The organism is Pyxidicoccus sp. M15 (genome assembly GCF_056858435.1).
In genome coordinates this window covers 9,958,192-10,015,862 of sequence record NZ_CM166495.1, presented here as the reverse complement: position 1 = coordinate 10,015,862, position 57,671 = coordinate 9,958,192, and the positions used below count along the sequence as shown (strand labels likewise).

At 71.7% G+C, this 57,671-nt stretch carries 42 protein-coding genes (2 of these 42 only partly in view); 26 read left to right on the top strand and 16 right to left on the bottom strand.

All coding sequences use genetic code 11. The annotated features are described in order from the left end of the window. The 10 genes from ACX9TP_RS37145 to ACX9TP_RS37100 all read right to left on the bottom strand — a co-directional run. Positions 1-2,977 carry the 5' portion of a hypothetical protein gene (locus tag ACX9TP_RS37145; protein WP_482975391.1) on the bottom strand. The gene continues 1,619 nt to the left of window position 1, outside the view, so 2,977 of the gene's 4,596 nt are visible here — the first part of the coding sequence; its start codon is at positions 2,975-2,977; the stop codon falls past the left edge of the window. A gap of 73 nt (positions 2,978-3,050) precedes the next feature. Continuing rightward, positions 3,051-8,075, bottom strand: a complete 5,025-nt coding sequence (locus tag ACX9TP_RS37140) for a hypothetical protein (protein ID WP_482975390.1) — start codon at positions 8,073-8,075, stop codon at positions 3,051-3,053. Positions 8,076-8,081: 6 nt separating this feature from the next. Then, positions 8,082-9,326, bottom strand: a complete 1,245-nt coding sequence (locus ACX9TP_RS37135) for a hypothetical protein (protein WP_482975389.1) — start codon at positions 9,324-9,326, stop codon at positions 8,082-8,084. Further along, a complete protein-coding gene (locus ACX9TP_RS37130; RefSeq protein ID WP_482975388.1) occupies positions 9,323-11,959 on the bottom strand; it encodes a hypothetical protein in 2,637 nt (878 codons plus the stop codon). The genes ACX9TP_RS37135 and ACX9TP_RS37130 overlap by 4 nt, the downstream gene beginning before the upstream one ends. Next, complete coding sequence (locus ACX9TP_RS37125; protein WP_482975387.1) at positions 11,956-15,162, bottom strand: poly-gamma-glutamate biosynthesis protein PgsC/CapC; 3,207 nt, start codon at positions 15,160-15,162, stop codon at positions 11,956-11,958. Before ACX9TP_RS37125 ends, ACX9TP_RS37130 begins: the two co-directional genes overlap by 4 nt. Before the next feature lie 224 nt (positions 15,163-15,386). Then, entirely contained in the window at positions 15,387-16,580 is a 1,194-nt protein-coding gene (locus ACX9TP_RS37120) for a hypothetical protein (protein ID WP_482975386.1), read from the bottom strand. A 195-nt stretch (positions 16,581-16,775) separates the two neighbouring features. Continuing rightward, complete coding sequence (locus ACX9TP_RS37115) at positions 16,776-18,098, bottom strand: DcaP family trimeric outer membrane transporter (RefSeq protein ID WP_482975385.1); 1,323 nt, start codon at positions 18,096-18,098, stop codon at positions 16,776-16,778. Between the two features lie 97 nt (positions 18,099-18,195). Further along, a complete protein-coding gene (locus ACX9TP_RS37110) occupies positions 18,196-19,002 on the bottom strand; it encodes a hypothetical protein (RefSeq protein ID WP_482975384.1) in 807 nt (268 codons plus the stop codon). Then, positions 18,999-19,787, bottom strand: a complete 789-nt coding sequence (locus tag ACX9TP_RS37105; protein ID WP_482975383.1) for a hypothetical protein — start codon at positions 19,785-19,787, stop codon at positions 18,999-19,001. Before ACX9TP_RS37105 ends, ACX9TP_RS37110 begins: the two co-directional genes overlap by 4 nt. Before the next feature lie 143 nt (positions 19,788-19,930). Beyond that, positions 19,931-21,715 (bottom strand): S53 family peptidase, encoded by a 1,785-nt coding sequence (locus ACX9TP_RS37100; RefSeq protein ID WP_482975382.1) that lies wholly within the window; start codon positions 21,713-21,715, stop codon positions 19,931-19,933. A gap of 177 nt (positions 21,716-21,892) precedes the next feature. On the opposite strand from ACX9TP_RS37100, the gene ACX9TP_RS37095 reads away from it, so the two are divergent. Continuing rightward, entirely contained in the window at positions 21,893-22,642 is a 750-nt protein-coding gene (locus ACX9TP_RS37095) for a HEAT repeat domain-containing protein (RefSeq protein ID WP_482975381.1), read from the top strand. Beyond that, a complete protein-coding gene (locus tag ACX9TP_RS37090) occupies positions 22,639-23,376 on the top strand; it encodes a sensor histidine kinase (RefSeq protein WP_482975380.1) in 738 nt (245 codons plus the stop codon). Before ACX9TP_RS37095 ends, ACX9TP_RS37090 begins: the two co-directional genes overlap by 4 nt. A 51-nt stretch (positions 23,377-23,427) precedes the next feature. Here the strand turns inward: ACX9TP_RS37090 and ACX9TP_RS37085 are convergent, their stop codons facing one another. The 6 genes from ACX9TP_RS37085 to trmB form a co-directional block, all read right to left on the bottom strand. Continuing rightward, a complete protein-coding gene (locus ACX9TP_RS37085; protein WP_482975379.1) occupies positions 23,428-26,391 on the bottom strand; it encodes a helicase C-terminal domain-containing protein in 2,964 nt (987 codons plus the stop codon). A gap of 54 nt (positions 26,392-26,445) precedes the next feature. After that, a complete protein-coding gene (locus tag ACX9TP_RS37080) occupies positions 26,446-26,871 on the bottom strand; it encodes a cupredoxin domain-containing protein (protein WP_482975378.1) in 426 nt (141 codons plus the stop codon). A gap of 77 nt (positions 26,872-26,948) precedes the next feature. Then, entirely contained in the window at positions 26,949-27,818 is an 870-nt protein-coding gene (locus ACX9TP_RS37075) for a hypothetical protein (protein ID WP_482975377.1), read from the bottom strand. Between the two features lie 439 nt (positions 27,819-28,257). After that, positions 28,258-28,674, bottom strand: coding sequence for a hypothetical protein (locus ACX9TP_RS37070; protein WP_482975376.1), 417 nt, complete (start codon positions 28,672-28,674; stop codon positions 28,258-28,260). 56 nt (positions 28,675-28,730) lie between these two features. Further along, positions 28,731-29,774 (bottom strand): diguanylate cyclase, encoded by a 1,044-nt coding sequence (locus tag ACX9TP_RS37065; RefSeq protein ID WP_482975375.1) that lies wholly within the window; start codon positions 29,772-29,774, stop codon positions 28,731-28,733. 108 nt (positions 29,775-29,882) lie between these two features. Then, positions 29,883-30,503: a tRNA (guanine(46)-N(7))-methyltransferase TrmB gene (gene trmB, locus ACX9TP_RS37060; RefSeq protein ID WP_482975374.1), complete on the bottom strand. Its 621-nt coding sequence runs from the start codon at positions 30,501-30,503 to the stop codon at positions 29,883-29,885. Positions 30,504-30,596: 93 nt separating this feature from the next. Between trmB and ACX9TP_RS37055 the strand changes: the two genes are divergently transcribed. The 24 genes from ACX9TP_RS37055 to sgmX form a co-directional block, all read left to right on the top strand. Further along, entirely contained in the window at positions 30,597-31,529 is a 933-nt protein-coding gene (locus ACX9TP_RS37055; RefSeq protein WP_482975373.1) for a bifunctional riboflavin kinase/FAD synthetase, read from the top strand. A gap of 211 nt (positions 31,530-31,740) precedes the next feature. Continuing rightward, on the top strand, positions 31,741-33,441 hold the full coding sequence (gene pilB / locus ACX9TP_RS37050) for a type IV-A pilus assembly ATPase PilB (RefSeq protein WP_482975372.1): 1,701 nt from the start codon (positions 31,741-31,743) through the stop codon (positions 33,439-33,441). 39 nt (positions 33,442-33,480) lie between these two features. Further along, complete coding sequence (locus ACX9TP_RS37045; protein ID WP_482975371.1) at positions 33,481-34,602, top strand: type IV pilus twitching motility protein PilT; 1,122 nt, start codon at positions 33,481-33,483, stop codon at positions 34,600-34,602. Between the two features lie 57 nt (positions 34,603-34,659). Then, entirely contained in the window at positions 34,660-35,916 is a 1,257-nt protein-coding gene (pilC, locus tag ACX9TP_RS37040) for a type IV pilus assembly protein PilC (RefSeq protein WP_482975370.1), read from the top strand. A 25-nt stretch (positions 35,917-35,941) separates the two neighbouring features. Next, the gene (locus tag ACX9TP_RS37035; RefSeq protein WP_482975369.1) at positions 35,942-37,510 is read left to right on the top strand and encodes a two-component system sensor histidine kinase NtrB; all 1,569 of its coding nucleotides are present in this window, start codon (positions 35,942-35,944) and stop codon (positions 37,508-37,510) included. Positions 37,511-37,575: 65 nt separating this feature from the next. After that, entirely contained in the window at positions 37,576-38,937 is a 1,362-nt protein-coding gene (locus ACX9TP_RS37030; protein ID WP_482982279.1) for a sigma-54-dependent transcriptional regulator, read from the top strand. 204 nt (positions 38,938-39,141) lie between these two features. Continuing rightward, positions 39,142-39,789 carry a type IV pilin protein PilA gene (pilA, locus tag ACX9TP_RS37025; protein ID WP_482975368.1) on the top strand — a complete coding sequence of 216 codons (648 nt, stop codon included), beginning with the start codon at positions 39,142-39,144 and terminating at the stop codon, positions 39,787-39,789. A 91-nt stretch (positions 39,790-39,880) separates the two neighbouring features. After that, positions 39,881-40,792, top strand: coding sequence for a tetratricopeptide repeat protein (locus tag ACX9TP_RS37020; RefSeq protein WP_482975367.1), 912 nt, complete (start codon positions 39,881-39,883; stop codon positions 40,790-40,792). Positions 40,793-40,806: 14 nt separating this feature from the next. Continuing rightward, positions 40,807-41,799, top strand: a complete 993-nt coding sequence (locus tag ACX9TP_RS37015) for an ABC transporter ATP-binding protein (protein WP_482982278.1) — start codon at positions 40,807-40,809, stop codon at positions 41,797-41,799. Next, the gene (locus tag ACX9TP_RS37010; protein WP_482975366.1) at positions 41,799-42,566 is read left to right on the top strand and encodes an ABC transporter permease; all 768 of its coding nucleotides are present in this window, start codon (positions 41,799-41,801) and stop codon (positions 42,564-42,566) included. Before ACX9TP_RS37015 ends, ACX9TP_RS37010 begins: the two co-directional genes overlap by 1 nt. A gap of 26 nt (positions 42,567-42,592) precedes the next feature. Next, positions 42,593-43,630, top strand: a complete 1,038-nt coding sequence (locus ACX9TP_RS37005; protein WP_482975365.1) for a prepilin peptidase — start codon at positions 42,593-42,595, stop codon at positions 43,628-43,630. Continuing rightward, positions 43,627-44,748 (top strand): sensor histidine kinase, encoded by a 1,122-nt coding sequence (locus tag ACX9TP_RS37000; protein WP_482975364.1) that lies wholly within the window; start codon positions 43,627-43,629, stop codon positions 44,746-44,748. The genes ACX9TP_RS37005 and ACX9TP_RS37000 overlap by 4 nt, the downstream gene beginning before the upstream one ends. 75 nt (positions 44,749-44,823) lie before the next feature. Further along, positions 44,824-46,263, top strand: coding sequence for a sigma-54-dependent transcriptional regulator (locus tag ACX9TP_RS36995; RefSeq protein ID WP_482975363.1), 1,440 nt, complete (start codon positions 44,824-44,826; stop codon positions 46,261-46,263). Between the two features lie 221 nt (positions 46,264-46,484). Next, complete coding sequence (gene pilM / locus ACX9TP_RS36990) at positions 46,485-47,567, top strand: type IV pilus assembly protein PilM (protein ID WP_482975362.1); 1,083 nt, start codon at positions 46,485-46,487, stop codon at positions 47,565-47,567. A gap of 28 nt (positions 47,568-47,595) precedes the next feature. Further along, complete coding sequence (locus tag ACX9TP_RS36985; RefSeq protein ID WP_482975361.1) at positions 47,596-48,273, top strand: PilN domain-containing protein; 678 nt, start codon at positions 47,596-47,598, stop codon at positions 48,271-48,273. A gap of 13 nt (positions 48,274-48,286) precedes the next feature. After that, the gene (locus ACX9TP_RS36980; protein ID WP_482975360.1) at positions 48,287-48,886 is read left to right on the top strand and encodes a type IV pilus inner membrane component PilO; all 600 of its coding nucleotides are present in this window, start codon (positions 48,287-48,289) and stop codon (positions 48,884-48,886) included. 43 nt (positions 48,887-48,929) lie between these two features. Beyond that, positions 48,930-49,493 (top strand): pilus assembly protein PilP, encoded by a 564-nt coding sequence (locus ACX9TP_RS36975; RefSeq protein ID WP_482975359.1) that lies wholly within the window; start codon positions 48,930-48,932, stop codon positions 49,491-49,493. Between the two features lie 57 nt (positions 49,494-49,550). Then, entirely contained in the window at positions 49,551-52,364 is a 2,814-nt protein-coding gene (locus tag ACX9TP_RS36970; RefSeq protein ID WP_482975358.1) for a type IV pilus secretin PilQ, read from the top strand. Positions 52,365-52,400: 36 nt separating this feature from the next. After that, positions 52,401-53,084 (top strand): hypothetical protein, encoded by a 684-nt coding sequence (locus ACX9TP_RS36965; RefSeq protein WP_482975357.1) that lies wholly within the window; start codon positions 52,401-52,403, stop codon positions 53,082-53,084. 48 nt (positions 53,085-53,132) lie between these two features. Beyond that, positions 53,133-53,501 carry a roadblock/LC7 domain-containing protein gene (locus ACX9TP_RS36960; protein ID WP_482975356.1) on the top strand — a complete coding sequence of 123 codons (369 nt, stop codon included), beginning with the start codon at positions 53,133-53,135 and terminating at the stop codon, positions 53,499-53,501. Positions 53,502-53,638: 137 nt separating this feature from the next. Then, positions 53,639-54,220 carry an elongation factor P gene (efp, locus tag ACX9TP_RS36955; RefSeq protein ID WP_482975355.1) on the top strand — a complete coding sequence of 194 codons (582 nt, stop codon included), beginning with the start codon at positions 53,639-53,641 and terminating at the stop codon, positions 54,218-54,220. 41 nt (positions 54,221-54,261) lie between these two features. Then, on the top strand, positions 54,262-54,852 hold the full coding sequence (accB, locus tag ACX9TP_RS36950) for an acetyl-CoA carboxylase biotin carboxyl carrier protein (protein ID WP_482975354.1): 591 nt from the start codon (positions 54,262-54,264) through the stop codon (positions 54,850-54,852). 77 nt (positions 54,853-54,929) lie between these two features. Beyond that, complete coding sequence (gene accC, locus ACX9TP_RS36945) at positions 54,930-56,315, top strand: acetyl-CoA carboxylase biotin carboxylase subunit (RefSeq protein ID WP_482975353.1); 1,386 nt, start codon at positions 54,930-54,932, stop codon at positions 56,313-56,315. Between the two features lie 189 nt (positions 56,316-56,504). Then, on the top strand, positions 56,505-57,671 hold the 5' portion of the coding sequence (sgmX, locus tag ACX9TP_RS36940; RefSeq protein WP_482975352.1) for a type IV pili formation protein SgmX. Its footprint extends 1,959 nt past the window's final position; only the first 1,167 of its 3,126 coding nucleotides appear in the window; the start codon lies at positions 56,505-56,507; its stop codon lies beyond the right edge, outside the window.

The following is a 57,671-nucleotide window of genomic DNA, read 5'->3' as shown; positions in this document are numbered from 1 at the left end:
GGAAGCCCGTGCGCTCGTTGGCCGAGTGGCCGTTGATGAAGGTCAGCTTCCGTCCGCGCACCTTCGCGCTCGGGAAGACCTTGAGCACGCCAATCTCCGGCTGGACGTGCTCGGCCATCAGCGCCAGCGCGTACGAGCGCGGCACGCCGAGCTGCTCGCCCAGCGTGGCCACCAGCGCCATGTTGCGCGGGTGCTCGCGGTAGGGGAACAGCGAGAGCAATTCCTCCGGAATCAGCTCCGCCTCCCACCACGCGCTGTGGTGCAGCGCCGTGCCGCCGTCCTTCGCGGCCCGCTGGAAGAGGGGCAGGAAGTGGTCCTCCGTCGTCACCACCTTGCCGCCCTTCGGCATGAACTTCGTGATGACGGTGGCCACGTCCATGCCGGCCGGGCCCTGGATGTCCTCGTGGTCCGGGTACGCGTTGGTCAGCGTGGCCACGTCGTCCTTCATCCAGTCGTTCTGGAGCAGCTCCACGAAGTTGGGCTGCAGTGCCATGCACTCCCAGAGGAAGACCTCCGTGCCCAGGCGTGCGCCCAGCTCCACCATGTCCTTCTGCTCCCAGATGGTGGCCTTGTCGTAGGGACGGAAGATGAAGAACTCCGTCGGCACGCCGCCCGGCGCGGAGTGCACGAACATCGCCTCCGAGCCCGTCGTCTTCGCGAACACGTCGAAGCCCATGCCGGTGAAGAGCGCCGCCTTCAGGCGCTCCGTGCCGGACTTGCCGCGCGTTCCCCAGCCGCCGATGCACAGCGGCACCTGCGCGCGCGACTTCCGCACCCGCTGCCGCTTGACGTACGTCTCCCCCAGGAAGACGGTGAACAGCGCCGCCGTGAAGATGCCGAGCGCGGCGATGCCGTTGCCGCCACCGCTGAGGAAGTAGCCCTCGCTCTCCATGATGCGCTCGGTGAGCAGCGCGAGGATGCCGCTCTCCAGCCCCATCATCGCGGGCGTGTGCAGCCGCGAGCCCTTGCCGTCGTCCGGGTCCCCGAAGAGGGTGGACAGCGGGCCGGGCACCGACGCCTGCGACGCGTACGGAGAGAAGTGCACGAGGACGCCGAGGTCCTTCTCCACGTGCTCCACGAAGCGGCGGCGCTCGCGCGGCTCCTCACCCTGGAGCGAGGTGAGCCGCAGCGCCGACAACTGGCGGTAGTCCTTCGTCACGCGCAGCCGGTTGCGCAGCCGCCGCGCCAGCGAGGGCGGAGGCACCAGCACCGTGGTGCCGTGGCTGCTGAACAGGTGCACCTTGCCGTTGGCGCGCAGCGGCAAGTCGAGCAGGTCATCCACCGTGGGCAGGTGCCGTCCCCAGCCGCCCTGACTGGCCACGTGCACGCGCTCGCCGGGGACCACCGTCTCCGTGATTTCGTCCAGGTGTCCCGGGTGCGCGCGCAGCGTGCCCGGCAGCTGCCGACCGATGGTGTGCTGGAAGCCCTGGCGCTTGTTCGGCGCGGGCGTGCGCAGCTCGTGGAGGATGCGCCACAGCCGGCGCTTCTGCCGGTCTCCCTGCCACAGCGTCAGCGTGTGCTCGGAGCGCTCCGCGTAGAGGCCATACCCGTCGCGCGACAGGTCCGCGAGGATGGCGCCCAGCCAGGCCGGCTCCTCGGGCAGCGGCGGCAGCCCGTCCGGCAGCGGCGCCAGCGTCACCTTCGTGCGGCCACCGGGGCGCAGCTTCTCCACGCGCTCGGCCAGGTAGCGCGTCCAGGCGAGGCGCGCCGGGTCCGCGGTGCGGCGGAGCACCTGCTCGGCGTTGGCCGCCGTCTCCAGCACGAGGCCCGCCGTGTCCGGGCGCGTGCGCAGCGCCGCGACGGCGTCGGTGAGTCGCGTGTGGGCCTCACCGAGGCTCGGGCCGAGCGTCTCCGCCAGCGCGGCGGCCTGCTCGCACGCCACGCGCAGCACGAGCGCGTCGGTGTCCTCACGGAGGACGTCCACCAACAGGGCGAGCGCGCGGTCCTTCACCGGCGCCTCCTGGCGCGTCGCCTCCACGGCGGCGAGCACCGCGGCCGTGCGCACGCGGGGCGTCTGCGTGGCCCCGTCCAGGCCCGCGAGCTGGCGCAGGAGGGACTGGCCCTCCACGCGCGGCGCCAGCAGGCCGCACAGGCCCATGCGCACGAACTCGCTCGGGTCGTGCGCCGCCACCTCCGTCAGCAGTGGCAGCAGGTGCTCGGCGGGGAGCAGCGGCGCGACGAGCTCCAGCGCCTGCCGGCGGAAGAGGAAGTCCTTCGCGGAAGGGTAGGGGCCGCGCAGCCGCTGGCGCAGCGTCGCGAGGCCGGCGAGCGTGTCCGTCACCAGCAGCGCCCGCAGGGCCTCCGCCTGGAAGAAGGGGCTCGAGTCCTCCTGGCCCACGAGGCTCGACAGCGTGGGGCCCGCCTCCAGCAGCGTCGCCACCGACGCGGGTTCCTGGCGCACCAGGGCGTGGAAGCACTCCAGCGCGGCCAGGCGGTTCTGCGCGCGGGGGGCTCCCGCCGCGCGCTCCAGCAGCTCGCTCGCCAGGGACTTCAGGGCCTGTGCGTGGGTGGCGCGGGTGTCGTCGTCCAGCCGGCCCAGCGCGCCGGTGAGGCAGCGCAGCGCCGTTTCCTCCTCCTGGAGGAGCTCGTGGCGGCGGCGCTCCAGCCGCTCCCGCAGCGCGTCCAGGCCCATCCACCGGTCCAGCGCGCGCAAGTCCTCGCGGCGGTCCTTCCGGTCCTTCACCGTCTGGGTGATGTGCTCGACGAGGACCTGGCGCCGTGCCTCCTCGCCCTGCGCCTCGTTGTAGCGGCGGGTGAGGGCGGCGGACTCGGCGTCCACCACGGCCACCTCGGCGACGAGGGACTGCACGGCTTCTCGCAGCCAGAGTGCGTGGCCATCACCCCCGCCGTGCGGGCGCGGGCACGACTCCAGCAGGCGGCGTGCCAGCCGGCCCACGACGGCGCGGCGGATTCGCCGGTGCAGCGGGGGGAGGGCCTCCAGGAGCAGGTCTTCCAGCGGATCAGACGACAGGCGCATGTCGCGGGGAGAGCTATGCACTCCTCCCGGGAGATGCTCCCGGAGGGAGCCGGCGCGTCGGGGCGAGGACACTTCAGTCGAGCGAACGTCCTGCATCGAGCAGCTCCTCGAACTCCTCTTCGGGAGGAGTGATGTCCCGCAGGCCGCGGCCGCCCATCCAGTCCCAGCGCGCCCCCACGGAGAAGACGTTCTGCAACCCGAAGGGGTCCGACAGCAGCGCCCGGTCTTCCGCGAAGAGCATCAGCCGGTTGCCGTTCCCCGCCCACACGTTCCAGTCCAACCGGCCCGCCACCCGGTGCCGCAGATACGCCTGGGCGCGGTGTTCGTCCTGCATGCGGTACGTGAGCTCGTAGCCCAGCTCCGCCCGGGTGCCGCGCAGCGGTCCGCCCAGCAGGGCCGCCCACCGCGCGCCGCCGCCCGCGTGGTCCAGCGTGCCCAGGTCCGCGTTGGTGGTGGCGAACGTCCCCACCGAGCCCACGTGGTCCTGGAAGGGCTGCCAGCGCAGCGACAGCTTCGGCATCAGCCGCCGCGGGTGGTCCTTGCCGTAGCGCCAGTAGACGCTCTGGTCATACCGGTTCGCGTCCACCGCCGAGCCGCCGTGCGACGTCTCCATCGCCAGGCCCAGCGACGGCACCAGTCCCAGGTCCGGGCTCAGCCGCACCCACCGGTCCACCGTGGCCCGGCCGCGCGCGCTCCAGCGCAGCGTGTCCTCCACCGACTGGGTGAAGAACGCGCCGTGCAGGTTCAGCCGCAGGCGCAGCGGCAGCCGCGTCAGGTAGAGGTTCGTGTTGGCGCCGAACACCGTGGGCTGGCCCACCGGGTAGCGCGCCTCGGGCTCGAAGCGCAGCCACGCGCGGTCCTCCACCAGCTCGCGGCGCAGGCCCAGGCGCACGTCCATGCCCGAGCGCAGCGGGCGCTCGAGGACCTCGCCCTCCTCGACTTCCTCGCGGCGGAAGGCCAGCTCCGCGGAAATCATCCCCAGGCCGTGCGGCGCCTCCGCGGGAGGCACGCCCTCCGGCAGCAGCGACAGACGCGGCGGCAGCGCGGGCCACGGCAGGGGCTCCATCCCGGAGGACGCCTGCTCCCACCAGCGTCCCGGCGCCGCGGCCGGCGGCTCCGTCACGCCCAGCTCCACGCGCACCAGCGCCTCGCCCTCGGGCGACTCCAGGCGCACCTGGTGCGGGCCCTTGCCGGGCAACAGCAGCCACGTCTCACCCGCGCGGCCCACGGGGCTGGCGAGGCCCTTCACCGTGGCGTCCACGTCCTCCGGCAGGCCCAGGCGCACCGGCGGGCCGTCCTCGGCGCCCGCTCCGCCCGTGCCGTCACCGGAGGGCATCACCACGCTGGACAGCAGCACGTGCCGCCCGGCCTGGGGCGACAGCGCACGCGCCTGGATGCGCAGCGCGCCCGGCCCGAGCACCGTCATCACCACCGGCGTGCCCGGCTTGCTGCGCAGCAGCGTCAGCGGCTGCTGCGAGGACAGCGGCGCGGCCTGGCCGCCCGCCACGGACGGGTCCACGAAGCGCACCAGCCCGAGGGCCGGCGTCGCGTTGCGCCCGTGCAGCACCTCCACCTGGTGCCGGCCGCGCGCGTCCAGGACGAAGGTCAGCAGCGCCGTCTTCCCGTCCTCCACCTGCTGCTCCACGACGGTGCGGCCGTCCACGCGCAGCGCGAAGGCGCACGGCGGCCGGGGGCCGTCCACGCCCACGCGCGGCGTGGAGCCGCACAGCACCTGGGCACCCACGGGGCGCGGCTCGCGCACGTCCAGGCTCAGCACGCGCGAGCGGCCGGAAGGCAGCAGCCGGCCCTGCTCCAGCGGCCACGGCGGCGCCAGCAGCGCCTTGCGCACCGAGTCCCCCGTCTCCGCTTCCTCCGGGTCCCCGTCGGCGAGCGCGTCCAGCAGGCCCGCCGCCTGCTCCGCGTCGCGCAGCCGCTCCCAGTGCGTCCAGCGGCCCGCCAGCGCGCGCATGTGCCGCACGCGCGGGTGGTCCGCCCAGCCCTCGAGCTGCGCGGCCAGCGCGGCGCCCAGCGGGGCCCCGCCCTCGCTCCACGCCTTGGAGGAGGACTCCAGGCGCTCCAGGAGCCCCAGGGCTTCCAGGCCCACCTGCGGCAGGCCCGTCTCGCGGTACAGCGCCACCAGCGCGAGCGCCGCCGCCTCGTCCTGGCCCGACGCCGCCAGCCAGCGCGCCCGCAGGTAGCGCTTCGCCGCCGTGCCCGTGCCGTCGGACGTCAGCGTCTCCAGCGCGCGCTTCGTGCCCAGCTCCCGCGCCTTCGCCACCCGCGCCGTGAGGTCCTCCTGCTCCGCGCCCGGGAGCACGGACCATGCGGGAGCCATCAGCGTGGGCGCGGTGATGGCCTGACTGAAGCGCACGCCCTCGCGCGAGTCGTCCTGCAGGCGGCCCAGCAGCGCGAGCAGTCGCCGCGACTGCTCCGGCGACAGCCGCTGCTGGTTCTTCAGCAGGGGCACCAGGTCCGCGCGGGCGAAGCCGTCCTCCTGGAGCGACAGCAGCAGCTCCGCGCGGGCCAGCCGCGGCTCCGCGTCTTCCGGCGCCTCGCGCAGCCGGCGCGACAGCGTCAGCAGCGTGTCCATGGCCGAGGCCCCCGCGAGCGCCACGGCGGGCGCCACCGCGTCGAGCGAGCCCCCGGCGCCCCGGCGCACCGACAGCGAGGCGACGAGCGGCGTGGCCTCCCTGCCCTCCACCTCGAACCACACCTCGCGCGCCAGCGGCGGCAGCATCACCACCGCGGACACCGGCGCGGCGGACGTGCCCTCCGCGCCCTCCAGCGCGTGGTGGCTGGAGCCCGCGCGGCCCGGCATCAGCACCAGCTTCTGCGGCCGGCCCACGTCCGTGTGCAGGCGCAGCGTCACCGGCCTGGACGCATTCCCGAGCCCGCGCAGCTGGAGCCGCACCGGCGTGGGCAGCTTCGCGTCCGGCACGAGGAAGCGCACCGCCTTCTTGCCCACGCGCACCGGCCACTGCGTGCGGATGTAGCCGACCTCCGCCACCGCGCCGGGCGTCCCCGTCGGCGGCAGCGAGAGGTACGCCCGCGCGTCGGCTCCGCCTTCCAGGCGCACGGTGTGGTCACCGGGCGGCAGGGCAATCTCCACGGGCTCCACCGCGGCCAGCGGCAGCAGCGGGAAGGACTGCTCGCCCACGCGCAGCACCAGCGGCGTGCCCGCGCGGGACGGCGCCACCACGTACGCGCGCAGCAGCGTCGGCGCCTCGGCGGGGCCGGTGGCGTGCACGTGGGTGGTGGCGCCCGGCGCCAGCGGCCAGAGCGCGCCGCTCGAGGGCGTGCCCTCCTCGTCGTCGAGGGCCTGCACGTCCAGCCAGCGCGTGGGCCGCAGGGCGAGGGCGTCCTCCTCGGACGTGGGCGCCACTCGCGTCCAGCGGCTCGCCCGCCACCACGCGGAGCGGTAGCGGCGGCGAATCTCGTCGGAGAGCGGCTCGGCGCGCCACGCCAGCTCCAGCGCGGCCAGCTCGCGGCTGCGCAGCGGGTCTCCCAGCGGGAGCCGCGACACCAGCCCGGCGGCCTCGGCGGCGAGCCAGCCCGGCTCCGGGAAGGACGGCGCCGTGCCCAGCAGGGCGTGCGCCGCGTCCGTCTGCCGCATGTCCAGCAGCATCCGCGCCGCGCGCAGGCGCAGGTGCCACGCCAGCGCCGTCGGAGCCGCCTGGCCTTCCAGCGCGCGGAGGGCTTCCACCGCCTCCGGCACCCGGTCTCCGCTTGCCTCGTCCAGCGCCACCAGCGCGCGGAGGAGGGGAGGCAGGTCCTTCGTGTCGGTGACGGCGGTGAGGCCGGTGTCGCCCTCGGCCAGTTCCGGCGCGAGCGCGACGAGCTGCCGGCGCAGCAACGCGGCGCGAGGCGAGGCCTCCGTCTTCACTCCGTCCCACGCCTTGCGCGCCAGGTCCACCCAGCTCGACTCGTGCGCCAGCGCCTCGCCCAGCTTCGGACGGCGCGACACCACGCGGGCGCGGAGCAGCACGCCGCCGCCGTCCCAGTGCACGCGGTAGGCGTGCTTGCCCGGGCGCAGCGCCACGCGCACCTCGTTCTCGATGCCCACCCGCTCCCCCGAGGGGAGCAGGCGCGGCCGGCGGTCCTCGGGCAGCGCCACGTCGGCCGCGCCCTCCACCCAGGCCGGCTCCGGCGCCACGTCGGCGAGGGCCAGCACCGCGCCCTCACTGCGCACCTCCACCGCGACGGGCGGCGTCTCCGGGCCCCGCAGCACCGGACGCACCTCCAGCGCGAGCACGCCGGGGCCCTCCAGCTCCACGGCCCAGCTCCCGGTGCCCTCCTCGGGGCGCACCCAGGGCGCGTCCATGCCCTCCAGCGACACCTCCGCGCCGGGCGGGCGGGGACGGGAGACGCGCAGGCTCGCGCCGCGCAGCGGGGACACCTGGGTCCACTCGCGCAGCGCCGCGGCCTTGCGCCAGTCGCGCAGGGCGGTGCGCAGCGGCGAGCGCTCCGGCACGCCTTCGGCGAGCGTGGCCTCCAGCTCCGCATCCAAATCAAGCCGCGTGCGCAGCGACGCCTGGAAGGGCAGGGGCGGGCGCGGGCCCTGGCCGTCCACCCAGCGCAGCAGCGCCTCGCGCATGGCCTCGTCGGTGTGCGTCGTCTCGTAGGCGGTGGGCCGCTCCACCCAGACGCGGCCGGGCCGGGTGGCCGTCACCACCCAGATGCTGCCCGGGCCCATCGGCTCGGCGAGGTACCAGCGGCCGGGCTTCTCCGGCACGCCTTCCTCCTCCAGGCGCAGGTGCGAGCCCTGCGCGTCCGTTGCCACGGGCACGCGCACGAAGCGCAGCGTGCCGGGCGCGCCGGTGACGCGGGCCACGTCCAGCGGCCCCAGCCACAGCGCGGCGGCGCGCTCGGGCCCCACCTCCACGGCGCCCGTGACTTGAGGCACACCGTCCGGCACGTACGGCGCGGCGGCGCGCACGTCGATGGGAGTCACGGGGGCGCGCACCGGGCGCGGCTCCCAGCTCAGTCCCTCCACCGAGCGGAGCGCCTCCGACGGCGAGGCGGCGAGCACGGCCACCGGAAGCATGGCGAGGAGCCCTGCCAGCGAGATGAGACGGGTGCGGCGTCGAAGCGGAGACATCGGCGCTCAATCCTCCAAGGGGGCGAACAGCACGTGGCCCAGCCGCGCCAGCCGCTCTCCGGAGGAGAGGGACTTGCGGACCCGGGCCGACAACTCGAGGTGGAGGAAGTGCGCGCAATCGTAGGCCTGCAGCAGCCGACCCTGGGCGTTCTGCGTCCCGCCCAGCACCTGCGTCCCTTCCGGGTACAGGCGCACTCCCTCACCCCATGACTTCACCAGTCGCTTCGACACCCGCCGCGCCCACGTCGTGGGCTCGCGCGTGCCGGAGCTGACCACTGCCAGCAGAGACTTGTCCCGCAGCCCGCTCTCCGCCTTCGCGGTGCCGAAGCCGTGGAGCTGCACCACGCGCGGCGCGGCCAGCGTGCGCGCCACCAGGTTCGTCACCTCCTGGAAGAGGTGGTCCGGGTTGTGCGCGACGTCCGCCGGGTGCTCCGGGTCCTCGGGCGTCTCGCCCGGGTTGCCGTGGTAGCGGTGCGCGGTGGCCGTCATGAAGAGGCGGGGGCGCTCGCCCACGAGCCCGCAGGCGAAGAGCCCGGCGCCGATGCCCTCGGTGCCCCTGTCGAACCAGGGATGCGGCACCTGCACCACGTCGTCCGTGGCGGGCCCGGTGCGGATGACGTAGGCGCCCGCGCCCCGCAGGCGCTCGGGCTTCTCGCGCAGCACCCAGAAGGTGTCCTGCTTCCCCTCCCAGACCTCCAGGCGGAAGCCCACGGAGGAGGCCAGCTTCTGCGCGCCCGCGGGCGGTGTCGTCGCCTCCGGCGCGGCCTTCAGCAAGGCGGGGATGAGCTTCGCGAAGGCGGCGCGCTCCTCCAGCGTGGTGGGGTGGAACTTCACCTCCGACGGCTTCGGCCACAGCCCGGCGAAGCGCGCGTCCGGGGCACAGCCCTTGATGGGGCGGACGGGCGGGGTGGCGTCGTCCGCTTCGGCAGAGGAAGTGGCTGCCTCATCCGTGTCGGGCTCCGCGCCCGCGGCCTCCTCGTCCTGCTCCGCGGTGCCTCGCGGCGCGGTGCGCGGGGACTCCTCGCGCCGGGTGCGCGTCTCCTGGCCCGCGGGCAGCGGGCGCGTGCGCGACTCACCGGGCGAGGACGTCTGCCCCGCTCGGGACGGCTGCGTGGGCTCGGGCATGGACACGGGGCTCGAAGCGGGCCTGCCGGCGGGCTCGGACGCCATGGCGAGCGGCGCCAGGCCGGGCGCCGCCAGGACGCCCGCCGCCAGCCAGCGCGCGGCCCCGCGGAACAGGCAGCGGCTCACAGCGCGTCCTCCAGCTCCCAGCCCGTGCGGTTCCACTCCTGCGTGGGCTGCTCGCCGCGCTCATGGCCGAACATGAAGAAGCGCGTCCACACCGGCGAGTCCCCCAGGCCGTGCGGCACCACGCGCACGTGGTGCAGGCCCGGCGCCAGGTCCTCGCCCAGCGTCACCGACACGGTGCGCGCGTACCAGCGCGCCTGCGGGCGCCCCGCGGGCGTGGCCGGTGCGCGCGAGGATGCCGGCAGCGGCAGCACCCGCTCCGCGCGAGTAACTCGGGGCAGCAGCACGCCACTGCGGCGGCGGGGCTGGCCGTGGTCCAGCGTCACCGACAGGCGCTGCTGCGGCCCGCTCTCCGGCTGCTGCGTATAGACGACGATGTTGACGGTGACGGCGCCCGGGCCCGGCTTGCGCACCGGCACGCTCAGGCCCTCGCCGTTCATCCGGTACACGGTGCGGGCGCCCAGCCCGCTGCCCGCCACCGGCGGCCGGTTGAGCGTGGCCGTCAGCCCCTCGACGCTGGTGCGCAGCATCACCTCGTGCTCACCCGGCGGCAGCGGCGGCAGCAGCTCGCGAGCGCGGGTGGAGCGCAGCGTCCAGCGGTGCACCGGCTCTCCGTCCAGCACCACCTCGACCTCGCTGCCCAGCCCCTCGGTGCCGTCCAGTGACAGGCGCAGCTCCGGCCGCGACGGCGAGCGCGCGTCGAAGTGCGTGCGCACCGCGCGCCCCGGCGTCAGCAGCGTGGACAGCGCGCGCGTCGCGTCGGCGACGCCCTGCACCGGCTCCAGCACCTCCTGCGTGTCGGGGCTGCCCAGCGGCTTGAGCACCACCGTGGTGCCCGACGGCGAGGACACCGTCTCCAGTCCCTCCGGCTCCAGGCGCACCTGGCTGAGCAGCTCCAGCCGCGCCCCGCGCCGCGTCAGCTCCGTCACGTTCGCCGGGCGCAGCGGGTACCAGGTCCTCCGGTCCAGCGGCGCGTTGCGCCAGCGCACCCCTTGAAGGCCCTCATCGAGGTACGGCGCCAGTCCCACCAGTCCGCCCTGCGGCTGCAGGAAGGTGGAGAGGAACACCGCCGTCGGCTTCGAGGCGTGCAGGCGCACCCTGCGCGCTCCGGCCGGAAGGAAGACGCGCGCGCTGGTGGGGACGGACACCGGCATGGGCCGGTCCGTCACCTCGCCCGTGCCCGCGTCGGCCGTGGCCGCGCGTGCGTCCGCGCAGGGCAGCAGCTGGCCGGGAACCCGCGGCAGGTCCGCGCTCTCGAAGGTGGCCGGCTGGGCCCCCACGTCCATGCGCGTCTGGTCCATCACCTTGCCGCGCGCGTCCAGCACGGTGAGCACCACGTCCGAGGCCTTCTCGTCCGCGGCCCCGGTGACGCCGAGCCGCCGCGCGTCCAGCCGCAGCAGGCGTCCGGCGGAGTCCATGTCGGTGTCCAGCTCCAGCTCCAGCGTGGCGCAGCCCGGGCCGGTGATGAACGCCTCGGTGCGGCGCATGTCGGGGAGCCAGGCGATGCGCGCGTCGGGCTGCGCGGTGGGGCGCAGCTCCTCCGGCGCGAGCCAGGCCCCGGCCGGCCCCTCCACCGTGTAGCGCAGGTCCTCCTTGCCCGCGTTGTGGATGGAGAGCGTGTGCAGGCCCTCCGGCACGTCGAGCACGTGCGACACCGGAGCGCCGCTGCTCAGCGCGGGAAGCTCCCAGGTGCGCTCCGCGCCGGTGGCGCCCAGGGCGCGGACCGTCACCGGGCCTGCGGGCGTGGGCGTGCCGCCCTCGGTGTCCGGCGTGGTGCTCCACAGCCACAGCACCGCCTGCGTGGGGCCGGTGACGTTGAGGGCGACGCCGCTGCCGGCGCCCAGCCGCTCCTGTGCGGACTCGGCCACCTCCACCAGCGGCAGGCGGAACGGGGTGCGGTAGACGGGCTCGATGAAGTAGTCGGTGCCGGCCTCGCCCTCCGCGCTCAGCCGCTCCCACTTCTCCTCCGCCAGCCGGTGCCGCGTCTGCGCGGACAGCTTGTCGAAGGGGAGGAAGGTGGTGCGCTCCACGCGCTCCTCGGCGCGCAGGTCGGCCGCGCGCTGCGAGGACAACAGCGGCAGCCGCCGCTGGGTGCGCACGTACACGCGCACCAGCAGCGTGCCGTGGAGGCCCGCGGGCTTGAGGTAGATGACCGCCGGCTCCGGGCGGGGCGGCGGCGGCAGGCGCACGAGGAACTCGCGCTCGTCCGTCACCTGGACGTTGGGGTCCGTGGCGAAGGCGCTCTCCTGCAGCCAGGTGCCGTCCTCCTGGGGCTGGGCCTTGCTCTGCCGCGTGCGCGTGAAGAGGGGCTTCTCCAGCAGCACCTGGTCCGGGCCGCGCAGCAGCACCTTGAGGCCGTACTGGTACTGGCGCTCGGGGCCGTAGGTGGTGCCCTCGGGCAGCATCAGGTGCGTGACGACGCGGAGCTCCTCGGCATCCGAGGGCACCTTCACGCGCATCTCCTCGTCCGGCTTCAGCCGGTAGAAGACGAGCCGCTCGGCGCGGGCGAACTTGTCGTCGCGCAGCGCGGCGGTGGAGCCGGAGCTCTTCACCACGCTGGCGCTCGCGGCGTAGATGAGCCCCAGGGTGACGACCAGGCCCACCAGGGCGAGCAGGGCGCGGGATTTCGTCTTCATCGGCGTCCCTCCGAGGACGTCAGCTCGCCGGTGAGCACCACGGGCCTGCGGTGGCGCAGCGCCTCGTCCACGGCCTCCTCCAGTCCGTCGACTCCCGCCACCAGGTCCACGCGCTTCTGCGGCGCCGGGTGCTGCTGGAGGAAGTACACGCCGCGCAGCACGTGCCGCCCCTGGCGTGCCTCCACCACCAGCCAGGGCAGCCCGTGCACCGCGCTGTAGCCCGCGCGCACCGACTGCGTCACCGCCCCGGCGCGGCCCGCCCGGGCGAGCATCCGCAGCTCATGGACGTTCTGCTGCAACACGTAGCGCTCGGCGCTCGCGGTGAGCGCGGCGAAGCGCTCCTGCAGCGCCGCGGGCACGGGGCGCGTCGACGTCTGGAGGCCGGGCTTCATCAGCGCCTGGAGCGGAGAGTCCTCGGCCGGCGCTGGCTTCGTCAGGCCCGCCAGCGCCAGCTCCGAGGCGACGAGGCGGGGGCCGACGAAGGCGCCGCGCAGCGGCTCGGACAGCCACAGCGTGGCGGCGCGCGCCCCGCCGAAGGTGCGGGAGAAGGCCGCCTGCGGGCTCGCGTCCGACAGGCCCGCCAGCTCCGGCGAGCCGTCGTGGTAGCGCACGCGCGAGGACAGCCAGCCCAGCGGCCCGCTCGCCGCCAGCAGCCGCTCCAGGTCCGCGGGGCGCTGCTCGGGCTGCAGCACCGGGCCGCCCACGTCCACCAGCACGTCCGCATTCACGGCGGGCCGCCCCGAGTAGCCGCGCACCTGGAGCACCAGGCCGCTCCCCTCGGGCAGCGCGCGATGCACGGCCTGGTGGAAGGCCTGGAAGGTGGTGCGCAGGTGGCCCTGGGTGGCCGGGTGGGGTGCCTCCGCGGAGGCGCCCGGCATGGCCACCACCAGCGCGCGGCCGCGGGCCTCCTGCCACGCCTCCAGCGCCACGGCGAGCGTGCCCTGCTCGCGGTCCGGCGCGGGCACCCCGAAGGCGAGCGTCCCTGTGCCCGGGCGCACCAGCAGCGCCGCGCCGGCGCGGCCGGACTGGCCCTCCGTGTCCGTCACCCACCAGCAGGGGCCGCTGTCGGCGCAGCCGTCCACGGGGCGCACCTGCAGGCCCATGAGGCCCGCCATGGCCGCGGCCCAGCGCGCGCGCAGCGACTCCGGCAGCGTCGCCCCGCCGCCGCCCAGCAGCGGCGTGGCCACCTGCTGCTCCAGCACCAGCAGCTCCGCGTCGGTGGGCCGCGGCGCGGCGCCCTCCGCGTACGGCGCGGACTCCGGGGGCGACAGCAGCGCGGCCCGTGCCTGCGCCTGCGTGAGGGGCTCGGGCAGCTCCGGCAGCCCCTCCAGCGCCACCGTGGCCAGGTCATGCGGGTGGGCGCGCAGCACGCTCAGCCGCGCCTCGCCCCAGGACTGGCCGGGCTCGGGCGGGGCCACGTCCGTCACCGTCGTACCGGGCCACAGGCGCTCCAGCGTGGCGGGCAGCTGGCCACCCGGCACGTGCAGCTGCGCCTGGCCCGCCGCCAGCGTCGCGTCGGCGCGCACCTGGACGCGCTCGCTCTCGGACAGCGCCACGTGCGCGTTGCGCAGGGGGGCGTCCGGCTCGACGAGGGCGTCACCCGTGCGCAGGCCGGCGCCCACCGTGTCCAGGCCGCTGGCGATGATGGCGCGGCAGCGCACGCGCTCGCAGAGGGCGGCGGCGGCCTCGGCGCTCGGCGCCTCCGTCAGGGGACGGGGCACCTCCAGCACGGGCCCGGGCGCGCCCGGCACCAGCACCGCGGTGTCCCAGCCCAGCCGGCCCTCCACGCGCTCGCGCTCCACCAGCGCGAAGCGCTCGGGCGCCCCGGCGGGCGTGTTGGGCAGCGCGCGCAGCTCCAGGCCCAGCGCCTGGGCGCGCTCGCGCACCACGCGCTCGCCTTCGATGCCGCCCGTCTCCAGCCACGCGCCCGCGGCGCGCCACAGCGCCACGTACTGGCGCAGCTCACCGTTGCGGCGGCGCAGCGGCACGCCGCTGGCGTCGTTCTCACGCGCGGTGGCGTGAGCGAGGGCCATGACGCCCAGGGGGCTCTGGTCCAGCCCCAGCCCCGGCGCGCGCGCGGTGAGCTGCTCCGCGGGCAGCGCGGTGGCGGGGCGCGGCTCCACCAGCGACAGGCCGAAGCCGACGAGGCTGCCCACGAGGAAGCCCGCCAGCGACGTGTGCACCGTGGCCAGCATCACCCGCGCCACGGCCTTCTTCTGGAGGATCTTCACCGCCAGCAGCGTGGGCACCAGGTAGCCGAAGCCGAACAGGTCCGTCACCTTGAGGCCCGGCACGCGGCCGCCCAGCGCCCAGCCGATGCCCCACTTCACGACGAAGCCGAGACAGAAGACGAGCACCGTCTTCCTGGGGCCCTCCAGGTTGAGGGTGCGCAGGCCCGGCATGGCCAGCAGCGCGCGGGTGCCCCCCACCAGCAGCAGCACCTCCAGCAGCGTGGCCGCCAGCTTGGCCGGCTCCAGCCACGTGAGGGCCAGCAGCGCCGGCACGAGGATGCCGTTGAAGTCCCAGCCGTAGTTGAGGTTGAAGCGCGCGGCCAGCAGCGCCGTGGTGAGCAGGATGATGTAGGCCTTGGGACTGGCCAGGAAGTCCTGCGCCACGTCCTCGTACATCAGCTCCAGGCTGGAGAAGGACAGGTTGGTGGCGGGCAGCAGCACGAAGCGCAGGAGCGCGTAGGTGAGCACCACCGGCACGCCCACCTGCCACAGGCCTCGCCGCAGCTTCAGCTTCCAGAAGGCATTGGCCGTCAGCGGCACCAGCACCAGGCCGATGCTGTGCAGGCTGCGGTCCAGGGCGAACGACGTGCCCCACCGCGCGTCCAGCCAGCGTCCCACGTGCGGCAGCAGCACCGCCTCGCTGAGCGCGCGCACCAGCACGCTGGAGAGGACGATGGCGAAGAAGCGGTCTCTTCCGAAGAATTCGCTCCACGCTCCCGTCCGGCTCATCCCGGCGGAGAGCCCCAGCGCGAGCGCGTAGGTGAGCATCGCCTCCGCCACGACGGTGATGCCCGCCTCCGGGTGGATGACGAAGACGGAGGCCAGATAGCCAGGCACCACCAGGCCCACGAAGACCCACCCGAACATCTCGGTGAGCAGGGCGAGAATGAGCACGCCCACGAGCACCGCCGCCAGAATGGAGGTGTCGAGGGAGTAGGCCGGGAACAGGGTCAATGTGGAGAAGAGCGCCATGACGTCGCTCCGCGCCAAGCTAAGGAGCCTCTTCTCACCGGCCAGTAAGGCCCTCCCCAGGACGTGGGAATCGTCGGCCAGGGAACCGACGGGACGCGCCCGACTGCTGGCCGGTGGACAGTGCCACCGGCCCGAGGTGCAGACGGGCCGCTCCGGGCGCGCGTGGGTGTGCGCGTCAGCGTCTCAGCGGCACATGGACTGCACGCACCCCGCGCCCGGATGGATCAGCGACAGGCGGTGTAGCTGGCCGCCGCGGGGCAGCCCAGGCCACTGCCCGGAAGTGAGCACGGGACGGTGTCCGCCAGCGCCTGGATGACGGCGCCCGCCGCGGCGCCGGTGCCGCGCAGCGTCGCGGACTGCTCCAGGTGGAGGAAGCGGTCGCTGGCGGCGGGGGCGTCGGAGTAGCAGGCATCCCCGGCGCCATTGTCGATGCGGCCCTGGACGTTGGTGGTGCCGCACAGCGTGCGGTGCTTGCCGGAGTCGTCGGCCGCGTTGCACGAGAAGGCGCGGCGCGGGCCCGCGGGCAGGTGCTGGTTGAGGGCGTCGCGCAGGCGCACGGACAGCGAGCCGGCGCGGTCCTTCGAGGTGCCGTCGCTGACGACGGCGGCCTCGGGGCCGTTGCCCTCCACGTCCATGCCGTGGACGCTCACCGCGATGCCGGCGGGGTAGGTGTCGCGCAGGGCGCGGTGCGCGGAGGTGAAGAAGTTGTTGGCGTAGTGCGCGGCGTCGGACATGCGAAGGCCGGTGGTGCCGCACACGCCGGAGGTGCCGCTGCACGGGCTGGTGGCCGCGCCGGCGCAGCGGTTGGCCCCGGTGATGAGCAGCGCGCGGGCGCCGAGCGCCACGAGCTGCTCCGCGCCCTGGCGCAGGGTGCCCTCGTCGGAGTCGGCGTGCGGCGTCTCCAGCCACAAGTCCCGCGCGGGCGCGAGGTTGATGATGAACGTGCCGCCGCCGCGGCCCTGGGTCGTGTCCGCGAGGACGAGCCAGCCGTTGCCGCTGTCCTCGTCACGGTAGGTGGAGAGCGAGTAGCCGAGCTGGGAGAAGTCCAGCACGCGCTCCGCGGAGGCGCCGGTGGCGAGCAGCTCGCGGAAGGCCCGCTCGAAGGCGGTGAGCTCGGTGCCGCCCGGCTCGCGGAAGCCCTCGCTCTTCGGCGCGGTGATGGGCACCGTGGCGAGCCACGTGCGCAAGCTCCCCTGCTGGACGGGCAGGCCGGCGGGCAGCGCGCACTCAGTAAGGGGCGCGGGCGAGGAGGTCTCCGGCGTGGGCTCGTCGGAGGCCGTCTCCGGCACCGAGGGCTCGTCAGGGGCTGCTCCCGGCAGCGAGGGCATGGAGGTGTCGGGCGTCGTGCCAGAGACAGGCTGGGACGGCGTCGAGGGCGCGGGGGACTCCACGGCACCCGGCGCGTCGGTCGAACCCACACCTCCTCCAGTGCCGCCAGTGCAGCCAGCGAGGGCGAGGAGAATCAGCGAGCAGGCGAGCGAGCGCTTAGGAAAGGTCGTCGTCATTGACGAAGCCGAACAGCCGACCGGTGGGGACCATTCTTTCCCCCGTGTCCGGCACGGGACGGGCCACGGGGCGGTCGTCCGCCCGCCTGCACCACGGCTGGCGGGCCGTCAGTAGAAGAAGCGCGTGGACAGGATGAGGCGCACTGCGTTGGCCGCGCGTCCGTCCTGGTCCTGCCGCCGGCCGAAGAGCAGCTCGGAGCCCACCTCGAAGGAGCGCATGGGCCGCACCTTGAGGTTGCCGGAGAGGTAGTGCGTCGTCTCCAGCGTGGTGCCGGGGAGCGTCGCGGGCGGGGACACGTCCAGGTAGCCGTAGGCGAACGTGGAGGCGAGCCACTCCGTCCACTGCGGCTCGACGCCGACGTAGAAGCCCAGCGAAGGCACGGGCTCCAGCCGTCCCGGCGCGACGACGACCGCGTCCAGCCCCTGGCCCGTCAGGTCGCTGATGTAGCTGCCCAGGCCGCTGCCGTAGTGGACCTGGGCGGACGCGCGCCACTTCGAGGGCTCCCACGTCCACAGCGCGTTCAGCATGACGCCCCGTCCCAGCGCGGTGTCCCCGACATCGCCCTCGAGCTCGTAATAGGAGAACCACCGCGCCAGCCCGGCCACGCGGAGGTTGCGCCCTTCGCCGAAGTCCCATTCCAGCGCCACCGCCATGTCCATCAGGGGCGTGCGCACCGCTTGCGTTTCCTCATCGGCGAGCGTGATGTCCGGCTCCGGCCGCTCCAGCGACGCCTGCACGAGCAGCGGCCCCAGCGTGGGGCCATAACGCAGCATCTCCCGCCGCGCGGCCAGCATGGAGCCGGGCCCCTGGAAGTCGAGCGTGTCGGGAATGGACTCCAGCCCCATGAAGGTGGACCACTTGCGTCCCGCCAGGAGCGGGCCGACGGAGGCGTACACCTCGTAGACGCGGAAGTCGCCGCCGCTGGAGCCCTCGCCGTAGAAGTCGCCGGACACATGGCCGATGAGCGGCCCCAGCCGGGACAGCTTGCCACCCTCGAAGAAGAGACGGCTCTGCTTCGCGTTGAAGTTGAGGTTGGGCCCGCGCAGCTGGGAGCCGATGGGGATGGAGGCGGCGACGAAGTCCTCCTCGTTGGTGATGGGCCGGAAGTCGTAGTTGAGGTCCACCTTGATGCGGCCGCGGAAGGTGACGTAGCCGCGCTTCAGGTCCTCCTCGGTGGCCGGCCCCGTCTTGACCACGATGCCCGTGAGGTCCGGGTCGATGAGGGCGCCCGGGACTTCCTCCGGCTCCGCCTCGGTGGTGGGCGGCTCGGGCTGCTCGGACTCGATGGCCTCCTCGGCCATGGGCGCGCCGGCGTCCGGGGCCGTGCCCGCGTCGGAGGCCGCGTCCGCGGGAGCGGGGGAGGGGAAGGCGAGGGCGCCGGCCGCGACGAGCGACAGCGCGCACAGCACCACCTGACCGGCCGTCCGCATGGGGCCCTCTCCCGGCTTCCGAGGGGGAAGTGGAGGGAGAGGATGCGGAGTCAGCGCCGGGGCAGCACCACGCCCCGGGGTGCCGCGAGGCTGTCGATTAGTCCTCTGCGCACTCCATTCGCTGCTCGTCGCGGCGCAGCTCCCTGCGCGTCAGCGAGTCTCCGGACACGGTGAGGCGGGTGACCTCGTCCGCGCTCGTCACCGAGCCACACTCCGCCACCGTCGCCCTGCAGGACCGGACGAACTCCACGATGCCGCTCTTGTCGCGCTCGACGTCCGCCACGCTGCAGGTGAAGCCCTGGGGGCCCTGGCGCACGTCGCCCGAGAAGCGCTCCTCGCCCACCACGTCCTCGGTGGCGAGCACCGCCCCCGACTTGTCGGTGAGCGCGAAGACGTAGTGGGTGCGCGTGTACGACTCGCCGGGCTCGTCCCCTTCGGGCGCGCTGGACTCCTCGTAGGTGAGGACCCGGAGCATGCGGCCGCCCGACAGCTTGAATTCGTGGGAGTCGGCCTCGAGCGTCGCCTCATCCGTCTTCGGACAGGCCCGCTTCTTCTCGGGGACCTTCACGTCGCGCGCGTAGGCGTCGGGCGCGACGAGCTTCAGCAGCTCCAGGGCGCGTCCGCCCTCGTCCGCGGGACAGAAGCCGATGACCCACACCCAGAACCCGGGCTTGAGGCCGCGCACGGTGTTGCTCTGGACCAGCGTGGGAAAGCCCTTCGGAACGACGACGCCTCCGTCGGCCAGGATTGCCTCGAGCTGCTTCCAGGTGGGCTCCAGCGACTCCACGTCGGCCTTGTTCTTCGAGCCCTTCCAGATGAGCGCCACGCTCTCCTGGGCCGCGGCCGGGGGCGCCCACGCCAGGGTGAGCGCGAAGGCCGCGACGACGAGCGCCAGCGCCCTCACGCCGACCCGTCCGCGCGCTTCAGGGCTTCCTCCACGTACTGGATGCCCCGGGGCGTAATCGCCTTGCCCTTCTTCGTGTCCTGGGCGTAGCCGCTGTGCAGGCGCAGCGCCTTGGCGGCATTGGGCGCGGCGTACGTGACGCCCAGCTCCCCCCAGAAGCGCGACATGGTCCCCGACGTCACCTCCACGTCCGCATCCACGGCGCGCGCGAGGTAGAGGGGGATGAGCGAGCGCACGAGCTGGTCCTTCTGCCGGCCCGCCGAGAGCAGCGCCTCGTGCCGGGGGTGCGCCTTGAGCGCCTCCACCAGCCGGGCCACCACCACGGAGGCGTCCTGCGGCGAGGCCGCCTCGCCTCCGGTGCGCGCGGCCTTCTTCGGCTTCGCGCGGCTCCGGGAGGCCGCGCCCTTGCGCGCCTTCGGAGCCTCCGCGCCGTCGCGGGCGGGCGCCTTCGCGCTCTTCGCGGCGCGGGCCTTCTTCGCCTTCGCGCGCCGGGCGGGAGCTGGCTTGGGACGGGCGGGGACTTCGGCCTCGGGGGCCTCGGCCTCGGGCGCGGAGGTCTCCTCCGGAGCCGCGGCCTCGGCGACGGGGCGCGGGCGCGGCGTGCGCTCGACGACGGTCTGCGCGGGGGCTGGAGCCGGCGGGCGCGGCGGCGGGGCGTGCCCCACGGCCTCGTTCCTCGGCGAAGCCGGTTCGCGCGCATACCCCAGCAGCGCGCGCACCTCACCCACGACACCGCCCAACCCCACGTTCTGGAGCAGACCTTCCAACCGGGAAGTGAAAGACACCTGGCGAGCCCTCCTGGACCCGCGCACGTTACCCCAGGATGGGGCTGATCCGGATCAGGCCCCGAACGAAGGCGGGCGCCCACCCCCCCGTGGGCTCCAGGGGGACGGGGCGCCCGACGCCGGGCCTCACGGGGCCCCGTGTCTCACGGCAGGGTGTTGAACAGGCCCTGCGCGTTGGGGGCCCCCCACCCGGTGGGGATGTCCCAGCCGGGGCCGGAGACATACCCCCGGTCCGACACGCCCACGGTGATGTCCCGGAAGGTGTCCTGGACGGCGGGCGTCGTGTAGAGCGTCGAGTTGAGCCAGCCGACCACCGGCTTGTTCTCCGCGACGCGCGCGCTGTTCACCACGGCCACCATCGCCGCGAAGATGGGCGAGCCGAACGAGGTGCCCGTGTTGGGGACGGTGTTGCCCAGCCACGTGTACCAGTAGCCGGTGTCCGCGTTGAGGGCCACGTCCGCCACGGCGCGGCGGCGGGGCACCTGCGGCAGGCCCTGCTGCCACTCGGGCGTGGGGAACGTCATGCTGATGCCCGAGCCCGAGTACAGCCAGGTCACCTCGCTGACCACCGTGTTCCCGTTCATCCTCAACTGGGTGCCGCCCACGGAGGTGACGTAGGGGCTGGAGGAGGGCACGTCCACGCCGGCCGAGTCACCGCCGGCCGCCGTCACCGTGATGCCGAGCGCGGCGGCCATCATCGCGGAGGCGCTGTACTGCTCGTGCACCGCCCTGGGCTCCGAGTCCTCGCGGTGGCAGAACGAGTCGGTGATGACGGACACCTCGCCCCGGGCGATGGCCTCGTTGAAGGTGTAGATCATCGACGTGTTGCGGGCGTCGGGGCCCATGTAGACGCGCACGTCCGCCTCGGGAGCCATGACGCTGGCCCACTCCACGTCGAGCTGCCCCTCGCGGTAGCGCGTGCCGGGCGGCTCCATGGTCTGCACCACGGTGGGGTCCGCGCGCTGCACGCCGAAGATCTTCCAGAAGGCGCGCAGGTCCTTCCACCGGAAGCTCGCGCCGACGACGACGCCCAGCTTCACGCCCTTGCCTCGGAAGCCGCGCTGGTAGAGCGGATTGAGGCCGTACGCGCTCGCCACCTGCTGCGGGGTGAGGCCGTTGGTGATGGGCTGCGGCGGGTCGGTGGGCACCTCGCCGAACTCGCCGGGCAGCGGCCCGGGGTCGGTGGGCAGGTCCACGGCGACGATGGAGTTGATGCGCTCCTTCACGTACTGCGGCGCCTTGATTTCCACGTTGGGCGGCAGGCCGTAGACGTTGTGCGGGTCATTGCCGCCCTGCGGGGACTTGCGCTCCAGGATGATGAGCTGGACGCCGAAGGCGGCGTTGAACTGTGCCACGGTGCCGGTGAAGTGGATGAGCAGCCGGTTGGTGGCGATGCGCTCCACCTTCAGGCCCACCGACTCCAGGTGGTCCGCCACCAGCTTCACGTCCTGCTCCCACGGCGCGTGCCGGGCGTTCCACTGCTGCGGCGTCATGTAGCGGCGGAAGCGCTCGCTCTTCGGGTCATAGAGGTCCTTGATGGTGGCCTCCAGCTCCGCGCGGTTGCGGATGGGCAGCGCCACCAGGCCGCGGATGAGGTCGGTGTTGGGCGCGGGGCCCAGGTCCGTGTAGACGCCCGTCATGGGCCCGGGCACGCCGTCCGGCGTGGGGGTGGGCGTCTCGTCCAGGTCGCCCACTGGCGGCGGACCTTCCGGGTCCGGCGGAGGCGGCTCCGGTGGTGGTGGCTCTGGCGGAGGTGGTGGCGGCGGTGGTTCCGGCTGCGGCTGCGGCGTCGGAGCGGGCTGCGGAACCGGCTCGTCGGGATTGGTGCCGCTCGGCCGGGCAACGGGCACCAGTCGGTCCGAGTCACGGCAGCCCACGGCGCCCACTGCCGTCAGGGCCAGCAGGCCCGCAAGGATGCTTCCTCTCATGATGTGCTCCCCCACCCGTGCGGCTCGCCTCCACCGGCCGGCCGACTCCCATCCCGCCCTCCTCTCGGAGGACCCTCTGCAGGACTGACGGAAGGGAAGGTGGGTGCGACGCGGAGGGTGTGCAACTGTTCGGCAGCGGGCAGACGCGGCTAGAGTGCGCGGACGCGTCCTCCCCCCATGCGGCTGCTGCCCACTGTCCTCCTCCTCGTCCTTCTCGCGCCTTGCGCGGCCCTGGCCCAGGGTGACACCCGTCTTGCGTTCCTGGGGCGGCAGCTCCAGCAGGGCAAGGACCCGCGCACGCGCTCACAGGCGGCGCTGGTGCTGGGCGCCACGGAGGACCCGGAGGCGGTGCCCCTCCTGTGCGGGGCGCTGAAGGACGCGAGCGAGCTGGTGCGCGCGGCGGTGGCGAAGAGCCTGGCGAAGCTGCTGGAGCCGTCCGGGCTGGCCTGCCTCCAGGCGCACAAGGGCGAGGCGGACGCGGCGGCGAAGGCCGCGGTGGACGACGCGGTGGCCGCGCTGAAGGCGTACCAGGCGCGCCCGCCGCGCTTCTACGTGGCCATGGACGCGCTGAAGGACCGCACGGGGAAGCTGCCGGCGGACCTGGTGAAGGCGACGGAGGCGCGGCTGCGCTCGCGGCTGGTGCGCAGCGGCGGGCTGGTGGCGCCGGCGAAGGAGTCGAAGGCGGCGGCGAAGGGCGCGCTGAAGAAGCTGGGCGTGCACGGCTACCGCATCACCCCGGAGATACGGGCGACGGAGAGCGGTGGGCTGAAGGTGGCCATCGTCTGCCTGACGTACCCGGACCTGTCGTTGATGGGGCAGGTGGAAGTGAATGCCGCGGGCGCGCAGCCCGGAGACCTCCTCAAGGCCCTGGTGCCCAAAGCGGTGGAGGAAGCAGCGGAAACCTTCGAGTGGAGCAGCGAGACATGACGACGACGACGGCTCCCATGGCGACGCCGAAGCGGCGCTGGCGCAACTTCCTGTTGGACACGGGCTTCCAGCTCAAGCTGACGGCGTACATGGTCGGGGTGACGCTGGTGCTGTCGGGGCTCCTGGGCGTGTTCCTGGTGCGGGCGGCGCGGACGCTGATGCGGGAGACGGCGGCGGCGGTGGAGGCGCGCTCGCGAGCGGCGGAGGTGAGCCGCGAGCTGTCCGGCGCCACGCTCTCCAACGAGCTGCTGGCGCGGATGGACGACCCGACCTTCGAGGCCACCTTCCGCGAGAAGGCGCGCTCCATCGACGCGGCGTACGAGGCGGAGCGCTCGGCCATTGTCGCCCAGCGCGCGGAGCTGGAGCGGCAGCAGCAGCTCACGTGGTGGGTGCTGGGCGGGCTGTTGACGGGCTTCACGGTGGTGGTGGCGCTGGGCACCATTGTCGTGACGCACCGGCTGGCGGGGCCGCTGTTGCGCATCCGCCGCATGGTGAACGAGGTCCACGACGGCGCGCTGCGGCCCCCGAAGTACGGCCTGCGCGACGGCGACGAGCTGCGGGAGCTCTTCGAGGACACGCGGAAGATGGTGCAGCGGCTGCGAGAGCAGCACGAGGAGGACGCCAACTCGCTGGCGAAGGCGCTGCACGCCGCGGAGGGCTCCGGCGCTTCTCCGGAGGCCCTGGCGGAGCTGCGCAACCTGGAGGCCCGCTACCGCACGCGGCTGGCGCAGTAGCGGGAGGCGTCGGCCCGTCGCTCCAGTGTTCGAGCGACGCGCGGCTTCGCGTCAGCCCCAGGAGCGCGCGGAGTCCATGTCCACGGTGAGTCCCGTCTCCTTGAGCACCCCGTGGATGCGCAGGCGCGCCTGGGCCCACGGGAGGGCCTCCACGCGGTAGCCGTCCAGCGCGTTCATCAGGTGCGCGCGGTAGCTGGGGTGGCCCGGGTCCGAGAGGATGACGACGCCCCGGTCCGTGGTGGAGCGGATGAGCCGGCCCACCCCCTGGCGCAGCAGCAGCAGCGCGCGCGGCAGGCGGTAGTGGAGGAAGCCCAGGTACTCGCCGCCGTTCTTCGCCAGCGTCTCCTCGCGCGCGGCCACCAGCGGGCGCAGCGCGGGCTCCAGCGGCAGCTTGTCGATGAAGACGCAGCCCACGCCGCGGCCGGGGATGTCCACGCCCTGCCAGAAGCTCTTGGTGCCCAGCAGCACCGTGCCCGTGTCGCGCTCCTGCCGCGCCGCCAGCGAGCGGCTGTGTCCGCGCGACTGCCGCATCACTTCAATCCCGAGCGGCTCCAGCCGCGAGCGCACCTCCGCGCCCACGCGCTCCATGCGCCGCGTGGACGCGAACAGCCCCAGCACGCGCCCGCCCATCGTCTGCGCCAGCCCCGAAATCCGGAGCGCGGCCCACTCCACGAAGGCCTCCTCGTGCGCGCGCGGCGCGTCGGTGACGAGCACCACCAGCGCCTGCTCCCGCAGCCGGAAGGGGGAGGGCGCGCGCACCAGGCGGGGCGCGGGCTTTTCCCCACGGCCGTCCAGGCCCAGCCGCCGCAGCACGAAGGGCACGCTGTCTCCGGTGCCCAGCGTGGCCGACGCCAGCACCAGCGCGCGCTTGCTCGCGGCGAAGTCGCGCGACACGTACGCGGACACGTCCACCGGCTGCGCGCCCACGCTCCAGCGCTGCCGCTTCGGCTCGGCCGTGGCCGCGTAGCACCGCCCCGGCGCGGGCTCGCCGGACAGCTCTCCCGCCAGCACCGCCAGCTCGCCCAGCTCCGTCGTGGCGCCGGACAGCTCGCGCTCCAGCGCGGGGTTGCGCGCCGCCAGCTCCGGCAGCGCCGCCAGCACCCGCACCGCGAGCAGCGTGTGCAGCGTCTGGAGCGCGTCGCGCACCGACACCAGCCCGTCGCTCACCGGCTCCCAGGCGGGCAGGGCGCGCACCGCCTCCGTCACCCGCAGCTCCGGCGCGTAGGTGCTCTCGTCCGGGTCCTCGCCCACGGCGGTGGCGCCCGGCTCGCACAGCGCCGTCACGCTCGCGCCCAGGCCGCGCGCCTCGTCCAGCAGCCGGCGCAGCCCGTCCTCCACCTCGCCCATCAGCGCGCGCGAGTCGGTCCGCGCACCGCCCAGGGCCCGCCGCAGCTCCGCGAAGAGGCCGCGCCGGCCGTCGCGCCCGTGCAGCCGCTCGGTGAGGCGCTGGAAGGCCAGGTCCGACAGCTCCACGGCCAGCGCGGTGGTGGCCACGTCCTCCACCTCGTGCGCCTCGTCCAGCACCAGGTGCTCCAGCTTCGGGTAGCGCGCGGGCCAGGCGAAGGCGAGCGACTGGTTGATGACCAGCACGTCCGCCTCGCGGGCCTGCGCCACCGCCGAGTGGTAGAAGCACTGGTGGAAGTGCGGGCACTTCTCGCCCAGCGTCGTCGCCGCCTCCGAGCGCACCGCCGGCACCAGGCCGAACATGGCCGGGAAGCGCTCGCGGAACCAGTGGCTCAGCCGGTCCAAATCCCCCTCGCCGCTGCGGCGCATGTACGCGCGCAGGTACGCCCGGGGCGCGCGCGCGGCGTGGCCCATGCCGGGCTCCACCCGCGTGGCCTCCAGCGTGCGGCGGCGGCACAGGTAGTTCGTCTGACCCTTGAGCAGCGCGTAGCCGAAGGCCCCATTCATCGCCCGGTGGAGCCGGGGCAGGTCCTTCTCCAAGAGCTGGTCCTGCAGCGTCTTCGTGTGCGGCGCCACGCCCACCTTGCGCCCGTTGCGCGCGGCGAAGAGGGCCGCGGGCGCCAGGTACGCCAGCGACTTGCCCGTGCCCGTCCCGGCCTCCACCGCCACCTGCCCGCCGTCCGACAGCGCGCGCGCCACCGCCTGCGCCACGTCCAGCTGCGCGGCCCGGCTCACGAAGCCCTCGCCCACGCGCTCCAGCGCGCCTCCCGCGCCCAGCACCGCCGCCACCTCGTCCGGGCGCACCGGGAGCACCGGCGTGTCCGTGTCCGGCTCGGGCAGGGCCGTGGCGCCCCCCGCGCGCCGCCGCTCCGGGCGTCCGCGCAGGAAGCCCTGCGCCTCCAGCTTCAGCGGCGTGGACACCGCCCGGCACGCCGTGCGCAGGCGCGCCAGCAGGTCCACCAGCGGCCACTCCTCGTAGTCGAAGGCGCCGTGCGCGTCCTCCTCGAGGCCCGCGTCCACCTGGGACAGCCGCAGCTCCGCGCCCGGGCGCGGGTCCAGCGTGGCCAGCAGGTCCGCCACGTCATCGCCGCGGCCTTCGCGGATGCAGCGCTCCATGCTGTGCACCAGCACCGCCTGCACCGCCTCGCAGTCCGACAGCGCCCGGTGCGGCTGGCGCAGCGCCAGCCCCGCCCAGCGCAGCAGCGACTCCAGCGAGTGGCTGGGCAGCTCCGGGTGCAGGTAGTGCATCAGCTCGCACGAGTCGAGCACCGGGGCGCGGATGGCGCCCAGCACGTCCGGCAGGAAGCCCTTTTCGAAGGGCGCGTTGTGCGCCACCACCGTCCACCCGGCGAGCTTCTCGCGCAGCTCCGCCGCGTCGGTGCCGAAGCGGGGGCGGCCCATGAGGTCCGCGTCCGTCAGGCCCGTCAGCCGCCGGATGGTGAGGGGCAGGGGCCGCGACGCCGAGTACAGGCGCGCGAAGCGGTCCACCTCGCGCCCGCCCTCGTAGAAGATGCAGCCCAGCTCGATGACCTCGTCCACACGCGGGTCCAGCCCCGTGGTCTCGAGGTCCAGGAAGACATGCCGGGTGAAGAGCTCCGCCGCGCCGCCCATGCTGGGCGCCGAGAGTAGGGCCGACTCACCGCGGAGGACAGAAAACGGCCAGCGTCAGTCCACCATGAAGACGCCGGAAATCATCTTCCCCATGGCGCAGCCGTACACCAGCTTGCCGGACTCCTTGGGGGTGAAGGCGATTTCCACCGGCTGGTTCAGCGGCAGCGGGGTGTTGATGTCGTAGCCGTCCATGACGACTTCGGTGGCGCACGTCTGGTCCGTCTTGCGCGTCACCACCAGCTTCACCGGCTCGCCCTTCTTGAGGTTGACGGGGCTGGGCTCGTAGCCCTTCTCCGTGACGGTGAGCTCCACCACGCGCACGCCGCCCTCGCGCTTTTCGGGCACGGAGGGCGCGGCGGGGGCCTCCGCCTTCGGAGCGCCCGCGTCCTTGGAGCACCCCTGCTGCGTGGCGCCCACCATGGCGGCCGTCGCGGCCAGGGCGAGCCAGGGCTTGATGATGCGGGAGAGGAAGGGGCGCATGGTGTGTCTCGTGAAGAAGGGGTGGGTGGGGCGGCGCCCCACGGAAGGAAGAACCCGCGGGGCTTTCAGGGAAGCCCTCAGGCCTCGTCGGCCCCGTCCTCGGGAGCGCTCTCGGCCGGCGGCGGCTCGAAGCGGAGCAGGGCGTGCAGCGGCACGAACACCTCGTGCCCCAGCTCGCCGAGCAGCAGGTCGAACCGGCCCACGTGCATCAGCGGCAGCTGCAGGGTGATGCCGTTGCGCAGCACCAGCTTCACCGTCTGGCCCAGGTGGTCCAGGAACGCGCGCGGGTCCGAGTACGGACGCTTGTCCGGCTGGCGCGCCACGGCCGCGGGCTTCTGCGTCAGCTTCGCGTCGCGCTCCAGTCCGGGCAGCAGCCGCTCCCAGTCCGCGCGGCGGGCCAGCAGCACCACCTGCAGCTTCTCCAGCCGCCCGGTGCGCTCCAGCGTGAAGGCGATGGGCTCCTCCACCAGCAGCGTGTCCAGCAGGGAGCGCTCCGCCAGCACCACGGAGACCTCCGCCTTCGCGCTGATGAGGTTGGCGAGGAACTCGGCGACGATGGCGTTCTCCACCTCGCCGCGGGCCTGCTTGATGGCCGCCTTGCGCTGGGTGCGCTCCTTGCGCGCCATGAACTCCGCCACCGTCATGCCGCTCTGGAGCACACCGAAGGCGTCACCCAGGGACAGGCCGGGCGTCTGGCCCATGAGCTCGTAGACCTGGTCGAAGCGCTTCGCCTCCTCGGCGTGCAGCTTGCGCCAGATGCGGGCCTTCATCTTCCCTTCCAGCTCGCCCTTGGCGATGCGGGCCGGGACGTGCTCGCGCGTCGCCAGCGCCAGGATCTGCTCCGGCGTGGGAGGCGGGCGCGGCGTGGAGGGACGGAAGCCCCCGGGACGTCCGCCGAAGCCTCCCGACCTGGGAGGACCGCCAGGGCCGCCGGGACGCGGTCCCATGGGGCGAGCGCCCGCACCCGGCGCCATGCCGGTCGGCCGGGGCGTGGGAGGCAGACCCGTGGAAGGCCGCGGCGTGGGCGCGGGCGTGGCTCCCGGCGTCGGCGTGGGCCCAGGTGCCGGCGCCACGCCGGCGGACGGCCGGGGCGTGGGGGTCGGCAGGGGAGCCGGGGCCGTGCCTGCGGGCCGGGGGGCGGGCGTAGGCGTGGGCGCCGCGACGGCGGGCCGGGGCGTGGGCGCCGCGGCGGGAGGCCGGGGCGTAGGGGTGGGGCGCGGCGTTGGCGCCGGGGTGGGGGATGCCGTTGGGGTCGGAGTCACCGGTGCGCTGCCGGGCGTCGAGGCCGGGCGCCGGATGACTTCAACCGCGGGGACCACCCGCCGTGTCTTCCTGTCGTTCACAGTCGTACGTTACCTGATGCGAGTTTTCCGGGCATGCCCGGCTTCACGGCTGGAGGGAGGCTGAAAGGTCCACCTTCCATCCGGATGGCTCCCGTACCATCCGGACCTCGTGGTTGCGGCCGGGCGAGCGCACGAGCACGGTTGCCGTGTCGCCCTCCTCCCGGACCAGCGAGACCTCCGTAACATCCGGAGGGGGAGGCACATTCGCGAAGAAGAGGTCCTGGGGCTCGGGCTTCTCCGAGCCCGCCGACGCCTCCGCCACCACCCGGGCCCGCTCGGTGAGCGCGTCCTGGGTGCTCTTGGAGAGGACCGTCCAGGCCTTGTCCCCATCACCCTTGCGCACCAGCTCGTGGAAGGCCCGGTAGGCGCCCTGCGGGCTGTCCTGGCGATTGCAGCCGCCCACGCCCAGGCCGAGCAGGACCAGGGCCACCAGCCAGGGCATCATCATGGTCGGGCGCATGGAAACAGGGATTTAGGTCAAAGCGTCGCCGGGGGAAAGCCCGAGCTTCATTCCTGTCACGCAGCGTGCTGGTGGACGCGGTTGCGGCCCGCGCCCTTGGCCACATACAGGCTGGTGTCCGCTGCCATCAGCAGGGCTTCCGCGCTCGCCAGGTCGTCCGAGGGCACCGTGGCCACGCCCAGCGACGCCGTCAGCCGCACCGGCTCCGCCTTCCCGTCCGTGCCCGGGGGCTCCAGCCCCAGCGACGCAATCGCCTCGCGCACGCGCTCGCACACCTTCAGCGCGTCCACCGGCCCCGTCTCCGGCAGGAGCGCGATGAGCTCCTCCCCGCCATAGCGCGCCAGCAGGTCCACCTCCCGCAGCCGCGCGCGCGCCGTCTGCGCCACCGCCTTGAGCACCTGGTCCCCGAAGGGGTGCCCGAAGGTGTCGTTGATGCGCTTGAAGTGGTCGATGTCCAGCATCACCAGCGACAGCGGCGAGCCGTAGCGCCGCGAGCGGGCGAACTCCTCGTGCAGCCGCTCCTCGAAGTAGCGCCGATTGAACAGTCCGGTGAGCGCGTCCGTGCGGCTGAGCGCCAGCAGCTCCTCGCGCCGCCGCGCCAGCTCCTTGTTGGCGCGGTCCAGCTCCCGGTTCTTCTCCACCAGCGCGTCCTGCAGCACCTTCAGCCGCAGCATGGACTTCACCCGCGCCGACAGCTCCAGCATGTCGAAGGGCTTCACCAGGTAGTCGTCCGCCCCCAGCTCCAGCCCCTCCACCTTCCCCGCCGCCTGCCGCGCCGTCATCAGAATCACCGGGATGAAGCCGAAGCCGTCCTCCCCCGAGTTCGCCTTGATGATGCGGCACACCTCCACCCCGCCCAGCCCCGGCATCTCCACGTCCATCAGGATGAGGTCCGGCCGCGCCTGGCGGATGGCGGACAGCGCCTGCGTCCCGTCGTTGGCTTCCTTGAAGACGTAACCCTGGGGCGTCAGTCCCTCGCGCACGTGCCGCACGTGCGCCGGGTCGTCATCCACGATGAGCACCGTGCGCCCGCTGAGCTCGCCTCCGGACGGCGCACGACGCGCGACCTCCAGCGTCCTCTTCCGTTCGCCGTCCGCCATCGTGTTTCGCCCCCGGTGCAATCCTCCCGCGTCGCGGGAATCAGTGCAATTCTCACCTGTCGAGGTGAGGAAGCCAAGAGGCCGGGCAAGTGCCCGTCTTCACGGGCGTCAGCCGGGCTTGCGCAGCCGGGCCCGGTACACCGGCTCCCCGCTCACCAGGTAGCGCCGCTCCCGCGTGGAGGGGACCTCCTCCGGGTCATGAGGATGGAACACTCCTGAACCCAGGGGGTTCTGGAAACCCACGGATTCCAGGATGGAGAGCATGGACTCGCCCCGGTCCTTCACGTCCGTGCGCATGTCGAAGAGGCCGCCCGGGGCGAGCTTGGTGAAGAGCAGCTGGGCGAAGGCGGGCTGAATCACGGCGCGCTTGGCGTGGGCGCGCTTCCACCAGGGGTCTGGGAACTGGAGGTGGATGGCGGCCAGCGAGCCTGCGGCGAAGATGCGGGGCACGACGAAGGTGGCGTCGGCCTCGATGACGCGCAGGTTCTTCAGGCCGGCCTTGTCCCCGCGGGACTGGGTGTCGCGCGCGTACTTCTTGCGCCACTCGAAGGCGACGAAGCGCACGCCGGGGTTGCGCCGGCAGTACTCCAGGGCGTGTCCCCCGGCGCCGGAGCCGATCTCCAGCTCGAGCGGGCCGGCGAAGCCGAACTCCGCGTCCCAGTCCGGGGGCGTTTCCTGGGTGACGAACTTGAGTCCGACGGGCTCGGGTAGCAGGCGGGGACGGGCCATGGGCGGGGGGCCTCCAACCACGGCGGGGCCGGGTCTGGCCAGGGAAAAACGCCTGGGGCCCCTGGCCCGCGGGCTTGAGGTATACGGAAGGGCATGAAGGTCTTCCACTCGGTGGCGGAGGCGGGCCGGGCGCTGGCCGGCCAGGCGCTCGCGCTGGGCAACTTCGACGGCGTCCACGTGGGCCACCAGGCCCTCTTCTCCGAAGCCGGCCGCCATGCCCGCGCCGCCGCCTTCACCTTCCACCCCCATCCCGGCAAGGTGCTCCAGCCGGACCTGGCGCCGAAGCTGATCACCCTGCTGCCCCGCAAGCTGGAGCTGTTCGCCGGGTGCGGGCTGGCCGCCGCGGTGGTGCAGCCCTTCACCCGCGACTACGCGCGCACGCCCCCGTCCGACTTCGAGGCCGCCCTCTTCGACGCGCTCGGCGTGGCGCACGTGGTGGTGGGCAGCGACTTCACCTATGGCGCGGCCCGCGGCGGCACGGTGGCCAGCCTGCGCGAGGCGGCCGCCCGGCGCGGCGCCCGGGTGCACGTGGTGGCCCCCGTCACCGTGGACGGCGTGGTGGCCTCGTCCTCGCGCGTGCGCGAGTACATCCTCGAGGGCCGCGTGTCCGCCGCGCGGCGGCTGCTCGGGCGCCCCTTTGACCTGGACGGCACGGTGGTGGCCGGCGCGGGGCGGGGGAGGGGCATCGGCTTTCCCACCGCCAACGTGGACACGCAGAACGAGCTGCGCCCCGCGCCCGGCGTCTATGCCATCCGCGTGCACCTGCCCGGCGCGTCGGGGGGAACGGGTACATGGCATGCGGGCGCCGCCAATATCGGCGTGAAGCCCACCTTCGGCGGCACCGAGGTCACCATCGAGGCGCACCTGCTGGACTTCTCCGGCGACCTCTATGGAAAGGAGCTGCGGGTGCAGTTCCTGGAGCGGCTGCGCCCCGAGCAGCGCTTCGGCTCGGTGGCGGAGCTCGTCGGGCAGATCAAGCGGGACGTGGAGGCCGCGCGCACCGTCATCGCCGGTGTGGGTGACTGAGCGTTTTTCCCGTGTCTCTTCAACGGGTTGACCTGCCAAGGGAGCAGGCGGGCCCGCCTTGACGCGAGCGCGCGGCTCCCCTCTAATTCGTATCAGGAACCGTGCCAGAGGCCTTCGTGGCCCCCTGGCATCTCCCCCCGTCTCCTGAGTTCGGGGCGGGCCCTCAACGCCTGTCCCGTCCTTCTTTTCCTCAAGGAAGAGGCTTCAACGAATGTCCGGTCGACTCGGTGAACTGCTGGTTCGCGAGAACCTCATCTCCATCCAGCAGCTGCGCAAGGCCCAGGAAGAGCAGCAGAAGAACGGCACGCGCATCGGCACCGCCCTCATCAAGACGGGGGCCATCGAGGAGTCGAAGCTCACCGACTTCCTCTCCAAGCAGTACGGCGTGCCGGCCATCAACCTGAAGGACTTCGACATTGATCCGGAAATCATCAAGCTCGTGCCCAAGGACGTGGCCGAGAAGCACCTGGTGATTCCCGTCAACCGCGCGGGGCCCTCGCTCATCGCCGCCATGTGCGACCCGTCCAACATCTTCGCGGTGGACGACCTGAAGTTCCTCACCGGCTACAACATCGAGACGGTGGTCGCCTCCGAGGTCTCCATCCGCGAGGCCATCGAGCGCTACTACGCGGAGAAGGGCCCATCCCTCGAGGACATCGTCGGTGACGTGACGGACGACATCGAGGTCGCCAAGGAGGAGACGGAGAACCTGGATGAGATGACCAAGGCCGCGGACGACGCGCCGGTGGTCAAGCTGGTGAATCTCATCCTCATGGACGCCATCAAGAAGCGCGCGTCCGACATCCACATCGAGCCGTACGAGAAGGACTTCCGCGTCCGCTTCCGCATCGACGGTGTGATGTACGAGGTCATGCGCCCGCCCATGAAGCTGCGCAACGCGATTACCTCGCGTCTGAAGATCATGGCCTCGCTGGACATCTCCGAGCGGCGCCTGCCGCAGGACGGCCGCATCAAGATCAAGATTGGCGGCGGCAAGGAGATGGACTTCCGCGTGAGCGTGTGCCCCACGCTCTTCGGCGAGAAGGTCGTCATGCGTCTGCTCGACAAGAGCAACCTCCAGCTGGACATGACCAAGCTGGGCTTCGACGCGCAGCCGCTGGCCTGGTTCAAGGAAGCCATCGACCGGCCCTACGGCATGGTGCTGGTGACGGGCCCCACGGGCTCCGGCAAGACGACGACGCTCTACTCGGCGCTCTCCAGCCTCAACGGCATCGACACCAACATCTGCACCGCGGAAGACCCCGTCGAGTTCAACTTCGCCGGCATCAACCAGGTGCAGATGCACGAGGACATCGGCCTGAACTTCGCGGCCTCCCTGCGCTCGTTCCTCCGCCAGGACCCGGACATCATCATGATTGGTGAGATCCGCGACTTCGAGACGGCGGAAATCGGCGTCAAGGCGGCGCTCACCGGCCACCTCGTGCTCTCCACGCTGCACACCAACGACGCCCCGGGCACGGTCAGCCGTCTGCTCAACATGGGCATCGAGCCGTTCCTCGTGACGGCCTCGCTCAACCTCATCCTCGCCCAGCGTCTGGCGCGCCGCCTGTGCCCCGCGTGCAAGAAGCCGGCGGAGAAGGTGGACGAGCAGGCCCTCATCGACGCCGGCGTGCCGCCGGACAAGATTGGCACCTTCACCATGTACGAGAAGGTCGGCTGCCGCGACTGCAACGACCGCGGCTACCGCGGCCGCGTGGCCATCTACGAGGTCATGCCCTTCTGGGACGGCCTCAAGGAGCTGGTCATCAACGGCGGGTCCGCCGCCGAGCTCAAGCAGGAGGCCATCCGCCTGGGCATGAGCAGCCTGCGCATGTCGGGCCTGCGCAAGATGATGGACGGCGCCACCACCCTCGAAGAGGTCGTCGGCAACACCGCCCCGGACCGCTTCTAGTCACACCTCCCCCACCGCCTCACCGAAGGACATCCCCCCGTGGCCAACCTGCACCAGCTCCTCAAGGCGATGGTCGAGAAGGGCGCTTCCGACCTCCACATCACGACCGGCTCACCGCCGCAGCTGCGCGTGGACGGCGAGCTCGTCCCCTTGAAGACGGCGCCGCTGACCCCCGTGGAGACCAAGCAGCTCTGCTACTCCATCCTCACGGACGCCCAGAAGCACAAGTTCGAGGAGGACAACGAGCTGGACCTGTCCTTCGGCGTGAAGGGGCTGTCGCGCTTCCGCGCCAACATCTTCATGCAGCGTGGCGCGGTGGCCGGCGCCTTCCGCACCATTCCCTTCAAGATCCTGACGTTCCAGGAGCTGGGCCTGCCCCCGGTGGTCGCGGAGCTGGTGAAGAAGCCCCGCGGCCTCATCCTGGTGACGGGCCCCACGGGCTCGGGCAAGTCCACCACGCTGGCCTCGATGATCGACAAGATCAACACCGAGCGTCATGAGCACATCATGACCATCGAGGACCCCATCGAGTACCTGCACCCGCACAAGAACTGCCTCGTCAACCAGCGGGAGGTCGGCGCGGACACGCGCAACTTCAAGACGGCCCTCAAGTACATCCTCCGCCAGGACCCGGACGTGGTGCTCGTCGGCGAGCTCCGTGACCTGGAGACGATTGAAGCGGCGCTCACCATCGCCGAGACGGGCCACATCTGCTACGCCACGCTGCACACCAACAGCGCGGTGCAGACCATCAACCGCGTGCTGGACGTGTTCCCTCCGTACCAGCAGCCGCAGGTGCGCGCGCAGCTGTCCTTCGTGCTCGAGGGCGTGATGAGCCAGGCCCTGGTGTCCAAGGCGGGCGGCCCGGGCCGCATCCTGGCGCTGGAGGTGATGATTCCCAACCCCGCCATCCGCAACCTCATCCGCGAGGACAAGGTCCACCAGATCTACTCCTCCATGCAGGTCGGTCAGGCGAAGTACGGCATGCAGACCTTCAACCAGGCCCTGGCGGCGCTCCTCATCCGCCGGCTCATCTCCCAGGATGAGGCCTTCGGCCGCTCCAGCGACCCGGACGAGCTGCGCAACATCCTCGCCACGGGCGGTCAGGGCCTGCCGGGCCTGCCCCAGCAGCGGCCAGCCGGGGGAGCGGGCGGTCGTTAGTTCCTGGAATTTGGATTCAGCGGTTAGACTCGCGCGGCGTCCGCGGAGGTCCAGCTCATGGCAGCACCAGCAGTGCAGCAGAAGGCCGTAGCTTCCAAGAAGAGCACGTCCCAGTTCCTCTGGGAGGCGAAGACCAAGGGCGGAGAGACCAAGAAGGGCGAGATGGAGGCCCTGGACACCGAGGCCGTCAACGCGCGCCTCAAGTCCCTGGGCCTCAACCCGACCAAGGTGCGCAAGAAGGGCGCCCTGGACGGCGCCGTCACCCTGCCGGGCATCGGCGGCGTGACGGGCAAGGACATCCTCATCTTCACCCGTCAGTTCGCCACGATGATCGACGCCGGCCTGCCGCTGGTGCAGTGCCTCGACATCCTGGCCAGCCAGATGGACAACCCCGCCTTCAAGAAGGTGTTGTTCGCCATCAAGGCCAAGGTGGAGCAGGGCAGTACGTTCGCTGACGCCCTGAAGGACCACCCCAAGGTCTTCGACGAGCTCTACACGCAGCTGTGCGCGGCGGGTGAGGTCGGCGGTATCCTCGACTCCATCCTCAACCGGCTCGCGGCCTATCGTGAGAAGAGCGAGAAGCTCAAGCGCAAGGTCAAGGGCGCGATGACCTACCCGGCCATCGTCATCCTGGTGGCCCTCGGCGTGGTGTCGCTGCTGCTCATCAAGGTGACGCCCACGTTCGCGAAGATGTTCGCGGACTTCGGCTCCGAGCTGCCGGGCCCCACCCAGTTCGTGGTGGATATCTCCGCGTGGGCCCAGGAGTGGTGGCTCCACGTCTTCGGCTCCATCGCCGCGGTCATCATCGCCTTCTCCTGGAGCTACAAGCAGCCCAAGGGGCGCGTGTTCTGGGACAAGGTGTTCCTGAAGATGCCGCTGTTCGGGCCGGTGCTCCGCAAGGTCGCGGTGGCCCGCTTCACCCGCACGCTGGGCACCATGCTCTCCTCCGGCGTGCCCATCCTGGACGCGCTGGACGTGACGGCGAAGACGGCCGGCAACCGCACCGTGGAAGCGGCCATCTACTACGTGCGCGGTAAGATCTCCGAGGGCAAGAACATCGCGGGGCCGCTCGCGGACACCAAGGTGTTCCCGTCCATGGTGGTGCAGATGATTGGCGTCGGTGAGGCCACCGGCGCCATGGACACCATGCTCAACAAGATCGCCGACTTCTACGACGACGAGGTGGACACCGCCGTCAGCGCGCTCACCGCGATGATCGAGCCCATCCTGATGGTGTTCCTCGGCGGCGTGGTCGGTGGCTTCCTCATCGCCATGTACCTGCCCATCTTCTCCATTGCCGGTGCCATCAAGTAGTTCCCCGGCCCCGGGGGCGCGAGCGGTGGAGGCGGGAGCCTTCCGCTCGCGCCTGGTGTGGCTGGTGTTGTTCCGCACCGTGGCGGCGAGCCTGTCGCTCGTCATCACGGTGGCGCGTCTGCTCCTGCAGCCCTACCAGGAGCCCAGCCGCACGGACACGCTGTCGCTGGCGGTCATCATCGCCGCGTACGTGTCCACGGTGGTGGTGGGCCTGCGGCTGCGGTGGGGGTGGGCGGGGAAGCTGGACGCCTGGGTGCAGGTGGTGGGTGACATCGTCATCGCCACCGGGCTGGTGTACCTCAGCGGCGGCGCGGACTCGCCCCTCACCTTCCTCTACAGCCTGGCCGTCATCGGCGCGGCGGTGGTGCTCGACTGGCGCGGCGCGCTCTGGGTGGCCGCCGCGTCCGCGCTGTGCCTGTCCGGCCTGATGGTGGGGCCGTGGCTCGGGGACGACGCGCCCCTGGGCCCGCTGCTGCTGGGCCGGAGCCTGTTCGTGCTGGGCAGCAACCTGCTGGCGCTCGCGCTCATCGCGGTGCTGGCCGGCTACCTGTCGCGCCAGCTCTCCGCCACGGGCGGGGCCCTGTCCGCCCGCGAGGCGGACCTGCGGCGGCTGGGGCGGCTGCAGCAGCAGATTGTCTCCTCCATGCCCTCGGGGTTGGTGACGTGCGACGCCCGGGGGCGCGTCACGTACGTCAACCCCGCCGGCTGCGCCATCCTCCAGGTGGAAGAGGCGGGCAGCGTGGGCATGGAATTGGAGACGCTGATGCCGGGCGTGTCCGGGCTGGCGCCCCGCTCGCCCCGCAGCGAGCTCGTGGTGGGGACGGGCAGCGGCCGGCGCATCCTCGGCCTGTCGGTGACGCCGCTGGAGGGCGAGCAGGGGGCGCTGCTCATGGTGTTCCAGGACCTCACCCGGCTGCGGCGCATGGAGGAGGACCTCAAGCGCGCGGACCGGCTGGCGAGCCTGGGGGCGCTCTCCGCGCAGCTGGCGCACGAGCTGCGAAACCCCCTGGCGGCCATGCGGGGCTCCGCGCAGCTGCTGGCGCAGGACGCGCGAGACGAGATGGGGCAGAAGCTCACCAACATCCTGCTGCGCGAGTCGGACCGGCTGGCGCGCCTGGTGGAGGAGTTCCTGCGCTTCGCCCGCCCGCCCGAGCCCATGCGCCGCGCGGTGGCCCTGGACGCGCTCCTGGTGGAGACGGTGGACATGTTGCGGGTGGACCCGCTGGCGCGGGACGTGCGGATGGAGGTGGCCGCGCCGGAGGCGCTGACGGCGGCGGTGGACCCGGACCAGCTTCGTCAGGTGCTCATCAACCTGGTGCGCAACGGCTTCCAGGCCGCGGGCCCCCGGGGTGAGGTGAAGGTGGCGCTGGCGCGGACCGGGCAGGAGGCGCGCATCCGCGTCTGGGACTCGGGCGGAAGCATCACGGAGGAGATGATGGGGCACCTGTTCGAGCCGTTCTTCACCACCCGGGACGGAGGCACGGGCCTGGGCCTGTCCACCGCGCACTCCATCATCCGGGCGCACGGCGGGGCCATCCGCGTGCGCTCCAACCGGGACGAGGGGACGGAGTTCGTGGTGGAATTGCCGCTGTGACGATTCCGCAGGCAGGAGAGGGCGGCGTGCGCGGGCACGTCCTGGTGGTGGACGACGAGCTGTCCATGCGCGAGTACCTGGAGCTGCTGCTCCACCGCGACGGCTACGCGGTGACGAGCGTGCCCGGGGTGAAGCCCGCGTGCGAGTCGCTGGAAGGGGTGGACCTGGTTATCTGTGACATGAAGCTGGGCACCGGCAGCGGGCTGGACGTGCTGCGCGCCGCCCGGGCCCGTCCCGAGCCCCCCGAGGTGGTGCTCATCACCGCCTATGGCTCGCCCGCCGCCGCGGTGGAGGCCATGCGCGAGGGCGCGTACGACTACATCTGCAAGCCCTTCGACAACGAGGAGCTGCGGCTGCTGGTGCAGAAGGCGCTCGAGAAGCGCCTCTTGCGCCAGGAGAACAGCGGCCTGCGGGCGCGGCTGCTGCCCGGCCTGGGCGTGGCGGTGGGGCAGAGCTCGCGCATGCAGGCGGTGTGGGCCCTGGTGGAGAAGGTGGCGCCCAGCCGCAGCACGGTGCTGGTGACGGGCGAGAGCGGCACCGGCAAGGAGCTGGTGGCGCGCGCCATCCACATGCGGGGCAGCCGCGCCGCCCAGCCCTTCCTGCCGTTCAACTGCGCGGCCCTCAACGAGGGCACGCTGGAGAGCGAGCTGTTCGGCCACATGAAGGGCTCCTTCACCGGGGCCACCCACGAGCGCCAGGGGCTGCTGGTGTCCGCGGGCGAGGGCACCGTCATGCTGGACGAGGTGGGGGAGATGCCGCTGGCCACGCAGGTGAAGCTCTTGCGCGTGCTCCAGGAGCGGAAGGTGAAGCCGGTGGGCAGCGCGGCGGAGGTGCCCTTCAAGGCCCGCGTCATCGCCGCCACCAACCGGCGGCTGGAGGCGGAGGTGAAGGCGGGGCGCTTCCGCGAGGACCTCTTCTACCGGCTCAACGTCATCACGCTGGAGCTGCCCCCGCTGCGCGAGCGCGCCGGGGACATCTCCCTCCTGGCGAGCTACTTCCTGTCGCGCCTGGCGGAGGAGCTGGGCCGCCCGGCCCTGCGCTTCGCGCCGGAGACGCTGCTGCTGCTGGAGCGCTACGCCTTTCCGGGCAACGTGCGGCAGCTGCAGAACATGGTGGAGCGCGCGGCCACCCTGTCCGACACGGACCTGCTCGGCCCCGCCACGCTGCCCCCGGCGGTGCGGGGCGAGGCGGAGCCGGCCGCCCACTCCGGCGAGGGCGGAGAGCCGCGGCTCGGGACGGGCTTCAACCTGGAGCGCCACCTGGACGACAGCGAGCGGCGCTACCTGCTCGCCGCGCTGAAGCAGGCCGGCGGGGTGAAGACCCGCGCGGCGGAGCTGCTTGGCCTGTCTTTCCGATCCTTCCGCTATCGCCTGGCCAAGCACGGGCTGACGGACGACCTGGAGCCGGGTGGGGTCGTGGATGCCTAGGCCCGTCGCTCCCCGCACGAGGGGAGCGACAGTTCTCGTCAGTCCCGCTGCCCAATTTTGTCAGCCCTGCATTCCCATTTCTTGAGCGGCGGCGGGCATGCCTTGGAAATCAGCCACCTTGGCGTGTTGCAGTCGCTGGCATGGCGAGTGCTAAAGTCCTCGTCGGGCGCAGTGCCCTTGCCAAAACCTCCCCGAGGACCCCCAATGCGCGTTTCCCGCTTCAACCCCCGCAACCGTGGCTTCACGCTCATCGAGCTCATGATCGTGGTCGCCATCATCGGCATCCTGGCCGCCATCGCCATCCCGAACTTCCTCAAGTTCCAGGCGCGCTCCAAGCAGTCCGAGGCGAAGACCAACCTCAAGGCCCTCTACACCGCGCAGAAGTCGTTCTTCTCGGAGAAGGACCGCTACTCCGACTTCGCCAACGAGATTGGCTTCTCCCCTGAGCGCGGCAACCGCTACGGCTACGTGGTCTCCGTCAACGGCGGCGCCCCCGAGCTGCGCAACGCCGCGGCGATTGCGGCCCCCGCTGGCGGCGTGACCTCCATCTCCTTCGACGCGTTCCGCTTCGGCGGCGCGGCGGCGGCTCCTGTGGTTGCCACGACGAACTACCTGGCCGTCACGGCCGGCGCCACCCTGACGTTCGGCGTCCAGGGCACCTGCCCCAACTGCAACTTCTTCGCGGGCGCCGCGGGCAACGCGGACAACGAGCCCGGCCTGGACTCGTGGGTGATCGCCGGCTTCGAGGGTGATGGCAACGTGTCCGGCTGCTCCGAGGACGGCAACGTCTCCTCCGGCACGCCGTACAACACCATCAACGACGTGGCCTGCGACCAGGCCGCCGGTCCGTGATTTCGGAATGAACGGTGGCCCGGCCACTGTTCTCCGGGCCGCCTTCCTTCGGGGGGGCGGCCCTTCGCCTTTTCAGAGCTCCGGGGTGCTCATGCGGATTGTAGTGCTGTGCCTGGCTGTCCTCTCCATCGCGTTGATGGCCGACAAGCCAGCCAGGCCCTTGAGGACGAAGGACGGTCCCATCCTCCCCCGGCGGGAGATGCTCGAGGTCCTGGGGGCTTCCCAGAAGCCGCTCATCGCGGACTTCTACTGGCTGCAGGCCATCCAGCAGGTGGGCCGCGCCAACACGGACACCGAGTACCGCGACGTCTACTTCTACGCGGACCTGGCGACCGACCTCGACCCGAAGTTCCGCTACGTCTACGAGTGGGGGGCCATCACCACGCCCTTCAACCTGGGGCGCGAGCAGTGGGTGAACACGGACCTGTCGTCCCGGCTGCTCACCAAGGGACTGGCCGTGTTCCCGGACGACCGCCGTTTCCTGTTCCAGCTCGCGTACAACAAGATGACGTACGAGCAGGACTACCAGGGCGCCGCGGACATCCTCATGAAGTTGTCGAAGTTCCCGGACACGCCCCGCTACCTGCCGCAGCTGGCCACGCGCCTGTATGCCCAGGCCGGCAGCTTCGACTCGGGCCTGCACGTGGCGGAGATGCTGCGCGACAGCGCCGAGGACGACGACTCACGCGCCTTCTATGAGCACCGCATCAAGGAAATCCTCCGGGAGCGGGTGCTCACGCAGATAGACCAGGCCATCGACGCCTTCCAGAAGGCGCGCGGCCAGCGCCCCCGCACGGTGCCGGAGCTCGTGCAGGCGGGCTACCTGAAGGCCCCGCCCGAGGACCCTCTGGAGGGCCAGTTCTTCATCGACCGGCGGGGGCGCGCGCGCTCCACGTCGGGACTCTACAGGTTGGAGATGTACGACCACGCCAAGAAGACGGAGCTGCAGGAAGACCTCGCCGCGGGCGGCATCGTGTTGGATGAAGAGGAGGCCGCGCCATGACGGCGGCTCCCCTGATGGCGGCCCCGGTGACGGCGGCCCCCGCGCCCGAGGGCCACCAGCCCGTGCGCATCCGCGGCCTGTCCAAGACGTACCAGGTGGGCTTCTTCCTCAACAAGCAGGTGAAGGCGCTGCAGGGCCTGGACCTGGACATCATGCCGGGGCAGGTCTACGGGCTGCTCGGCCCCAATGGCGCCGGCAAGTCCACCACCATCAAGATCCTCATGGGCCTGGTGCGCGCGTCCCAGGGGCAGGCGCTGCTCTTCGGTGAGTCCCCGGACCGCCCGCACGTGCGGCGGCAGGTGGGCTTCCTGCCGGAGAACCCGTCCCTCTACGAGTACCTCACCGGGCGCGAGTTCGTGACGCTGGCGGGGCGCATCTTCGGCATGAGCGGACATGACCTGGACCAGCGCGTGGAGCGCGTGCTGGGCGAGGTGGGCATGGGCCGCGCGTCGGACCTGCAGATCCGCCGCTACTCCAAGGGCATGGTGCAGCGCACGGCGCTGGCCCAGGCGCTCATCAGCGGGCCCCGCCTGCTGGTGCTGGACGAGCCCACCTCCGGGTTGGACCCGCTGGGCCGCCGGCAGATGCGCGACATCATCCTCGCCGAGCGCGAGAAGGGGACGACCATCCTCTTCTGCACGCACATCATCTCGGACGTGGAGGCCCTCTGCGACCGGGTGGCGGTGCTGGTGGGCGGCAAGCGCGTGCAGGAGGGCAGCGTGCAGGAGCTCGTCTCGGCGCAGGCGCCCTCGGTGGAGATGGTGGTGCAGGGCCTGCCGCTGGAGCAGCTCCAGACGCTGGGCTTCACGTACGAGCAGGCCCAGCAGCTGGACGGCCGGGTGATGCTGCGGGTGCCGGACGGGGAGTCGCACCGGCTGCTCCAGGCCATCATCGGCCTGGGCGGGCGTATCAGCCGGGTGCAGCCCGCGCGCTTCTCGCTGGAGGACCTCTTCCTGGAGGCGATGCAGAAGGCGGGCGGAAAGACCGTGGGAGGAGAGATTCAGTGATGGGTGCTTTTACCGCCATGGCGTGGAACGGCTTCCGCGAGGCGCGGCGCAACCGGGTGACGGTGCTCGTGGGCGCCTTCGCGCTGGTGCTGCTGTTCGCCACCACGCTCATCACCGAAGTCACGGTCAGCACCTTCGACCGCGTGGTGACGGACTTCGGCCTGGGGGTGATGAGCCTGCTGCTCGTCTTCCTCGCCATCTTCCTGTCGTCGGGGCTGCTCAGCCGCGAAATCGAGCGGCGCACCATCTTCCTGATGGTGTCCAAGCCGCTGTCCCGCAGCCGCTTCCTGCTGGCGCGGCTGGCGGGCAACATGCTCACCCTGGGCGTGTTGCTGGTGGCCATGACGCTGCTGTTCTGGGTGCAGCTCGTCCTGCACCGCGCGCCCATCACCCAGCCGCAGTTCGCCGCGCTGTGGGGGCTGTACCTGGAGCTGTTCGTGCTCACCAGCGCCGGCTTCCTGATGTCCACCTTCTCCAGCCAGCTGGTGTCCGCGCTGGTGACGACGGGCCTGTACTTCGCGGGCCACCTGTGCGCGGACATCTACAACCTGGGCGCGAAGTCCCAGAGCACGCTGGTCGCCTGGGTGAGCAAGGCCACCTATTACGCCCTGCCCAACCTGGAGCGGCTGAACTTCCGGCCGCGCGCCACGTACGCGCTGGAGGTGGCGGCGTCCGAGCTCGGCAAGGCCACGCTCTACGCGCTGGGCTGGGGCGCGCTGTTCTGCGTGCTGGCCACGCTCGTGTTCGAGCGGCGCGACTTCCGCTGAGCACGCGGTAGAATCGCGGCCGCGCGATGCCGACCCTCTCACCAGGACTGATTGAAGCCCTCTTCACGCTCTTCCTCCTGGTGCTCGGGCTGTGCATCGGCAGCTTCCTCAACGTCGTCATCGCGCGAGTCCCGGAAGGGCTGAGCATCGTCCGGCCGGGCTCGCGCTGCCCGAAGTGCGGCCATGTCCTCGCCTGGTACGAGAACATCCCGCTCGTGTCCTGGCTGGCGCTGAGGGCCCGCTGCCGGGGGTGCGCCACCCCCATCTCCGTGCGCTACCCGATGGTGGAGGCGCTCACGGGGCTGCTCTACTTCGCGTGCCTCCGCCGCTTCGGCTGGACCTACGAGCTGGTCCCCGCGCTGGTGCTCGTCACGCTGCTGGTGCCGCTCACCTTCATCGACCTGGACCACTGGATTCTCCCGCTGTCCATGACGGTGTCGGGCACCCTGGCGGGCGTGGCGCTCGCGGTGCCCCGGGGGATGGGGCCCTTCTGGGACGCGGTGATTGGCGCGGCGGCGGGCTTTTTGGCCTTCCGGCTGATGGAGTACGTGGGCTGGAAGGTCTTCAAGAAGGAGGCGCTCGGAGCGGGGGACAAGTACCTCGTCGCCATGCTGGGCGCGTTCCTGTCCTGGCGCGCGCTGCTCGGCATCCTCCTCTTCGCCTCCATGCAGGGCGCGGTGGTGGGCATCCTGATGCTGGCCCTGACGGGCCGGGCCGGGCCGCGCACGGAGGAGCCGCCGGCCCCGGAGAAGCCGTCCGGAGACGAGCCTTCCGGAGACGAGCCGTCCGGTGACGAGCCCCCGCTCACGATGACCTGGGACTTCACCCGGCCCGGCCTTCCCCTGTGGAAGCGGCTGGTGCTGGTGCCGTTCTGCCTGCTGTTCCAGCCCATCCCCGACGCGCCGCTGGACGAGGAGGGACAGGAGGAGGACTGGGTGCCGGACCGCACCAGCATTCCCTTCGGCCCGTGGCTGGCGCTGGCGGGGCTGGAGCTGCTGCTGCTGGGGCCCTGGCTGGCGCGGGTGCTGCCCCCGGACATCGCGATGATGCTGGGCGGCGGATGAAGTGGCGCATCGCCAGCGTGGCGTTCCTGCTGGGCTCGCTGTCCACGGGGCTCACCTGGCTGTCCTTGCAGCCCATCCTCATCCGGTTGATGGAGGCGGTGCGCCGGCTGGCGCCGCAGGGGGGCGCGGACACGGAGGTGCTGGGGCGGGTGAAGGCCCTGCTGCCGCTGGCGCTCGGGCTGGACCTGGTGGTGCTCACGGTGCTGGCGTACGTGGTGCTGGACCTGACGGTGGGCCGCCCGCTGCGCAGCACGGAGACGGTGGTGGAGCAGTTCGGCCGGCTGGAGCTGGACCCGCACCTGGTGCCCACGCAGGGCGGCCCGCTGCTGTCGCGCATCCAGCGCGCGCTGCAGCGCATGGCGGAGGCGCTGCGCGCGGAGCAGTCCCTCACACGCTCGCAGATGGAGTCCCTGCGCGAGGCCAACGCCCGCCTGGCGCGCGCGCAGACGGAGCTGGTGTCCTCGGAGCGGCTGGCCACGGTGGGCCGGCTGGCCGCGGGCGTGGCGCACGAGGTGGGCAACCCGCTGTCGGGCATCCTGGGCTACGTGGCGCTGGCGCGGATGAAGGCCACCACGCCGGAGCTGAAGGACTTCCTGGAGCGCATCGACCACGAGGTGCAGCGCATCGACCGCATCATCCGCGGGCTGCTGGACCTGGGCCGTCCCGGGGCGGCCTCGCTGGGGCCGGTGGAGCTGGGCCCAGTGGTGGAGACGTGCGTGCGGCTGGTGCGCGCCGCGCCGGAGCTGACCGGCGTGCACGTGGAGCTGGTGCTGGAGCCGGGGCTGCTCGCCCGGGCGGACCCGGGGCCGCTGTCGCAAATCGTCATCAACCTGCTGCTCAACGCCGCGCAGGCCATGGGAGGGCAGGGGAGCGTGCGCGTGCGCACGCACCGCGAGGGAGGCGAGGCGCGGCTGGTGGTGGAGGACACGGGGCCGGGCATCCCCGCGGACGTCATGCCCCGCCTGTTCGAGCCCTTCTTCACCACCAAGGGCCGGGAGGGCACCGGGCTGGGATTGGCGGTGTCGCTGCGGCTCGCGCAGGTGATGGGCGGGCGGCTCGTGGCGGAGAATGCCCCGGCGGGCGGCGCCCGCTTCACCGTGTCCCTGCCCGCCCCGTGAGGGGAAAAGGGCCTCCCTACCGGCCAGGAGCTATCGGCCCCCGGCGTGCTGGGGGATGATGGGCGGGAGACGGCCATGTCCTTGTTCCGCACCATCCTCGTCGCCGACGACGAGCCCTCCATCCGCCACATCCTCACGCTGGTGCTCACCGACCGCGGCTACGACGTGCGCGCGGTGGCGGACGGCGACGAGGCCCTGCGCGAGCTGGCCGCGCGCGACTACGACGTGCTGCTGTGCGACGTGCGGATGCCGAAGAAGGACGGGCTCACCGTGTTGCGCGAGGCGCTCGCCCTGCATCCCGGCCTCACCGCGGTGGTGATGAGCGCCTACGGCTCGCAGGAGCAGGCGCTGGAGGCCGTCTCCGCCGGCGCGTTCGACTACGTCCAGAAGCCCTTCAAGCCGGAGGAAATCGTCTTCGTCCTCCGCAAGGCGGAGGAGCGCGAGCGGCTGGTGCGGGAGAACCGCCGGCTGAAGGAGGCCAGCCTGCCTTCCGCGCCGGACGGCCACATCCTCGGCGGCAGCGCCGCGCTGCACGCGGTGCTCCGGCAGGTGGCGCGCCTGGCCCCGGTGGACACCACGGTGCTCATCAGCGGGGAGAGCGGCACCGGCAAGGAGCTCATCGCCCGCGAGCTGCACTCGCGCAGCCGCCGCGCCGCCATGGCCTTCGTCGCCGTCAACTGCGGCGCGATTGCGTCCGGCCTCATCGAGAGCGAGCTGTTCGGCCACGCCAAGGGCGCCTTCACCGACGCGCGCTCCGCCAAGCGCGGCCTCTTCGCCGAGGCCGACGGCGGCACCCTCTTCCTGGACGAGGTGGGCGAGCTGCCGCTGTCCGCCCAGGTGAAGCTGTTGCGCGTGCTCCAGGAGGGGGAAATCCGCCCGGTGGGGGAGAACCGGGTGGAGAAGGTGGACGTGCGCGTGGTGGCCGCCACGCTGCGAGATCTGGGCAAGCTGGTGGAGAAGGGCGAGTTTCGCGAGGACCTCTACTACCGCCTCAACGTCGTGAATCTCCGGATGCCGCCCTTGCGCGAGCGCCGCGAGGACGTGCCGCTCCTGGCGCGCGCGTTCATCTCCCGCTTCAACCGCGAGCTGAACCGCGAGCCGCCCGTCGAGGGCCTCTCCCCGGAGGCCGAGGCCCTCCTGGCCGCGTACGCCTGGCCCGGCAACGTGCGCGAGCTGGAGAACGCCATGGAGCGCGCCGTGTTGCTGGCGGACACACCCCTCATCCTCCCGGCCAATCTGCCCGACAAGCTGTGGGCCGCGCCCCCACCCGGACCCACGGGCACGGCGCCGGGGCCCGCCGGTACGTCGGGGGGCGCCGCGCTACAGGAGGGTACGGACCTGTCGCTCAAGCGCGCCATCCGGGAGATGGAGGAGTCCTACATCCGGGCGGCCCTGCGCCGGACGAAGGGCAACCGCACCCGCGCCTCGGAGCTGCTGGACATCAGCCACCGCGCGTTGCTGTACAAGATCAAGGAGTACGGCATCGACCCGGATGCCGAGGCGGAGCGGGGCTGACGGGCCGCAGGACGCGGCCGTGCTCCGGACACCGCCTGCCTGCCTGCATTTGACGGAACGCGTCCGGGGCCGGAAAATCGGGCCTTCGCGACGGTGTTGAGGGGCCCGACGCAGGACTGGTGCGCGGCTTCCGTCCGTCCGGAGGGCAGGCGGGCTCCAGGCACTTTCTAGGAGGGGTTGACGGCCAGTGTTACGCTGCCCGCCTCTCGACGGAGTCAAGCATGGCGAAGGGCAAACTGGCACTCGGCCTGGACATCGGATCGACGTCCATCAAGATGATTCTCCTCAAGGAGCAGCGCAAGCGTGGCGAGGTCGGCTTCGCGTTGCAGAGCTTCGGGATGAAGCCGCTGCCTCCCGAGGCCATCGTCGACGGGGCCCTGATGAACTCCACGGCCATCGTCCAGGCCGTGCAGGAGCTGATGTCCGAGCTGAAGGTGAAGGGCAAGGACGTCGCCATCGGCGTGTCCGGCCACTCGGTCATCATCAAGAAGATTCAGATGCCCCGCATGTCCCAGGACGAGCTCGAGGAGAGCATCCAGTGGGAGGCGGAGCAGTACATCCCGTTCGATGTGAAGGACGTGAACATCGACACGCAGATCCTCGACGGCGGCGGCAATGACGCCACCGGGCAGATGGACGTGCTGCTGGTGGCCGCCAAGAAGGACATGATCAACGACTACACCACCGTGGTCTCCGAGGCGGGACTGGCGCCGGTGGTGGTGGACGTGGACGCCTTCGCCGTCCAGAACATGTTCTCCGTCAACTACGACCTCCCGGAGAAGGAGACCGTGGTGCTCATCAACGCGGGCGCCTCGGTGGTGAACATCAACATCATCGCCAACGGCGTGACGGTGTTCACCCGCGACGTCACCATCGGTGGCAACCAGTTCACCGAAGAAATCCAGAAGCAGCTCAACGTCTCCTACGAGGAGGCGGAAGCGCTGAAGATTGGCGGCAACAGCTCGGACGCGGACGCCGTGGTGCCCCAGGAAGTCGAGCGCGTGCTCTCCAGCGTCGCCGAGCAGGTGGCGGGTGAAATCCAGCGCTCGCTGGACTTCTACGCGGGCACCGCCGCCGACTCGAACTTCAGCAAGGTGTACCTGTCGGGCGGGACGGCGAAGATTCCCGCGCTGTTCAAGACCATCGAAGCGCGCACGGGCGTGCCGGTGGAGATCCTCAATCCCTTCCGCAAGATTGAAGTGGACAACCGCAAGTTCGACCCCGCGTTCATCATGGACGTGGCTCCCATGGCGGCGGTGGCCGTGGGACTGGCGCTGCGCAAGCCGGGCGACAAGCTGGCCTGACCGGTCCACCCCTTAGGAGACGACGCACATGATGATTCGCATCAACCTGCTGCCCGTCAGGGCGGTGAAGAAGCGGGAGATGGGCCGGCAGGTGCTGGTCCTCTTCGCCCTCGTGCTGCTCGGCGCGGGCGTTGGCAATTACTTCTGGTACGCGGACCGGGACGCCGAGCTCACGCGCCACCGCCAGGGCATCGCGCAGACCCGCGCGAAGATCGCCGAGCTGGAGAAGGTCATCGGCGAGGTGAAGAACATCAACGCCCGCAAGGCCGAGGTGGAGAAGAAGCTGGCCGTGCTGGACTCGCTGCGCAAGGGGCGCAACGGGCCGGTGCGCATGCTGGACGCGCTCGCGTCCGCCACCCCGAAGAAGGTCTGGCTGAAGACCTTCGCCGAGACCAACAACGCGGTCGCCATCGACGGCTCCGCGGTGAGCCACGACGAGGTCGCCGAGTTCATGCGCGGCCTCAACGGCGTGGTGTGGACGCCGAAGGGCATGGGCCGCCTCGTCGACCAGCGCCGCGACAGCAAGACGGCGCGCGTGGAGCTGCTCACGGCCGAGGCCACCATCGAGGAGTTCCCGGCGCCCGAGGTCACTCCCTTCTTCAAGAACATCGACCTGACCAGCGCCATCCAGGGCAAGACGGCGCAGGCCGGCGGGTCGCCCCTGGTCGACTTCAAGATCACGCTGCAGGCCAACTACGCCATCTGAAAGGCCCCACGCCATGGACAAGTACCTGGATCAATTCGCCAAGGCGCCCCCTGCCACCAAGTTCGGCGGCCTGGCCACCGCGGTGATTCTGATGACCGTCGCCAACTTCTTCCTGGCCGTCTCGCCCACCGACGACGCCATCAAGATTGAAGTCGCCCAGCGCCGCACGCTGGACCTGGAGCTGGCGGAGAAGAGCGAGATCGCCCAGAACCTCAACGACCGCCGGCGCGAGATGGACGTGCTGGAGCAGAAGCTCGCCGAGGCCCTGACGGAGCTGCCCGAGAAGAAGGACATCGAGGAGCTGCTCGCGCAGATCAACGACATCGGCAAGAAGAGCGGGCTGGAGATCTCCAGCGTGACGCCGGACAGGGAGTTCGTGGGCGGCGGCGAGTTCTTCGCCCGCATCCCCCTGAAGATGACGGTCAGCGGCAACTACCACGAGATCGCCCTCTTCCTGCAGGAGATGGCGAACATGCGCCGCATCGTCAACGTCAACAACATCAAGCTCGATTCGCCCGCGCTCAAGAACGAGAAGGTCGTGCTCCAGAGCAGCTTCCTGGCCACCACGTTCCGCTTCGTCGAGCAGCCCAAGAACGGGATGCAGAAGAACTAGAAACTTGATCCGCCCGGAAAGTAGGGCGACAAGGGGATTGAGGATGAAGACGTTCAAGGCCACCATGACTACCGCGGCGCTGGCGCTCTCGCTGGCCGCATGCGAGGACGCGCAGATGCCGCCCCCGGCACCTGCCAGTCCCGTTGCGGCGGCGGCTGCTCCGGCGAAGGCGGCACCCGTCGCGGTGGCGGAGCCCGCAGCGGCCCCGTACGTGTACACGTACAACCCGGTGGGAAAGCGGGACCCGTTCCGCAGTCCGGTGGATGAGCTCGGGCCCATCACGCCCAGCCCGGTGACCTCGTGCAACGAGCCACTGTGCGCCTTCGACCTGGACCAGCTCAAGCTGGTGGCGGTCGTGACGGGTGACGCCAACCCCATCGCCATGGTCGAGGACCCGGTGGGTCGCGGCCACATCGTGCGGCGCAACACCCGCGTGGGGCGCCAGGGCGGCAAGGTGACGCAGATCCTCCGTGACTCGGTGACGGTGACCGAGGTGTTCTCGGGCAACGGCGAAATCATCAAGAATCCGGTGACGCTGCAGCTCAAGCCCGACGATAAGCAGGACCCCGCCTACAACATGATGACGGGCAAGAACTACGGGGAGTAGCGCCCCCAAAGGCGCTCCCGCGGGCGGTCGCCCGCTTCCAACTTGTTGAGGGGACGCATGCTCGAGAAGAGCGCTGTGACGAGGGGCAAGTGGATGTTGGCGGCCGCGTGGGCCGTCATTCTTGTGGGCGCCAGGGTACAGGGCGCCGAGCTCAATACGCTGCGCGACCTGGACGTGTCGCGCACGGGTTCCGGGGCCCAGGTCGTGGTCACCGGCACCCGTCCGCCGACCTTCACCGTGTTCCGCCTGAGCGGACCGGAGCGGCTGGTGGTGGACCTCTCGTCGGCGGACGCCACGGGTATCAAGGGCCACCACGAGGGCTCCGGCCCCGTGGCGGGCGTGGTGGCGTCGCAGTTCTCGGACGAGCGCGCGAGCGTCGGCCGGGTGCTGCTGGCGCTGGACAAGGCGTCCCAGTACGACGTGCGCGCCGACGGCAACCGCGTGGTCATCTCCGTGGACGGTGTCGCTGCCGCCGCGCCCGCCGAGGCGAAGCGTTCCGAGCCCGAGCCCGTCAAGGCGCCCGTGGCCGTCGCGGCCGCGGCGAAGCATTCCGAGCCCGAGGCCGCCAAGGCGCCCGTGGCCGTGGCCATGGCGGCTCCCGCCGCCGTGAAGCCCCCCGAGCCCGCCGCCCAGGCGCCGGCCGCCGTGGTGGCCGAGGCCCCGCGCGAGGCCGTGAAGCCCGAGGCGCCCGCCGCGAAGCCGGCCCTGCCGGAGAACGTGGTGGCCGCCGAGGCCGATGAGCGCGAGGTCGCCCACCCGGCGCAGCGCATCACCGGCCTGACCTTCGCCGACGACACCCTGCGCATCCGCGCGGATGGCGACATCGCCCGCTACGAGGTGCTGGAGCTGGCGGACCCGCCGCGTCTCGCGGTGGACCTGTACGGCGTGGGCCTCGCGGCCCGTGCGCCGCGCGTGGGCGGCGGCGCCCTGAAGGACGTTCGCGTCGGCGCGCACTCGGACAAGGTGCGCCTGGTGCTGGACGTGCGCGGCGCCATGCCGGCCTACCGCGTGGACCGGGCCTCCCGGGGCCTGGAGGTGGTGCTGGGCGGTGCGGTGGCGCGCAAGGCGGCGCCCGCGCCGGAGCCCACGGAGATGGTGGCCTCGGTGACCGAGGTGGAGCCGCTGCGCTCCACCCCCGAGCCGACGTCGGCGCCCGCCACGACGGCGGCGGCGGTCGAGGTGAAGGACCTCTCCTTCCAGGAGAGCGGCGCGGGTGGCCGCGTGGTGCTGAAGCTGTCCGGCACGGCGGCGTGGAAGGTGGACCGGCCGGACCCGCGCAGCGCGGTGCTGACGCTGGACAACGCGCGCCTGCCGAAGAAGCTCGAGCGCAGCCTGGACACCAGCGCGCTGGAGACGCCGGTGAAGATGGTCAGCGCCTTCAGCGTGCCGGGTGAGGGCCGCAAGGTGCGCGTGGTGGTGGCCGCCGACGGCGCCATCGAAGAGAAGGTGACGCAGAACGGCGGCACCCTGTCCTGGCGCCTGGACGTGCAGGGCGTGAAGACGGAGCAGGTGGCCGTGGCGCCGCGCACCGCGGGCTTCACCGCCGAGGCGCCCGCCTACGCCGCAGAGGGCGCGCCGCAGCAGGCCCGCTACCGCGGCAAGCGCGTCTCCTTCGAGTTCAAGGACATCGACATCCAGAACCTCCTGCGCGTCATCGCGGAGATCTCCAAGCGCAACGTGGTGCTCGCGGACGACGTGTCGGGCCGGGTGACCATCCGGCTGCGCAACGTGCCCTGGGACCAGGCGCTGGACCTCATCCTGCGCACGAAGCAGCTGGGCAAGGAGGAGTTCGGCAACATCATCCGCATCGCCCCGCTGAAGACGCTGGAGGAGGAGGCCCGGCTGCGCCAGGAGCGCAAGAAGTCGCTCCAGCAGCTGGAGGAGCTGCTGGTCAACCTCATCCCCGTCAACTACGCGGTGGCCGGCGACATGGCCTCGCGCGTGAAGGACGTGCTCAGCGAGCGCGGCTCCGTGACGGTGGACCAGCGCACCAACGTGCTCATCGTCAAGGACGTCCGCTCGAACACGGAGAAGGCCCGTGCGCTCGTGCGCAGCCTGGACACGCAGACGCCGCAGGTGCTCATCGAGAGCCGCATCGTGGAGGCCAACACCACCTTCAGCCGCCAGCTGGGCGTGCAGTGGGGTGGCCAGGCGCTCGCGGCCGCGGCGGCCGGCAACTCCACCGGCCTCATCTTCCCCAACTCGGTGGCGGTCACCGGTGGCTCGCCGGGCGTCGGCGGCAACGGCCTGCCGGCGACTCCGAACTTCGCGGTGAACCTGCCGGCCTCGGTGGGTGAGGGCGCCGGTGGCGCGCTGGGCTTCGTGTTCGGCTCCGCGGGCGGAGCGCTGCAGCTCAACCTGCGCCTGTCCGCGGCGGAGAACGAGGGCACCGTGAAGACCATCTCCGCGCCCAAGGTGACGACGCTGGACAACAACACCGCTCGCATCAGCCAGGGCGTGTCCATTCCCTTCAGCCAGACGTCCGCCCAGGGTGTGAACACCACCTTCGTGGAAGCCCGCCTGTCGCTCGAGGTGACGCCGCACATCACCCAGGACGGCAGCATCCTGATGTCCATCAACGCCTCCAACAACCAGCCGGACCCTGGCAGCACGGGCGCCAACGGACAGCCCTCCATCCAGCGCAAGGAGGCAGTCACTCAGGTGCTGGTCAAGGACGGCGACACCACCGTCATCGGCGGCATCTACGTGCGCCGCGGCAGCACCGCCACCTCGAAGGTTCCGTTCCTGTCGAGCATCCCGGTGCTGGGCCTGCTGTTCAAGAACCACACGGAGCGGGATGACCGGCAGGAGCTGCTCATCTTCATCACGCCCCGCATCCTCAACCGGCAGAGCATTGCGCAGAGCCTCTAAGGGCTTGTGCGACCTCCCCAGGAAAGCGTTCGCCCTATGAAGATGAAGCACTCGGTCATCTCGGCCCTGCTGGCGCTTGGCATGAGCGCCTGTGTCGAAAGCACGCCCAGCCTCCAGATTGGGAGCGCCTCCGCCCAGGGGGAGGATTGCACCATCTCCGCGGCCACCGGACCCGGGCTCCTCCGGGGCAGCGTCAACCTGGGCTTCCCGGTGGGGGGCTACCCGCTGGTCCTGTCCGTCACCTCCAACCTGGAGAGCACCCCCATCGAAGTGGCGGGCAATCCGGTGGCCGGTGACGAGGACCTCAACACCATCTACATCACCGACCTCGTGCTGAGCTATTCGTCGCCGACGGATGGCTTGAGCTTCACCGACTCCAGCTCCAGCGTCCCCATCTACGGAACGCTGAGCGACGACGGCAACCTGCTGCTCAACCTGTTCACGGCGGAGACCTTCGGGGACCTGGTGGACTTCGTGGGGGTCGGTGAGTCCGCCGAGGTCCACGTCACCGTGCAGCTCAAGGGCAAGCGCGCCTCGGGCGACGAGGTGGACTCCAACGAAATCCTCTTCCCCGTCACCGTGTACAACGTCCCCGCCGCCAGCCTCCAGGCCTCCATCTGCGGGCCGGGCAAGCAGTTCGCGGCGCCCACCGAGCCCTGCGACCAGCGCGGGCTGAACAACGTCGTGCCCGAGTGCGAAGAAACCCCGGCCGCCCCCTGAGCCATCGCACTTGACCGGCCGCCGCCCGCCTCCTAAGAGCCCAAGACCATGTCCTTCCGCACGCACCTCGAGTCGGTGGTCAACCAGGTGGACGGAGCCCTCGCCTGCAGCGTGATGGGCTTCGACGGCATCTCCGTCGACACCTTCCAGCGGGACGAGGCCGCGGCCGCGGAGCTGGACCTGAGCGGCGCCTGGGTGGAGTACGCCAACCTCCTCACCCAGCTCCGCCATGCCGCGGAAGTCCTGAAGACGGGCGCGGTAAGCGAGGTCAGTGTCAACAGCGAGAAGGTGCTGACCGTGATGCGGCTGGTGTCACCGGAATACTTCCTGGTGCTCGCCCTGCGCGCGGACGGCAACTTCGGCAAGGGTCGCTACGTGCTGCGTGTGACGGCCCCCAAGGTGCGCGCCGAGCTCTAGCCGCCCGCCCTGTCAGGCAGTCGTCCGGACGGCGGAACCGCTCGCTCCTTTCCCCTTCCCATGGAAGGGGGGCATGGGCTACACACCCCCGACTTTTCAAGCTTTCGAAGCCTTGAGTGTGTAAGGAGTGGGTCCCCATGGCCGGGTTCATCGATACGTCCGAGTTCCGTAACGGTCTGAAGATCGAAATCGACGGTGAGCCGTTCGTAATCGAGTATTTCCAGCACGTGAAGCCCGGCAAGGGCTCCGCCTTCGTGCGCACGAAGATTCGCAGCCTCCTGTCCGGGCGCATGCTGGAGCCCACCCTCAAGTCCGGCGACAAGGTGGGCCTCCCGGACATCGAGGAGAAGGACATGCAGTTCCTGTATGTCCAGGGCGACGAGTACTACTTCATGGACAACCGCAACTACGAGCAGACCTTCCTCAGTGAGAAGGTGCTCGGAGAGGCGAAGAACTTCCTGAAGGAGAACATCACCGTCTCGGTGCTCTACTGGAACGGCAAGGCCATCTCCGTGAACCTGCCCAACTCGGTGGACCTGAAGGTCATCAAGTGCGACCCGGGCGTGCGTGGCGACACCGTGTCCGGCGCGCTCAAGCCCGCCACCCTGGAGACGGGCTTCACCGTCAACGTCCCGCTCTTCATCAACGAGGGCGACGTGCTCAAGATCGACACGCGTGAAGGTGGCAAGTACCTGACGCGCGTGGCCACGGGCGGCTAGTCCGCCGCGCACGGCGACTTCGGACGGAGGGGAACGCGAGAATGGCAACGAAGCGCAAGTCGACCCGGGCGGACGCGCCCGCGAGCGCGCCGGCCACCGGTGGCGCGCGCGATTCGGGCAACACGTCCCTGGACGTGGATGCCCTGCGGCAGATCGTCGAAATCCTCGAGGCCTCGGACGTGACGAGGCTGGTGTGGAAGCGCGGCGAGGAGAAGCTCTTCATCCGACGCGGCCACGCGCCGGAGACCACCATCGTCCACCACGCGGCGCCGGCTCCGGCCGCCGTGGGTCCGGGCGTGGAGTACTCCGCGCCCGCCGCGTCCCGGCCCACCGCGCCCGCACCGGCTCCCGCCGTGGCGGCCGCAGCGCCCGCGCCGGCCGTGGAGAAGCCCGGCCACCAGGTGACGAGCCCCTTCGTGGGCACGTTCTACCGGACGCCGGCGCCCGACCAGCCCCCCTTCGTGGACGTGGGCTCGGTGGTGAAGAAGGGCCAGGTGCTCTGCATCATCGAAGCGATGAAGCTGATGAACGAAATCGAGTCCGAGGTGTCCGGCCGCGTGGCGGAAATCCTCGTGGAGAACGGCCGCCCGGTGGAGTTCGGCCAGGCGCTGTTCCGTATCGAGCCGGCCTGAGCGCCTGGCGCGCCGCTCTCGCGTCCTGCGCGAGCGGTGCGCCTCCCAGGCTCGGCCCCTGACGGGGAGACACCCACGTGTTCAAGAAGGTGCTGATCGCCAACCGCGGGGAGATTGCCCTGCGGGTCATCCGCGCCTGCCGGGAGCTGGGCATCGCCACCGTGGCGGTGCACTCCACGGCGGACGCCAACGCGCTGCACGTGCGCTTCGCCGACGAGGCGGTGTGCATCGGCCCCCCGTCGTCCAAGGAGAGCTACCTCAACATCCCGCAGCTGCTCTCCGCGGCCGAAATCACCCGCGCGGACGCCATCCACCCGGGCTACGGCTTCCTGTCGGAGAACGCCGAGTTCGCGGAGGTGTGCGAGAACTGCAAGATTCGCTTCATCGGCCCGCGCCCGGAGATGCTGCGGCTGATGGGCAACAAGGTGCGCGCCCGCGCGGCGGCGCGCGAGGCGGGCCTGCCGCTGTTGCCCGGCAGCCCCGGCACGGTGAAGGACCCGCGCGAGGCGGAGGCCTTCGCCCGGGAGATTGGCTTCCCCGTCATCCTCAAGGCGGCCGCCGGTGGCGGCGGCAAGGGGATGAAGATCGTCCGCGAGCCGGGCGCGCTGGCCCAGGCGTTCTCCACCGCGCAGGCGGAGGCCGTGGCGTCCTTCGCCAACGGCGACCTCTACATCGAGCGGTACGTGGAGAAGCCGCGCCACATCGAAATCCAGATTGTCGCGGACGAGCACGGCAACATCATCCACCTCAATGAGCGCGAGTGCTCGGTGCAGCGCCGGCACCAGAAGCTCATCGAGGAGAGCCCGTCCCCCGCGCTCACGCCGGAGCTGCGCCAGAGGATGGGCGAGGTGTCCGTGCAGGCGATGAAGAAGCTCGCCTACAACAACGTGGGCACCATCGAGTACCTCCTGGACGAGCGCGGCGAGTTCTACTTCATGGAGATGAACACGCGCATCCAGGTGGAGCACCCGGTGACGGAGCTCGTCACGGGCATCGACCTGGTGCGCGAGCAGATCCGCATGGCCTACGGCCACCCCCTGCGCTTCAAGCAGGAGGACATCCAGATTCGCGGGCATGCCATCGAGTGCCGCGTCAACGCGGAGGACCCGATTACGTTCGCCCCCTGGCCGGGGAAGATTACCGGCTACAGCGTGCCGGGCGGCTACGGCGTGCGGGTGGACTCGGCGGCCTACGAGAACTACACGGTGCTGCCGTACTACGACAGCCTGCTGGCCAAGCTCATCGTCCACGCCGAGGACCGCGAGACGGCCATCCGCCGCATGCAGCGCGCGTTGGGCGAGTACGTGGTGGAGGGCATCCGCACCAACATCCCCTTCCACCGGGCCGCGCTGGCGGAGGAGTCCTTCCAGGAAGGCCACTACGACACCCGCTTCGTGGAGCGCCTGCTGGCGAGCGAGACGGGCACCCGCCGGCTGAAGAAGGCCGTTGAAGAGACGCCGTAGCGCACGTCCACCTACCGCGGTCTCCTGCCTGTCGGGAGGCCACGCGAGCAGGTGATCTGGCACCGGGGGGAGCCGGGCTGTTTCTTGACCCGCGTCGGAGCTTTCCGTTAGCCTCCGACACTCCCCCTCACTGAGGATGGAAACCCGCGAAGTTCAAGGGGTTTCGGCCTGTTGGAAGCCCACCGCTCGATGGACAAGAACAAGATCATCGAAGCCGCCGCGAAGCTGGTCGCGAAGGGCGCCTACGACAAGGCCATCAAGGAGTACCAGAAGGTCCTGGAGGTCGACCCGAAGGACATCCGGGTCCTCCAGAAGATGGGGGAGCTGTACCAGAAGAAGAACGACAACGCCCAGGCGGCGCACTTCTTCACCAAGGTCGCGGAGAGCTACTCCTCCGACGGCTTCTTCCTCAAGGCCGTCGCCCTCTACAAGCAGGTCCTCAAGCTCAACCCGAACCTGCTGGAGGTGAACCTCAAGCTGGCGGAGCTGCACCAGCAGCTCGGGCTGATGTCCGAGGCGATGGCGTACTTCCAGATTGTCGCCAACCACTACGACAAGGCCGGCGACACCAAGGCGTCGCTCGATACCTTGAAGAAGATGGTGGATCTCGACCCGGAGAACGTGGCGTCGAAGATCAAGCTGGCGGAGCTGTACGCGCGCGAGAGCATGACGCGCGAGGCCGCGCAGGAGTTCAAGCGCGCCGCCGAGTACCTCAAGCGCAATGCCCGCGCGGACGACTGGCTGCGCGTGGCGGAGCGGCTGTCCACGCTGGAGCCGGAGAACCTCCCGCTGGCCAAGGAGCTGGCCGTCTCCTACCTGCAGCGCGGCGACCAGAAGCGCGCGCTCGCGAAGCTGCAGGTGTGCTTCAAGGCGGACGGCCGGGACGTGGAGACGCTCACGCTGCTCGCCCAGGCGTTCCAGGGGCTGGGGCAGACCTCCAAGACGGTGTCCGTCTACAAGGAGCTGGCCAAGATTCACCAGGAGCGCGGCCGGCTCACCGAGGCCGAGGCCGTCTGGACGCAGATTGAAGTGCTGGACCCCGAGGACCCGGACCTGCTCGCGCGCCGCGCGCCCGCTCCGGCGCCCGTGGAGCACCAGCCCGCGGTGGCGGCGGCCCCGCAGCCCATGGCGTCTGCTCGCGCCGCGCCGCAGGCCGCCGCGCCCGCGCAGCCCGCGCCCGCCCCGGTGGCGCCGCCGCCCGCGGCGGGCATGAACCGGGAGCAGCTGGCCAAGCTGCTCACCGAGACGGACGTCTACGTCAAGTACGGGCTCCACGACAAAGCGCTGGAGCACCTGCGCAAGGTCTTCACGGTCGACCCGGAGAACCTGGACGCGCACGAGAAGGCGTATCAAATC

What these genes read in the sequence shown, in the direction of transcription:
- ACX9TP_RS37140 (WP_482975390.1), bottom strand. Translation starts at nt 8,075, where the DNA reads ATGTCTCCGCTTCGACGCCGCACCCGTCTCATCTCGCTGGCAGGGCTC.
- ACX9TP_RS37130 (WP_482975388.1), bottom strand. Translation starts at nt 11,959, where the DNA reads ATGAAGACGAAATCCCGCGCCCTGCTCGCCCTGGTGGGCCTGGTCGTC.
- ACX9TP_RS37125 (WP_482975387.1), bottom strand. Translation starts at nt 15,162, where the DNA reads ATGGCGCTCTTCTCCACATTGACCCTGTTCCCGGCCTACTCCCTCGAC.
- ACX9TP_RS37115 (WP_482975385.1), bottom strand. Translation starts at nt 18,098, where the DNA reads ATGCGGACGGCCGGTCAGGTGGTGCTGTGCGCGCTGTCGCTCGTCGCG.
- ACX9TP_RS37100 (WP_482975382.1), bottom strand. Translation starts at nt 21,715, where the DNA reads ATGAGAGGAAGCATCCTTGCGGGCCTGCTGGCCCTGACGGCAGTGGGC.
- ACX9TP_RS37095 (WP_482975381.1), top strand. Translation starts at nt 21,893, where the DNA reads ATGCGGCTGCTGCCCACTGTCCTCCTCCTCGTCCTTCTCGCGCCTTGC.
- ACX9TP_RS37090 (WP_482975380.1), top strand. Translation starts at nt 22,639, where the DNA reads ATGACGACGACGACGGCTCCCATGGCGACGCCGAAGCGGCGCTGGCGC.
- ACX9TP_RS37085 (WP_482975379.1), bottom strand. Translation starts at nt 26,391, where the DNA reads ATGGGCGGCGCGGCGGAGCTCTTCACCCGGCATGTCTTCCTGGACCTC.
- ACX9TP_RS37080 (WP_482975378.1), bottom strand. Translation starts at nt 26,871, where the DNA reads ATGCGCCCCTTCCTCTCCCGCATCATCAAGCCCTGGCTCGCCCTGGCC.
- ACX9TP_RS37075 (WP_482975377.1), bottom strand. Translation starts at nt 27,818, where the DNA reads ATGGGACCGCGTCCCGGCGGCCCTGGCGGTCCTCCCAGGTCGGGAGGC.
- ACX9TP_RS37070 (WP_482975376.1), bottom strand. Translation starts at nt 28,674, where the DNA reads ATGCGCCCGACCATGATGATGCCCTGGCTGGTGGCCCTGGTCCTGCTC.
- ACX9TP_RS37065 (WP_482975375.1), bottom strand. Translation starts at nt 29,774, where the DNA reads ATGGCGGACGGCGAACGGAAGAGGACGCTGGAGGTCGCGCGTCGTGCG.
- trmB (WP_482975374.1), bottom strand. Translation starts at nt 30,503, where the DNA reads ATGGCCCGTCCCCGCCTGCTACCCGAGCCCGTCGGACTCAAGTTCGTC.
- ACX9TP_RS37055 (WP_482975373.1), top strand. Translation starts at nt 30,597, where the DNA reads ATGAAGGTCTTCCACTCGGTGGCGGAGGCGGGCCGGGCGCTGGCCGGC.
- pilB (WP_482975372.1), top strand. Translation starts at nt 31,741, where the DNA reads ATGTCCGGTCGACTCGGTGAACTGCTGGTTCGCGAGAACCTCATCTCC.
- pilC (WP_482975370.1), top strand. Translation starts at nt 34,660, where the DNA reads ATGGCAGCACCAGCAGTGCAGCAGAAGGCCGTAGCTTCCAAGAAGAGC.
- ACX9TP_RS37030 (WP_482982279.1), top strand. Translation starts at nt 37,576, where the DNA reads ATGCGCGAGTACCTGGAGCTGCTGCTCCACCGCGACGGCTACGCGGTG.
- pilA (WP_482975368.1), top strand. Translation starts at nt 39,142, where the DNA reads ATGCGCGTTTCCCGCTTCAACCCCCGCAACCGTGGCTTCACGCTCATC.
- ACX9TP_RS37020 (WP_482975367.1), top strand. Translation starts at nt 39,881, where the DNA reads ATGCGGATTGTAGTGCTGTGCCTGGCTGTCCTCTCCATCGCGTTGATG.
- ACX9TP_RS37015 (WP_482982278.1), top strand. Translation starts at nt 40,807, where the DNA reads ATGGCGGCCCCGGTGACGGCGGCCCCCGCGCCCGAGGGCCACCAGCCC.
- ACX9TP_RS37010 (WP_482975366.1), top strand. Translation starts at nt 41,799, where the DNA reads ATGGGTGCTTTTACCGCCATGGCGTGGAACGGCTTCCGCGAGGCGCGG.
- ACX9TP_RS37005 (WP_482975365.1), top strand. Translation starts at nt 42,593, where the DNA reads ATGCCGACCCTCTCACCAGGACTGATTGAAGCCCTCTTCACGCTCTTC.
- ACX9TP_RS37000 (WP_482975364.1), top strand. Translation starts at nt 43,627, where the DNA reads ATGAAGTGGCGCATCGCCAGCGTGGCGTTCCTGCTGGGCTCGCTGTCC.
- ACX9TP_RS36995 (WP_482975363.1), top strand. Translation starts at nt 44,824, where the DNA reads ATGTCCTTGTTCCGCACCATCCTCGTCGCCGACGACGAGCCCTCCATC.
- pilM (WP_482975362.1), top strand. Translation starts at nt 46,485, where the DNA reads ATGGCGAAGGGCAAACTGGCACTCGGCCTGGACATCGGATCGACGTCC.
- ACX9TP_RS36985 (WP_482975361.1), top strand. Translation starts at nt 47,596, where the DNA reads ATGATGATTCGCATCAACCTGCTGCCCGTCAGGGCGGTGAAGAAGCGG.
- ACX9TP_RS36980 (WP_482975360.1), top strand. Translation starts at nt 48,287, where the DNA reads ATGGACAAGTACCTGGATCAATTCGCCAAGGCGCCCCCTGCCACCAAG.
- ACX9TP_RS36975 (WP_482975359.1), top strand. Translation starts at nt 48,930, where the DNA reads ATGAAGACGTTCAAGGCCACCATGACTACCGCGGCGCTGGCGCTCTCG.
- ACX9TP_RS36970 (WP_482975358.1), top strand. Translation starts at nt 49,551, where the DNA reads ATGCTCGAGAAGAGCGCTGTGACGAGGGGCAAGTGGATGTTGGCGGCC.
- ACX9TP_RS36965 (WP_482975357.1), top strand. Translation starts at nt 52,401, where the DNA reads ATGAAGATGAAGCACTCGGTCATCTCGGCCCTGCTGGCGCTTGGCATG.
- ACX9TP_RS36960 (WP_482975356.1), top strand. Translation starts at nt 53,133, where the DNA reads ATGTCCTTCCGCACGCACCTCGAGTCGGTGGTCAACCAGGTGGACGGA.
- efp (WP_482975355.1), top strand. Translation starts at nt 53,639, where the DNA reads ATGGCCGGGTTCATCGATACGTCCGAGTTCCGTAACGGTCTGAAGATC.
- accB (WP_482975354.1), top strand. Translation starts at nt 54,262, where the DNA reads ATGGCAACGAAGCGCAAGTCGACCCGGGCGGACGCGCCCGCGAGCGCG.